The sequence below is a fragment of the Candidatus Binatia bacterium genome (genome assembly GCA_023150935.1).
GTDB lineage: Bacteria > Desulfobacterota > Binatia > HRBIN30 > HRBIN30 > JAKLJW01.
Genome location: JAKLJW010000002.1, coordinates 172,375 through 216,867 on the forward strand (window position 1 = coordinate 172,375; position 44,493 = coordinate 216,867).

Genomic DNA, 44,493 nt, shown 5'->3' on the forward strand with positions numbered 1-44,493 from the left:
CCTCGATCGGCGAAGAGATTGCGGCGCAGAACTCGCCGGGGCGGGGCGAGCCGGTCGGAGTCGGCGATGCGGCGCGACTACCTGTTGGGGTCGGCGTCGCCGTGCGGGTAGCCGTGCGCGTCTGGGTCATCGTCGGCGTGCGGGTGGGTGTGCGCGTCGGCGTAAACGCTCGCGCGTTGCCGAAGTCGACCTGCGCATACCCGCGCAGCACGTCGGTGATCGGTATGTCGGCGGGGTCCGCCGTCGTCTGGCGCCAGCCCGGCTGCTGCACTTCACGCAGGCGGTACGAGCCCACGGCAAGGTTGGCCAGGGCGTAACTGCCGGCGTCGTCCGTCTTCGTACACGGCTCGACGGCCTGGCCGCAGTCGACCTCCAGCCCGAGGAGCCCCGTAAGCATGCCGTCGCCGTTCGTGTCGATGTAGATCGTCCAGTCGCGCAGCGGCGTTTCCGCGGCGTCGAAAGTGCCGTCGCCGTCCGAATCTTCGAACTTCCGTCCGGCAATGAAACTCGTCGGCACCGGCGTCGGTGTCGGGGTGATCGTGGACCCCGGCGGGACGGTGCGTGTGGGCGTACGAGTGCGGGTGGGCGTGCGGGTGGGCGTGAAGGTGCGGGTGCGTGTCGGTGTCCGGGTCGGCGGCGGGGTCGGCGGGCGGGTTACGGTGGGAGTCGAGGTCGGGGTCTCGGTCGGCGGCGGTGTCCGGGTCGGAGTCATCGTGGGCGTACTCGTCGGGGTGGCGGTCAGGCTGCGCGGGCCGACTTCGGCGATGGCGATGTAGAGACCGGGATACGGCAACTGAATGGTATCGATCTCGCGCCCGGCCGCCGTGTCGATAACCGACACCCACGACGAGTTGAACCCCACCACGTACGCGCGTGTCCCGTCGGGGGTGAAGGCAAGGTGACTCGGCCCGCCGTACGTGGTGGGGATCTCGTTGCTCACCGTGTTCGCCGAGGCGTCGACGACCGCCACCTTGTTGGCGCCGACCTGGGCCGCGAAAAGGCGGGCACCGTCGCGAGTGAAGGCCAGTTCGTGGATGTTGGCGCTGCGGGTGCGCATCTCGAAAGTTCGACTGACCGTGTTCGTGCCGGTGTCGATCACCTTCACCGTTGCGTTCGAAGCCACATAGACCGCGGCCCCGTTCGGGGCGACGGCGAGAGCGAAGGGAGAGAACGATCCCACGGGCAGGAACTCGACGCGCCGGATCACCGTGTTGCTGCCGGTGTCGACGACGGCGACCTCCTGGACGAAATGCGGGCCGCTGGGACCGTAGGTCACGGCGACGTACGCCCGGCTGCCGTTGGGCGCGACCGCGATGTCGCTGACGTTGCTGCGCATCGGAATCGTGGCGACGACACCGCGGGTCGTGAGGTCGACCACGGAGACGTCCTCCGAGACGAAGTTGCCGACGTATGCGAAGCGCCCGTTCGGGGTCAGCGCCAGATCCCGCGGCCCGTCGCCGACGGTGACCGTGTCGATCGCGGAACGGGTCGCCGTATCGATGATCGTGAGGCTGTCCGAGCCCTCGTTGACGACATAAGCGAACGCTCCGTCCGGCGCGAAGGCCACGCCGCGCGGGTACTGCGGCAATGGGATCGAACCCGCAACCGTGTCCGTGGCCGTGTCGACGATCGTCAGTCGGTCGTAACTCGGGTTGGTGATGTAGGCCACCACTCCCCGGGCCCCCGGGGTCACGGGTGGCGCGGTGGGTAAGGGCGTGGGCGTTTCCGTCGGCGTCGACGTCGGAGTGTGGGTCGACACGGCAGTGGGAACCTCGACCCGGAAGGTAAGGCGGTTCGAGGTTCCCGGGTTGCCTGACGAATCGAACGCCGTGGCCGCCACAGTGAATTCGGTCTGCGTGAAGGTGCCCGCGCGCTTCAAGTCGACCCGGAACGGGTCTCGGCACATAACGCCGAGGCACTCCTGTTCCGGGTGTACGACCGCTTCGCCGGTGGAGACCAGACGAATTCGCCGCACCTCGACGTTGTCGCGGGCTATGGCGTCAACCCGGATCGATCCCCCCGCCGCAACGTTTGGCGGAGAGGCGGTCTCGATTCTCACCTCCGGGGGCGTGACATCGACGACGTCGATCGGCTCGGCCGTCTCGCCGCGCAGCACGACATTACCGTCGAAACTCGCCTCGACGCCAATTCGGATTCTTCCGGGGCGAAGCGCGGACAGTTCCACCGTGTGAGGCCCCAGTCTCGAGCTTCGGATCTCGACCGCGGTCGGATCGGACGCACTCCATGTGTAGTTCAGGAAGAGAGGGACCGGATAGGGTGCGATGGGCGAATCCAGATCGGCGTAGCAGGTGCTCCAGTTCCCCTGTTCCGGCGGGACAACGAGCCGCGGGGGCAGGCACGTGACCCGCAGCCGGTCGGCCAGAGCGACGATGCGTAAATGGTGCGGCTCGGCACTGGAAATCCCGACGCCATCGATTGCCGCCGCGTAGGTCCCGGGGGGCAGATTAGGAACGTCGACGTTCACGAGACCGGCGGCGGGAGCCCCCAGCGGCCGCAGCGCCAGCGTCGCGCCAATGCCCGAACGGTGCCTCAACGATAGCAGGCTCGGGCAGGTGCCGACACCGCGCACCTCCAGTGTCACGCTCTCGAAGGGTGTCGCCGTTCCCGAGCGCAGGGCGATCAGCTCGGGCTGGATCTTGGTTCCTATGACGTTCGAGGTTGTTCCCGGAATGCGGCGCGTCAGAGACAGCGCTGCGGAACCGCAGAGCGCCGGCTGATCGGCGGGCAGCCTGAACTCCATGAATCCGGCGCCTCCGGTCTCGGCCCCGACGTCGACGGTGCCGGCCCGGGTGCGCACGCGCAGCACCGTGGTCAGGGAGTCCATGCGCTGGCCCTCGACGCGTACGATACCGCCGGCGGTTGCCCATTGCCGTGGCTGGTTATCGGCCGTGCGGAAGGACACGGCGATCAGAAAGGGGGCGAGCGCCCCGCTGCTTTGCAGCACGGCCCCGGCGAGGAAAGAGATAATCGCGCCAATGGCTACGGCCGCCACCGGCAGCCCACCTCCGGCGGCCGTCGTCAGTCCGGCGGCGAGCCGCGTGATCGTACCGAGCCGGGAGCCGAGGAGGGCGATCGTCGGGGCGTAGGCGGCACCGTCGCGTGCCGCGGCGCCGTTGCGGAAGGCTCCGATGTCGGCCAGCAGCAGCCGCATTTGTTCGGGCGCGCCGGACGCCTCGACGGCGGCGTCGAGCCGGGCGGCAGTCGCCGCTGTGAAGGCGGGATCGGCGCGCAGCTCGGCGTATCGGCCGGCGAGATCCTGCCGGAAGCGTCTCAGGCCTTCGCGGACCAGGGTATGATCGTCGCCGTACACGTCTTGCAAGTCGAGAGCCTCGTATTCGCGTGTCAGCCGGTCGAGGAGGTCGAGCATGCCGGCGAAGGTGTCGGCAACGCCCATGGGCGTCGGTGCGGAGATGTCGGCGACGTAGGGGAAGCCCGCAAGGTCGCCGTCGAAGACGATCACTTCCGCCTCCCCCGGGGGGAGGTCGGGCACGATGACGAGGAGCGAGTCGTCGGCCGAGCGTTCGACGACCTCGGCGTCATGTCCGGCAATGGTCACGGTCTGGAGCCGCTCCGGTGGGCCCAGGTTTATGACGGTGATGCGCAGGGCTGAGAAGGGCACGATGCCCGCGGCAGTCGCCGGCGTCACGGCGGCGATCAGGGGCGCCGAGGGCGGTGTGCGGCAGTCATCGAAGAGGCACGATGCGGTGCAGGCGACGTCGGCGGCGGCGATCCGACCGTCGCGGTCGCAGTCGTCGTTACCGCAGGCACTGGCCCCACCCAGTCCACGCAAGGCGGCGACGACGTCGACCGCCGAGCGGGTCAGACTGCAGTTGGCATCGCCGCGCACGAAGCCGGTTTTCGGTTCCCCGGCGTGCGCGCGGGAAAGCGGAAGGGCGGTCAGGGCGACCCCGGCCAGTCCGGCCGCAACGCACGCCAGCGGGCGCAAGCTCGCGGGCGCCATCGAGACAGTATCTTCTGGATGCCGTCTGTTTGTCGAGCGCTGGGCGCCCCTCGCCCAAGGCCACGGCAAAGTCGTTGACGGAGGGTGTACACCAGGCCTGCCCCTCGATACACGGCCCAAGAAGACGGGCCGTTACTCGGGGCGAACGGTCTTGTGGTCTTGCTGAAACCGAAAAACCCGTTCGAGCCGAGTAGCCGCCCTCTTCTGGCGGCGTATCGAGGCTCTGTCAGCGACTTTGCCGTGGCCCTGGCCCCTCGCCGGAATTCGGTGCGCGACGCGCCATTCCCGCGAATGCGGCAATCCATGGGATCGTGGGTGGGTCCCGTCGCAGCGATCGGGCCGACCCCGTGGCTCGACAATGTTGCCGGAGTTTCGTAGAGGGCGCGGCATGGGCGACGGCGCGTCTCCAGTGGTCGAGCGGATCGAGTTGTTCCCGGTACACGTTCCCTTTCGCGAGGCCGTTCGCGAGGCAATGGCGCGTTCGGAAGGTGGACTCGGAATGGCGATACCCGCGGAGGAGCCGTGGACGGGCGGCGACTTCGTCATCGCGCGCCTGACGGCCGGCGACGGCTCGCAAGGAGTCGGCGAGGCCTTCGTGTGGTTGCCCGAAACCGGGGTCTCGCCCGCGCAGGTGACACTTGCGGTTAGCGGCGGCCTGGCGCGCTACGTCTTAGGCGCGGACCCGTTCGCCGTCGAACGTTTGCGCGCGCGCATGGACGCCAACGTCGCACGCAGCGAAGTCGCCAAGGGGCTGCTCGACATGGCGCTCTACGATCTGATGGGTCGGATTGCGAAACGCCCCGCGCACGACTTCATGGGTGGCCGTGGCGGCGACACGTTGCCGCTGGCGGCGCTCGTCCCGCTGATGGATGCCGGCGCCATGGCAAGCATGTGCGATGCGTTCAAGGCCGGCGGCACCTCCACCTTCCGGCTCAAGCTCGGCCGCGGAGTCGAGGCGGACCGCGCGATCGTTGCACGGGTGCGCGAGGCGGTCGGTACCGAGGTGCGGCTGCGCGTCGACTACAATCAGGCGTATACCCCGGACGAGGCCGTACGCGCCATTCGCGCGATCGCCCCGTACGGTATCGACTGCGCCGAGCAACCGGTGCGGGCCGGCGACTGGCTCGGCATGGTGCGGGTGCAGCGCGCGGTCGACGTTCCGCTCATGGCACACGAGGGCTGTTTCTCGTTCGCGGATTTCACCGCGCTCGTCGAACTCGGCGCCGTGCGGGTGCTGGGCGTCAACTCCGAACGGCCGGGCGGCATCACCCAGGCCTTGCGCGCCATCGACTATGCGGCGGCCAGAGGCCTGGGTACGGTGCTGCACAACCAGCCGCTCGGCATCGCCTCGGCGGCGCAGATTCACATCGCCACGGCGCGCGCCGCGGTGTTGGGCCACGCCATGGAGCTGTTCGGCCACATCATGCTGGAGGACGACCTCATCGTCGACCCGCTCGACTACTCGGGCGGCAGCGTTCGCGTGCCCGCCGGTGCGGGTTTAGGGATTACCCTCGACGAAGCCGCGCTCGACCGCTACACGGCCGCGCCGCCGGTCGCGATCGAGGGCTGACATGAACGGGGAAAGTCCTGCAATTCTCTACACGGGAGCGGAGATAATCACGCTCGAGTCGGACCGGCCGCGGGCCGAAGCGCTGGCGACGCTCGGCGATCGCATCGTTGCGGTCGGTACGGAGGATGCCTGTCGCGAGGCACTGGCGGCAGCATCGGCCGTCCGCCGCGTCGACTTGAGCGGTCGCTGCCTGCTTCCCGGGTTCATCGACACGCACCTGCATCCGATTGCGCTCGCCTATTTCGATCTGAACGCGGATCTGCGCGGCGTGCGCAGCATCGCGGCGCTGCAGCAAACGTTGCGCGCGGCGGCGGCCCGCCTGCCCGCGGGCGAATGGCTCGTCGGCCTGCAACTCGAAGATGCCGAGTTGGCCGAGCGGCGTCTGCCCACCAGAGTCGAACTTGACGCCGCATGTCCCGACCGGCCGGTGGTGGTTCTGAAACACGACGGCCACAGTGCCGCCGGTAACGGCGCGGCGCTGGCGGCGGCCGGCATCGATGCCCGCACGCCCGATCCACCCGGCGGCCACATCGAACGCGGCGCCGACGGCGCTCCCACCGGTCCGTGCCGCGAGAGTGCCGCGCAGCGCCTGTTCGGTGCCGTGCCGACGGTTGCGCTGGAGCGGCTGCAGGCGACTGCCCGGACGTCGTTTCGCCGCCTCTCGGCCCACGGGATCACGTCGGCCGGCGTGGTGTTGCAGACCGACGACGAGGGCCCCGGCGGTGCGGCGGGAAGTCTGGAATCGCTGGCAATGCAGTTCCTGCTCGACGACACTCCCTTTTCGACTTACGCGATTCTGATCGGCCGCAGCGTCGACGCCGTTCTGGCGGCGCGAGCGACGTCGCTGCACGACCCCGCCGCCGGGCGTCGGGTGGGAGGGTACAAAATCTACGCCGACGGCACCTTCGGTAGTTGCACCGCGAGCATGCGAGAGCCGTTTGCCGACCGGCCCGATACGCGCGGTTATCTCACGCTCGCCGAGGACGAGTTGTTCGAGCGCATGCGCGCCGCTCACGACGCCGGGCTGCAGATCTGCGTACACGCCATCGGCGATGCCGCCGTCGAGCGCTGCGTGGGGCTCTACGAGCGGTTGCTGGCCGAGCGGCCGCGCCCCGATCACCGCCATCGCATCGAGCACGCGTCGCTGGTGCCGCCGGAGACGGTGCCTCGCATGGCGCGTTGCGGGTTGCACGTCTCGACACAACCGCTGTTCATTCATTCGGAGAAGGAGTGGCTGCCGCGGCGCCTCGGTTATGACCGCGTGCGTGACGTGTACCCGCTGCGCGCCCTCGTCGACGCGGGCGTTGTCGTCGGCGGAGCCTCCGACGCGCCGGTCGAATCGACCGCGGTGCTGCACGCCATCGAGTGTTGCGTTACCCGCGAGGGATTCGAAACGCAGCAGGCGCTGACGCCGCTACAGGCGTTGCGGCTGTTCACGTCCGACGCGGCCCGGCTGCAGTTCGAGGAGCGGGAGAAGGGCACGCTCGCGCCCGGCAAACGCGCGGACCTGGTCGTGCTGAGCGCCAACCCGCTCGACACGGCTCCCGAACGCATTGCCGACATTCGCGTGTTGCGGACCGTGACCGGCGGCCGCGTCGTCTACGACCACGAAGGGAAGGTGGAATGACTGCCAGGGTGTCATCCGACTCGCCGCTCGCGGCGGAAGCGACAGGGCGGGAATCCGGTGTCCTCATTCGGCCCGCGCACCCCGACGACATCGAGACGCTGGTCTCCTTCGAGCAGGCCATGGCGCGCGAGACCGAGGATCTGACGCTCGATCCCGAGACGCTGCGGACCGGCGTGAGCAAGCTGATCGCCGATCCAACCCGTGGCCGCTGCTTCGTCGTCGAGGTGCAGGGCGAAGCGGTGGCGACGCTGGCGGTGACGCTGGAGTGGAGCGACTGGCGAAACGGCTTCTTCTGGTGGATTCAAAGTGTCTACGTCGCGCCGGCGCATCGTCGCAAAGGGCACTACCGGCGGTTGCACGAGTACGTGCGCGCCCGGGCCGCCGCCGACCCCGAGGTGTGCGGCTTGCGTCTCTACGTCGAGCAGGACAACCGAGCCGCGCAGGAAACGTACCGCGCCCTCGGCATGTTCGAAACCGCCTATCGAGTGTTCGAGCAGCCGCTCCGATCGGGGCGCTGAGCCCGCCGCCGTGGCGCGGCGATGTTGCGGTCGTCACCAACGGAGCGGCCCCCCCCCACCGTGCCGCCGCGACAAGAGCGTCTCCTCCGTCGCCGACGCGCGCGGAGTTCCGCCGTCTCAGCGGGCCCACCACTTCGGCCGGGCGTGGACGTGGTAATGGTTCGGGATCTGGCGCATGCGATCGTCGAAGAACCAGCCGCGGGGATACTTGAGGTCCGCGACTTTCGCGAGGGCGGCCTGCATCGCGGTGCGCTCCTCGTCCGTAATCGCCGCCCGATGCGCGCCGAGGACGGCCATCGGAACGTCGCACGAGTCGCAGTCGAGGATGACGAATCGGAACGGATCCTGGTACTCGGCGTACCACCGGGTCGTACGCGCGAGAGTGCAGAGTTCACAGGGACGGTCCATCGGCCTCTTCTCCTGGCGACGCCGGGTCGTTGCGGGCGCCGATCGGTGGTCTACACATTGCGGGCGCCTTAGTATAGGTTTCCGCCGGTCCGGCCCTGGCCGGCGCACGGTTCGCGTGACCGATTTCCAATGACGACAGGAGCACTGTGAACGCATGACGCAAGCCAACCCGCCCGCCGGCGACAGCATCCGTTGCACCAACGGTCGCCTCGAGGTCCCCGACCACCCGATCGTCCCTTTCATCGAAGGCGACGGCACGGGGCCCGACATCTGGCGCGCCAGCCAGCGCGTGTTCGACGCGGCTGTGGAGAAAGCTTACGCCGGCAAGCGAAAGATCGCCTGGCACGAGGTGCTCGCCGGCGAGAAGGCCTTCAATAGACTGCAGACCTGGCTGCCGGACGAAACCGTGCAGGCGTTCAGCGACTACATCGTCGGGATCAAGGGTCCGCTGACCACACCGATCGGCGGCGGCATCCGCTCGCTTAACGTGGCGCTGCGTCAGTTGCTCGACCTCTACGTTTGTCTGCGGCCGGTCCGTCACTTCGCCGGCGTGCCCAGTCCCGTGCGCCGGCCCGAGCAGGTCGACATGGTCATCTTCCGCGAGAACACGGAGGACATCTACGCCGGTATCGAGTGGGAGGCGCAGAGCCCCGAGGCGAGGAAGCTGATCGCTTTCCTGCAGCAGGAGATGGGGGTTAAGAAGATCCGGTTTCCGGAAACCAGCGCCGTCGGGGTCAAGCCGGTGTCCTTGCAGGGCTCGGAGCGATTGATCCGGGCTGCCATCGAGTACGCCGTGCGTCACAAGCGCCGCAGCCTCGCCCTGGTGCACAAGGGCAACATCATGAAGTTCACGGAGGGGGCCTTCCGCGACTGGGGATACGCGCTGGCCCGCCGGGAGTTTCGCGACCAGTCGGTCACCGAGCGCGAAAGCTGGATACTCGGTAACGTCGAAGCGCGGCCGGCAATCGGCGTCGAGGAGAACGCCCGCGAGATCGAGCCCGGGTACGATCTGATGCCCACGGCGCAGCAGGCGAAGGTCCGCGCCGAGGTCGAGGCCGCACTGGCCCTCCGGCCGACGCACGGCGACGGCAAGTGGAAGCAGAAGCTACTCGTCCGTGATGTCATCGCCGACATCACGTTGCAGCAGGTGCTTACCCGGCCGCGCGACTTCGACGTCATCGCCACCCTCAACCTCAACGGCGACTACCTGTCCGACGCTCTCGCCGCGCAGGTCGGTGGCATCGGCATCGCACCGGGCGGCAATATCAACTACGTCAGCGGGCACGCGATCTTCGAAGCCACGCACGGCACCGCGCCGAAGTATGCCAACCTCGACAAGGTAAACCCCGGCTCGGTGATCCTGTCGGGAGAGATGATGTTCCGGCACCTCGGTTGGGACGAGGCGGCGGACCGGATCGTCAAGGGTGTCGGAGGTGCGATCGCCGCCAGGACGGTGACGTACGACTTCCACCGCCTCATGGACGGCGCCAGGCTGCTCAAGTGCTCCGAGTTCGCCACCGAGATCATCGGACATATGTGAGCGCCGCTTCGGGGTACGCCGCGTCGTGATTGCCGAGACGGTTCTTGCGCAGCTTCGCTGGGTGCGGGTGAGCGATCCAAACGTGGATCTCTCCCGGTTCCCCGATTTTCTCATCGTCGGTCCGCAGCGGACCGGAACGACATGGCTGCACGCCAACCTGCGATTTCACCCGCAGGTGTTTCTGGCCGAGCCGAAGGAGCTGTTTTTCTTCAGCCGTCTGAAGACCCCGGACGACCCGCGCTTTCAGTCGAACAACCTCGGCTGGTACCTGCGGTTCTTCCGCGATCCGTGGTGGCGTTATCTGGCGAAGACCGCGATATCGCTGCGGCGCTACCGGCGTCTGTACCGGCCCCGCGTGCGCGGCGAGGCTACCGCCAGCTACGCGACGATCGACACCGATGTGATCCGCGAGATCGCGCTGCTTGCGCCCGAGGTCAAGGCGATCATGATGATTCGCGACCCGGTCGACCGGGCGTGGTCGCATGCCAAGAAGGATCTCGTCCGCAAGACCAGGCGCCGGGTGCGCGACGTTCCGGACGAGGAGTTCCGGCAGTTCTTCGTCCAGCCCTATCAGATCGGTTGCGCGCGTTACGTCCACAACTACGACCGGTGGGCAAGTCAGTTGCGCCCCGGGCACCTGCGCGCCTGGCTGTTCGACGACGTCCAGCGTCGGCCCGAGGCGATGCTCGCCGAGGTTATGGAGTTCCTCGGCGTCGACAGCGACCGGCGCTACATCGGCGACCTGGCCCGCGAAGCGGTCAACCCGACCGCGTCATCCGAAGTTCCGGAGCGCCACCGGTTGTTTCTGGAGGAGTTGTTCGCCGAGGATCTGCGGGCGCTGAAAGAGCGCTTCGGACTGAGTTGGACCCGCTGACCCCGGCGCGGTCCCGTGCGAAACGCACGCTCGACCCTCTTGCGATCCGAGGATGCGCGCGCCGCGCGCGTTCGATCCGCCGACATCGCGCGGTGATAGGGGTAGGCCTTGTGCCTGCCCCCGTGTCGGCAGATCAGGGCAACCACGAGGGTTGCCCCTGCAGGCAACCACGAGGGTTGCCCCTGCAGGCAACCACGAGGGTTGCCCCTGCAGGCAACCACGAGGGTTGCCCCTACTTGTCCCGGTGAAAGCCGGGAGCCCTGGATCCAGCGTCAGATGAAGGGCGGATGCCGGCTTTCGCCGGCGCACCTGGTAGTGCACGTGACCGGACGCGGGTTGTTTCCGACCCGGGCGCCGTCATAGAGTGCGACGGGCCCGCGCGGGAACGGAGGCGCTTATGCCCGTCCGATTCTCTGTCATAATTCCGGTTGGAACGGCGGCGACCCCGGCCGCCGTGCTGGACTCGCTCGACAGGCTGCGTTTTCCGAAGGACGAGTTCGAGATCGTCGTCGAGGCGGGCCCCAACCCATCGCGCAACCGCAACCGGGCGATCGCCAGGGCGGCGGGCGGCATCCTTGCTTTCGTCGACGACGATTGCGTCGTCGATCCCGACTGGCTGGACCGCGCGCACGCCTTTTTCACCGCCTACGAGCGCTACGACGTGGTCGGCGGTCCGCAACTGACGCCGGCCTCGGACGGATTCCTGGCCAGGGCATCGGGCTACGTGCTGGCGTCACGCTTCGGCGCCTACAGGATGGCGAGCAGGTACCGGCGCGGACCGTTGAACCTTGCAGCGACGGAAGTGAATCTGTCCTCCGCCAACATCTTCATCAAGCGGCATGTCTTCGAGCGTTGTGGTTTGTTCGATACCCGCCTGTGGCCGAACGAGGAAACCGAGCTGCTCTGCCGAGTCGAACGGGCCGGCGGGAGGATGGCTTACGACCCGGCGCTGGTTGTGTACCACAAGCGGCGCAGAGACCTCCGTGAGTTCGCCCGGCAGTGCTTCCGGTACGGTACCGGACGGGCGCGCCAGAACGCTCTCGTGGGTGTGCGCCGGCCCGGCGTGGGCGTGGTTGTGCCGTCGGCGTTTGCGGCGTACGTCGCATTGCTCCCGTTGCTGGGCACCGTACAGCCGTTGTTTTGGATTCCGGCCGCCGCTTACTGCGGTTTCAACTTGATCGCGTCGCTTCATGCCGCCTTGTCGTACAGGGACCGGTCGTCGGTGGCTGTTCTCCCGCTGCTGTTCCTGACGATTCATCTCGCCTACCCCATCGGATTCCTGCTGGAGTCCGCCCGGATCCGTATCTTCCACGGCCGGATCGGCGACGTCGACGCCGCCGCAGGGGATGGATTGGGTGCGGCCGTCGCGGCGGAACGGGGAGCCGGGCGATGAAGGTGATGATCGGCTACCCGCCCCTGGAGAGCGAGAAGGGGCAGGGGACGCTGGGGCAGAACCGGCAGTTCTCCTGGTTCAGTCATCCGTCCTACATTTACCCGATGGTCCCGGCACAGGCAGCGACGTGTCTTGCGCAGCAAGGCCACGAGGTGCTCTGGACCGACGCCATTGCCGAGGAATGGGAATACGGGCGGTTTCTCTCGTACTTCCTTCGCCAGGGCCCCGACCTCGTTGCCTTCGAAACCAAGACGCCGGTGGTCACCCGGCACTGGCGGATCATCAGGCAACTGAAGAGCCTGGCGCCGAGCACGAAATTCGTCCTGATGGGCGATCATGTCACCGCCCTGCCGGCGGAAAGCCTGCTCGCCTGCCCGGTGGACTTCGTAGTCGCCGGCGGCGACTACGACTTCGCGCTGCTGAGCATCTGCGATCACCTCACGACGAGGACGCCGTTGGAGGCAGGCATCTGGTTCCGGGACGGCGCCACCATTCGTTCCGGCGCCGCGCACGGTGCAGAAAAAAGGGACTACGATGCGCTGCCGCTCATCGACCGCGAGCTGACGCGCTGGGATCTGTACGGCGAGCACCTGTTCTACAAGCCGTGTACGTACACCATGGTGGGCCGCGATTGCTGGCGGCCGCGCTGCACGTTCTGTAGCTGGACGACGCTGTGGCCGCGCTTCCGTACGCGGTCGGCGGAGTCGCTGCTCGATGAAATCGGCCACATCCTCGACCGCTACCGCGTCAAAGAGATCTTCGACGACACCGGCACGTTCCCCGTCGGTGCGTTTCTGCGAACGTTTTGTCGTGGCATGATCGACCGGGGGTTCGCCCGTCGCGTGCATTTCTCCTGTAACATGCGCATCAACGCGCTGCGGCTCGGCGATTATCGGCTGATGGCCAAAGCCGGTTTCCGGCTGCTCAAGTTCGGAATCGAGTCGGCGAGCCAGAAGACGCTCGACATGCTCGGCAAAGGCACTTCCGTCGAGGACCTCGTCCGCGGCTGCAAGGAGGCCAAGGCGGCCGGTCTATCGCCGCATCTGACGACGATGGTGGGTTATCCGTGGGAGACCCGAGCCGAAGCGCAGGGCACCCTCGACCTCGTGCGCCGGCTCTTCGAGGACGGCTACGCCGATACGATCCAGGCGACGGTGGTCATCCCGTACCCGGGCACGCCGCTGTTCCGGCAGGCGGAGGCCAACGGATGGTTGAAGTACGGGCGCGACTGGGACACGTACGATATGACCTGTCCGGTCATGCACGCACCCTTCGACGACACGGAGGTCATGGACATGGTCAAGCGGCTGTACGGGTCGTTCCTGTCGCCGCGATTCATCGCACGCAAGCTTCTCTCCATCCGCAGCGCGGCCGACGTGATGTACTACGGGCGGGCGGCAAAGGTGGCGGTGGCCCACATGATGGACTTTCGACGGAGCGAACGGGACCTCGATGCGCCGCGAGGACCGGCACCGCCGGCGACCGCCGATGACCGCTAGTTGCGGGCCGGACTGAGATTGGCGTTCATCGGCGCCGCAGTCTCCATGGAAGACGAGCGTTGTTCGATCTGTCAGGCGGCTGTCCCGCCCCGAGTGGTGTTCGAGTTGCGGGCCACCGACGTCGACGAGCGGTTCTCGATTGCCGAATGCCCCGCGTGCGGTGTGCGGCGCACGCTGCCGGTACCCGACGACCTCCGGAGCTACTACGAAACGGAGCTTGCCCGGAGCATGATCAGCGCCCCGGGGCCCATCTTTGCCTGGCTGCGGCGCATGCTCTTGCGGCTGGAGGTGCGGCGGCTGCTGGCGTCGGACGAGCAAACATACCTCGATGTCGGCTGCGGCGCGGGCGCGGTGGCGTTGGCGCTTCACCAGCGCGGCCTTCGCGTCCGCGCGGCCGACGCCTGGGCGGCGCGGCCGCCTCTCCTCGCCGGCGCTCCCGCCGTCGTGTATCATCGACTCGACTTCGATCGCCACGAGATTTCCGGCTTACCGTCAGGGGATCGTTACACTGTCATCCTGCGCCACGTGCTGGAGCACTTGAAGGACCCGAGTGCATTCCTGCGTCGGTTGCAGGACTACGGTGCGCGCCGATTCTACGTGGTTGTCCCCAACAGTGGGGCGCTGGAGCGGCGCCTCCTTGGGTCTTACTGGTATCTCTGGGATCCGCCCCGGCACCTCTGGCATTTCGACGCGGAGTCGCTTCGCGCACTCTGCGACCGTGTCGGCCTGGAGGTTCGCGCCCTCGGCCACGACACGATCCCGAACCTGTTGCCGAGTGTGTACCGGTTGTTGCGGCTCCGCGGTTTCGGGGCGGCGGTGTGTGCGCCGTTCGGTCCCAAGAGCGCGCTGACCGCACTCTCCGCTCCGCTCAACTTCCTGCTGCCCGGCAACGTGGTCTGGCTGCTCGCGGAGGACACGCAACGGGCGCGCCCGTGCCGGCGTTTGCCCTGCACTCGGGGCTGAAGACCTACCCGAGCGGGCCCGGTGCGTGCTCCACGGAGTTCAAAGAACGGTTTCGTCAGCCCTCTTGACGCAGCGCGTGCTTGCGCGTATCGGTGCGGTCGCGATCGGGTCCCCGAGAGGGGTACCAAGGGAAGGGGGTGAAATTCCCCCGCTGCCCCGCAACTGTGAGGGAGGACGAGCGTCGCATGAAGCCACTGCCCGGCACCATCGGGTGGGAAGGCGCGACGCGAGGACGATCCCCAAGCCAGGAGACCTGCCTGATCGGTGAGCCGAATGCCTGCGCCCGGCGCAGGTCAACCTCCCGCGGGGGAGTCGGCGGCCGGTACCCGCGTTAAGCGCGTTCTCGTCCGAGCCTCGACACCCGTACGGGAAGAAGGCTCGTGTTGTATGCGGCGACGGGACGCGCAGCGCACTTACTTGCCCACTCTTGGCCGGAGGCCAAACGGCCTGATCGGTGTTTCTGTTATCGTCTCGGTGGGACTGCACCTCGCCGTCCTGGCCCTGGCGACTGCCGTCACTGTCCGCACCTCCCCAATCACGCATTTAGTTCCCATTGCGCTCTTGCCCGGCAGCGGGGCCGGCAAGACGACCAACGGGGGCGGCAGCGACCACCCGGAGAGTCGGCGCCCGGCTCCGGCCGCACAAGCCGAACCCCCGGCTGCCGCCCCATCCGCACCCGCCCCACCGGCACCCGCGGTCGACCCCGAGGCGTCGGAGCGCGCAATCCCCCGCGCACCGACTCGCCCGCGCCAGCGCCGGGAACAACCGCGGACCACGCTTGCCGCCGCCGTTACCGAGGCCGCAACCCGGAGTGCGGCGGTAGTGCACGAACTGGCCGCAGCCGCGGAGCGGTCGGATTCCGCTCCCGCCTCTGACCCAGCCCCCGCCTCGGGCACGGGCATTTCCGCGGGGCCGGGCTCGGGCACAGGCGCGGGCTCCGGGTCGGACGGGGGCGATACGCGGGCGCACTGCGTTTACTGTCCGGAACCGCGCTATCCGATGATTGCCCGGCAGCGCGGCTGGGAAGGGACCGTTCGCGTCAGCCTCGCTGTCGGCCGCGACGGCAACGTCCAGACCGCGAGCCTGCGCCAGTCGTCGGGTCACGGCACCCTCGACGAGGCCGCCGTCGCGGTTGCGCGCCGCAGCCGCTTCACGCCCCCCGAGACCAGCGGTCTCCCGACGCCACTGTTCGGCCATATCGAGTATCGGTTTCAACTCTCGCAGGCGCCGTGGTCGACGGCGCAGAAGGAAGAGAATGCCAGATGACGAACGCATGCGGTCTCCATTCGTCCGGCGCGATAATGATAATGCGGAGCGCGCCCAATCTGCCCGCCGCGATTATTGCCGCCGTGCTGGCAGCTACTTCGCCGGCCTGGGCGGACGAGGAACCGACCTCGCCGATGCCCCCTGCTGCAGGGGCGCAAGAACGCCCGCTCGAGACGGTCGTCGTCACCGCCACCCGCATTGCCCAACCGATCGAGGCGGCAACAACCTCGATCGACGTCATCACGGCCGACGATATCGAGAGCCGTCGCGCGGACAACGCGATCGAGGTTCTCCGTGACGTTCCGGGCGTCAATCTGGTGCAGCAAGGGTCCCCGGGTACCAGCGCGTCTCTGTTCATCCGCGGCGCCAACGCCGAGCAGACCCTGACCCTGCTCGACGGCGTCACGGTGAACAGCACCACACTGGGGCAATTCAACTACGGCACGCTGGTCACCGACAACATCGACCGCATCGAGGTCCTGCGCGGTTACGGTGGCACGCTATATGGGTCGGCCGCGGTTGGCGGCGTCGTCAACGTTCTCACTCAACCGGGCAGCGGACCGCCGTCGATTTCTCTGCGCGGCGAAGGCGGCAACGGCGGCACCCAGCGCTACGTCATGAACCTCGGCGGCAAGAAGGGGATCGTCGGCGTCAGCGGATCGGTAGGCTACGGCAGCTCCGGCGGTTTCCAGCCGGTCAACGACGATTACACCAACCTGACGAGCACGTTGCGGGTCGATGCCGACCTGGTCGAACGGGGCACGCTGCGCGGCTTTTTCCGTTACATCGACGCGGTCACCGGCCTCTACAACAACCTGTACTACCTCTCGCAGCCCGACCCGAACGCCCGCTTCAGCGACGAACTCTACCTCTTCAAAGGCGAATGGGAGCATCAGCCGCTCGACGCGTTCTCGTATCGCCTCTCCGGATACGTTACCCACGAGACCCAGGTGTACACCGACCCCGATCCGCCCTTTCCGGGCTCGTCGATCCGCTCCACGACGCCGACGCAAATCAACGACGGCCAGGCGCAGGCGAACTATTATTTCCGAAACATCGGTATCACTACGGCAGGTTTCGAGTTTCAGGAGCAACTGGCGCGGCCCAAATACCTCAACTCCGCCGCCAACGGCGGCACCGAATCGCAGAGCTTCGACGCCAGTCGATCCATGTACTCCGGTTACCTCCTGCAGCAGATCCTCCTGCTCGACGAACGCCTCATCGGTACCGGCGGATTTCGTGTCGACGCTTACGAGGGCTTCGGGGAAGAGGTCAGCCCGTCGTTCACCGCCGGCTACCGGCACGACTGGGACGATACCGAACGGTGGTCGACGCACATCAAAGGCTCGTACGCGGAGGGTTTTCGTGCGCCGACCTTCAACGAGCTGTACTTTCCCAACTACGGCAATCCCAACCTCGACGCCGAAACCAGTAGCGAGTGGGACGGCGGGGCCGAGCAGAATATCTGGGGCCCGGCGGTTACGGTCAGCGGAACCTATTTCTTTCGCCGCGCCAACCGGCTCATCCAGGGGGTCTTCGATCCGGCGACGTTCCTGTTTCAGGCGCAGAACGTCGGACGCGCCGACGTGCAGGGGGTCGAGACCGGTGTCATCCTCGCGCCGTTTACCGTTCTGGCCCAGGCTCCACCGCTGACCAACTTCACCTTGAAGGGCTGGTACACGTACCTCGACTGGGACGTGGTCGGCGGAAACGGTACACTGCTGCGCCGCCCGCACAACACCATGAGCGCAGTGGCGCGCTGGCAGTTTACCGACGCGTTCCGGTCCGACGACCGCATCGACATGACCGCGGCGGTGAACTTCGTCGGTAATCGCGCCGACGCCGACCCGACGACCTTTACGATCGCGACCAATCCCAACTACACCGTCGTCGACGGGGCCCTCACGTACAGCACTGCCGTACCCGAGGTGCCCTGGCTGGAGCAGATCGCGGTATACTGCCGTATCAACAACATGTTCGACCGTAACTACCAACAGGCACTCGGTTTTCAGGCGCCACCGATAAACTGGGTTCTGGGAACCCAGGTCACCTTCTAAGGGCGGGATGGGCCTGGGGAGGTTGCCAACTCGGGGGTCATGGGCCGTCGGCGTCCTGACCGGTTGCGTTGCCGTTGGCCTGGTTGGCGCACGGCTGTCGGCCGCCGAGCCGCAGCGGATTGTATCGCTGGCGCCGTCAATCACCGAGACGGTCTTCGCCCTCGGGGCAGGCGAGCGGCTCGTCGGCGTGTCGACATACTGCGACTACCCGCCGGAGGCGGCGCGGATAGATCGCGTCGGTTCGTTCCTGACGCCCAACATCGAGGCCATCGTCGCCGCGCGGCCGGACCTGGTTATTGGCATTCCGAGCCCGGGTAATCGCAACCCGGTCGAGTCGATCGAGCGCCTCGGCCTGCGTGTCCTCACGGTGGATCCCGAAACGATCGATCAGACCAAGGCGGCCATTCTCGCCATCGGCGAGGCTCTCGGCCGGGTATCGGCGGCACAGGAACTGGTAGCGCGCATCGATGCGGAGTTCGCCGCCGTCGAGGCACGCCTGACGGGCGTCGCGCCACGACGCGTCCTGATGGTCGTCGGTCACACCCCTCTGATCGCCGCCGGCAGGGGCACGCTGCAAGACGAACTCATCACACGCGCGCGCGGGCAGAATCTGGCCGGGGCGGCATCCGGGCGATGGCCCCACCTCAACCTCGAACTCGTGGTAGCCGCGGCACCGGAGGTGATCGTCGACACCAGCATGGGCAACGAGGAACGGGCGGGTTCTGCCGCCACCATGGAGTTCTGGCGGGCCTTCCCGACGATCCCCGCGGTGCGCAATCGCCGCATCTACGGATACGGTGCCTACGATGTCCTGCGTCCCGGTCCACGTATCGGCGCGGCGTTCGTCACCATGGCACGTTTCATCCACCCGGAGGCGTTCGCCGCCACCCCGTCGGCGGAAGCCAACACTCCCGCCGCAAGCGGACGGTAGGGCGCGCCACTGCGCCTTCGCGACGACCTCGCTCTCCGCCCCATCGTCGCCCTCTACTGTAAACCACCCCTACCCGACTGCCTCACTCTCATTGGCACAGAGGGCTGTCTTATCGAGCTTCGAGCCGAAACAGTGCGCGGCGAGTTTGTGAGCTTCGTCGAACACGGCCAAGTCCCAGCCGGCGACGCAGAGCTTCTCCTGTAGCTCCTCATTGGCACAGAGAGGCCCTCCGCCATTCAGGTCACGAACCGCCGGATCGTCTCGGCCGGCATGAACAGGGTCAGCGGATGCGAGGGGGTCGGCTCGAAGCCGAATCGCGCATAGAAGGCCGCAGCGGCTTCGTCCTTTGCATCGACGAACACGCCGATGCCTCCGGCGAGGTCGACAACCCGAGCAACTCGGTGAAGCGCCTCCACCAGGAGAACTTTTCCATAGCCGGCGCCCTGCCGTGCGCGGGCGACGGCGAGACGTCCAAGCCGAACCGCGGGGATCTGGTGTGGTAGCCGCCTGGCCCACTTCGCCGGTACGTGCTCACCGAGCATCTGACAGATCGAGATGGTGAAGAAGCCGAACACGGCTTTCGGCGCGGCGTCCTCCTCGTCCACCAGAACGAAGGTCTTGGAAATTCCTTTGCCGATGTGCTGCCGCGCGATCTGCTGAAGGTAGCGATTCAACGACTCTACCCCGCAGTCGAAGCGGCGGCGATCGTGGGTCGCGTCCAGCAGCTCGAACCTAAGCACGCACCGATTTCCGATGGAGGGCCTTGGCGGCCACCAGTGCTGCGTTCGGCCTGGGGGGGGTGTCGAGCAACTCGAAGATGCGTTTGGTCTGCTCGCGATTCAGGCGGATGATGGTTTCCCGCTCCAGGATCTCCTGTGCCTGGCGATGGGCTGCCTGCACCACGAAGCGATTGATCGACGCGCCCTCGAGATCGGCGGCGGCCTGAATGGTGCTTCGAATGCGCGAGGGAATGCGCGCCACCAGGCGTGACTTCTTTTCGGCCACAGCAGGCATGGTGCCAAGATGGCACCATGCCTGCCCGGCGTCAACCGGGCGAAAAAGAAAGCGCGCCAGGCCCGACTCGAACGGGCGACCTACGGCTTAGAAGGCCGTTGCTCTATCCACCTGAGCTACTGGCGCCCGGCTTGCTTCGCGCCCGCGGCGGCGGGTCGGGTACTTGGTCCCCCGTCTCGGAGGGACCGACCACGCCTACGATAACACGTCACGGTTCGTATCGGGGTGAGAGGATTTGAACCTCCGACCCCCTGCGCCCAAGGCAGGTGCGCTACCAGGCTGCGCCACACCCCGACAATCCCGCGTCCTGCAACTTCGGTCGGCTAACAAACACCCTGCGTCAAATCAAGCAAGTCCATCTTACCTCGTCTCACGGCTCAGTCCCGCCCGCGAGAAACGCGATCAGTGGCGGTCGGAGTGCGGCGCAGGCGCGGGCACGGTGACTGCGGGCTTGTTTCGCCTCCGGCGCCGCCTCCGCAAAGGTACAACCCAACTCGGGGTCGAAGAACACGGGGTCGTAGCCGAAGCCCCCACTGCCCCGGGGCGTCTCGGTGATGCGCCCTTCGCACACCCCCTCGGCCACCCGCGTGCCCCCGTCCGGCCGAGCCACAACGATCACGCATCGAAACCGCGCCGTGCGGCGCTCCGGCGGCACTCCCGATAGATCTGCAAGCAAGCGGGCGGCGTTCGCCTCCGCGCCCGTCCCCGGTCCGCCGTAACGCGCGGAACGAACCCCCGGCGCGCCCCCCAGAGCATCCACCTCGAGCCCCGAGTCGTCCGCCAGCGCCGCGTATCCCGTCCACCGCACGACCGTCAGAGCTTTCTTGGTCGCGTTGGCGACGTAGGTGGCGCCGTCCTCCTCCACCTCGGGCACGCCGGCGCAATCGGCCAGCGACCGCAGCGAGATCGGCAGGTCCCCCAGCAGGTCGGCGAACTCGCCCAATTTGCCGGGGTTGGTTGTTGCAATGACGAGAATCGGCTTCGCCACGGCAGGTTAGCGGTTCGTACGCAGCGTGCGGCGCTGCACCGCGGTGAGTTGGCGAATGCCACGTGCGGCAAGATCCGTGAGTCGGCCCAGGTCGGCGCGGCTGAATGGCGCCCCCTCGGCGGTACCCTGAACTTCGACCAGACCGCCGCTTCCGGTCATGACCACGTTCATGTCGACCTCTGCACCCGCGTCCTCCGCGTAGCAGAGGTCTAACAAGGGACGCCCGCCGACAATGCCGACGCTCACGGCCGCCACCGATCCGGCGAGTGGATCGGTCTTCACCGCCCCGGTCCGGCGGAGGTGTCGAACCGCCAGGGCAAACGCCACGTAAGCGCCGGTGATGGACGCCGTGCGGGTTCCTCCGTCGGCCTCGATCACATCGCAGTCGAGCCAAACGGTGCGCGGCCCGAGCGCCTCGAGACGCGTCACTGCGCGGAGACTGCGACCGATCAATCGTTGGATCTCGTGGGTTCGACCGCCCACGCGACCCCGCGCCGCCTCGCGTGGTATGCGCTGCCGACTCGACCCGGGGAGCATCCCGTACTCAGCCGTCACCCATCCCTTGCCGGTATCTCGCAGAAATGGCGGCACCGATTCCTCCACCGACGCCGTGCAGACCACCCGGGTTCGCCCCACTTCGACAAGAACCGAACCCGCGGCACTTCGCACGTAGCCAGGCGTCAGCCGTACTGTCCGCATCTCGTGTGGTTTGCGCCCGTCGTCCCGCATGCGAATCCCTTTCCGATCTGCAGCCCCATACCAGCCCCCGGACGCCGCTCGCAACTCCGCGCATTCACGAAGCGACAACAAATCGCCGCTTGCGCCGACTCCGAAAGGCTGTTAATTTTTTAACGCACGAAGCGAGAATGCATGGAGAATCTGCTGGTTAAAGGCGCGCACCCGGTGATGGAAAAGATCCTCAGCATTTCGCAGAGGGTCGCCGTCACCGATTCGACCGTCCTGATCATGGGCGAAAGTGGCACGGGAAAGGAATTGATAGCGCGCTTCATTCACAGCAACAGTCGGCGCGCGGCCAATCCATTCATTGCCGTCAACTGTGGCGCGATACCTCCGGACCTGCTGGAGTCGGAGATGTTTGGCCACGAGCGAGGAGCGTTCACCGGCGCGGTCGGCGCGCGTATGGGCCTGTTCCAGTTGGCCAACGGCGGCACGATCTTTCTCGACGAGATCGCCGAGATGAGTGCGAATCTTCAGGTCAAGCTGCTGCGGGTACTGCAGGAACGGGAGATTCGTCCGGTCGGCGCGGATCGCACGATCAAGGTCGACGTTCGCGTGGTCGCGGCCACCAACCGCGACCTTGCGACCGAGGTGGAGAAGGGCAGGTTTCGCGAGGACCTGTTCTATCGCCTGCAGGTGATCCCGATCGTTATTCCACCGTTACGCGAGCGGCGCTCGGACATCCCGCTGCTGGTGCAGCACTTCCTGGAAAAACACAACGCCCAACGCCCCGGCCAGCCGACCCGCATCGCCGACGATGCGATGGTCCACCTCTGGGAGTACGACTGGCCCGGCAACGTCCGTGAACTCGAGAACCTCATCGAACGGATGGTGGTGTTGAGCGACGACGGTGCGATCCGCGTGGAGAGCCTGCCGCCAAACATCCGATCGTTCATTTCGGACAAGAAGATCCCGCGGCCGACACTCACGGACGAAGGCATCGATTTGAACCAGGCGGTGGAGGAGTTCGAGTATCGGTTGATTGACGAAGCGCTGCGGCGCACCAAAGGCAACAAGCAGGCGGCGGCGCGGTTGCTCGGGTTGAAACGGACCACGCTGGTAGCCAAGCTCCGGCGCAAGACTGGTGTGGCCGGACCGACGACGGGGTACGTCCTCTAAAGCGGGCTTCGCGCGGCGCGGAAATGGAACGACCCATCATGGACAATCCGAAGGGGCACATTCTGATCGTCGACGACGACCCACACGCGGTGGAAATACTGACCCGCATGCTCGGTCGAGAGGGCTACAAGTGCGTGGGCGCATCGAGCGGTCGGATGGCATTGGAGAAGCTCAAGCAAGAACCCGTCGACGTTATCCTGTTAGACGTCATGATGCCGGAGATGGACGGGCTTCAGGTCTGCCAGCGCTTGCGCGAGGACGAGGCCTTACGCCAGATTCCGGTAATCCTGCTCACCGCCAAGGACGACATCGACACACGGTCCAAGGGCATGATGCTCGGGGTTAGCGAGTACCTCACCAAGCCGATCAACAAGCGCGAGTTGTTTACGCGCATCCAGGCTCAGGTGCACGCCCGCGCCCTCGGGCGCAAGTTGAGCGAAACGGCCGTCGCCGTCGAAACGTCCGATAAATCGGAGTGATCTTCCGAGGCCACCGGCCCTACGAGGTGTCCCGGAACGCGTTGTCCCGGGTCCGCCCTCGTGTTACTAAACGCCCTCTGCGCAACGGCGCGGCCACCCGTGTGAGCGGATGGCATACCGAACGGCATGCAGCTCGCAAATCCCAGCACTTATCGGATCGATCTCGAGGGGACGCGCGCCCGCCTCGCGCAACTGCACGAGGTGACGGATAGCGCCGAGCGCATCGCTCTCCTGCTCCAGGACGATCCGGACCCCGACGGCATTGCCAGCGCCATCGCGCTGCGCACCGTGCTGGGTCGCAATCGTGCGACCACGCCGCTGTTCGCCTTCGGAGAAACCACGCGGGCGGAAAACCTCGCCATGCTGCGGCTCCTCGACGTACCGATCGAACCGGCCGACACCGAGACCCTGCGCGGCTTCGCGTGCGTGGCCCTGCTGGATGTGCAGCCGGCCTATTTCGATAGCCGGCTGCCGCAGGCCCATGTCGTCATCGACCATCACCCCAGGGTAAGTCCTGTCGAGGCCAGCTATTGCGATTTGCGATCGCAGTACGGGGCCACCTCGACCATCCTCACCGAGTATCTGGAGGCCGCCGCAGCCGACGTCAGCCAGCGCCTGGCGACCGCGCTGCTGTACGGAATCAAGAGCGACACGCTCATGTTGAACCGGGAAACGGGTCCGGCGGATCTCCGGGCGTTCATGTCGCTGTATCCCCTCACCAACTACAGCATACTGCGGCGCATCGAACGCCCCGAACTTCCCCTCGCCTTTGCCGACTTCCTGGCGCGGGTTCTCCCGCGCGTACGTAAGCGCAACGGATTGCTCACGTTGCACGTCGGCAAGGTGGAGCGGGAGACCGTGATCCCCCAGCTTGCGGACTTCTGCATGCAGTTCGAATCGACGGAATGGGTAGTGGTCTCCGGTAAGTGGCAGGGAAGCGTTGTTCTGTCGGTTCGTAACCCGGGGTACGTTCGCAGCGCCGGCGACGTCGTCCGCAAGCTGTTCGCCGGCATAGGCCGTGCCGGCGGGCACAGATCGATGGCCAAGGCCGTGGTCCCGCTCCGTCACTGGCGCAGTGCCTTCGGCTCCACCCAGGATCGGCACATAGGCGAACACATCGAGGCCGCCTTCCTGCGCGAGATTTACGGGAGTCCCGCGGCGCTGGACGCCGGAGTGCAGGCGTAGAACGGGAGCGCCAATGGGGGCTGACGTAGCAGGCGGGCGGTGGCCCGCGGGGTTGGTGTTCGGATTGCGGTTCTTCGCCTGTCTGCTCGGTTTCAGTGTCCTGTTCTGGGCCTTCAGTCTTCACGAACAACTTGGCCCCTTGCAGCGGGCGATCGCTGCGGCGTCCGCGGTGGGAGCCCGTCTCGCCGGCGGCGCGGCCTTCGCGCAAGGCGAGGACGTCGTGGTCAATGCAATGGTGATGAATGTGAACCACGAGTGCACGGGGATATTCGTCTTCGTGCTGTTCGCAAGTTTCGTCCTCGCCTATCCGGCTAAGTGGTCGGCCCGGCTGGTAGGGCTGGCCGTCGGCCTGCCCCTGTTGTTCGCAGTCAATGTGTTCCGCCTGGCGACACTCGCGCGCATCGTCGAAATCTACCCGCAGGCGTTCTTCTACTTCCACGAGTACGTCTGGCAGGGCATCTTCATGGTCTTCGTGTTGGTGGGTGCGCTCGCATGGGCGGAGCGGGCGGAATGAGCAAGATACGCTTCCTGGCGGTCTTTCTGTCGGTCTTCGCCGTGCTGTTGGTCGTGTGGCGCCTGACGCCTCTGGCGCAGTGGTACACCGATGCCATGATCGCCGTCGGGAGCATCGCGGGCCCCGCTCTGCACGGCTGGGTTCTGCGGCCTCCGTCGCAGCCCGGAGGCGCTCCGAGCTGGGTGCGCGGCGGCGACCGAGTCGACCTCGCCATCCAGTTCGACGCCCTGGCGGTTGGAGTGGTTCCTCTCCTCGCCCTGCTCGCAGCCACCCCCGGGCTGGGAGCACGCCGGCGGGCGATCCTCATGGGCGTCGCCTGCATCATCAACGTGCTGATCGACGGTCTGATCGTCGCCCTGTTCCCGTTGCTGGTTTACTACAAGAATGCGTTTACCGACGTCATCGGGACTTTCCTCGGCATCGTCGCGTTTGTGGGCGCGCCGGTGATCATCTGGTTCGCCCTGACGTTCCGCGAGCTCAAGCCCATGCTGCCGTCGCTTCGTCCCCGCGTGCGCGCCACTTCGTAAAGGACAGAAATCGCCCGAACGCGCTTGCATCTTCGGCGCCGTCCGTGGATATACTTATATATATGGATCGCTCACCGACATATGAAGGCACTGCACAGCCGGGTAAGACGGACCAATGACGACAACAAGCCGGGGGCACACCGGCGCAAGACCTTTAAGGAGATCGTATGCGAAATCCTGAACTGCGCCTGGAAGATCTCGTGACACGCGGTAAGCGCGGACGGGAAGAAACGAAACTGATGAACGTCAAGGTGCCGGCGACCGTCCTCGCGCGCATCGACCGGGTTGCCAACAGTCTCGGTGCGACCAAGACGGAAGTCGTCATTGCAATTCTCAACGAAGGGCTGGACTCGGCGGAATCCGAGCTCAAGGGCTGGCGGCCGCCGCCGAAACCGTCGATACCAAAGGAACGTCGTTGCTCGGTCAAGGGGTGCGAACGCGAGCGCGTTGCCAAGAGCCTCTGTGCAACACATTACCAGGCGCAACGTCGTGCCCAGATCTGACTTCCCCCCTGCCGCTCGCAAGCGGCATTCCTGGCGACCGGCCCTCGCCGCCGTCGCAGTCTTCGGCGGCATGTTGACATTCGGCAGTTGCGGCGGGGACGACCTCCTCATCGGCACCAATATTCCGCCGACGCTGATTCCGTTGACCCCGACGCCCGAGTGCTTCCCAAACGGCCGCTCCTGCACACGCAGTCAGGATTGCTGCAGCGGGGTATGCTTCACCACCACCAAGACCTGCCAGTAGGATCCGCGATCTTCAGCCGACGAGCAACCAGAGCAACCAGAGCGACCAGACGACGATGGCAACGGTTACCAGCCGCCCGCCTACAAACGCGGTCTGCGGTGGCCTGAGGCGGCGGCGCAATCGGCGGTCGATGCTGGCGCTTCCTTCGCGCGCCACGGCAATCACTTCCCACCGCGTGAATCCGCCGGCCCGCAAGCGCTCGTCGAGCCGGCGGCGTGCTCCCGCAGCGTCATCGTCGACCAGATCGACCAATCGGACGAGAGCTTCGTATCGTTCCATGGCGCCTCGATCCCTCGGCGCAGGCGCTGCGAGGCCCCGCCTGCCAGCTACTCGCCCCCTACCCGCACGACCATCTCTGCCGTCGGGCCCGCATTGCCGTCCGTGTCACGCAAACGGGCGCTGAGTAACGTCTCTCCTGCCGGGAAGGTCAGGGCCTCGTTGACCAGCGTGCAGAACTGCATCACCGACCCCGCCCCGGCAAAGACGAAATTCCCGCGCACGGTCTGCGTGCACGCGAAGTCCGTCTCGGCAAACACCTTGAATCGGCAGGCAAGGTCGTTCAGCGCACCGCTGACCGCCGTCTCGGCATCGAAACGCGGGGGCACGATCGCCGGCACGCCACCCCGGGTCGGGATGGTGCCGTCGCACACCGCGGTAGTCGGCGTTCCGAGATCCCGCGAACTGACGATCTGCAGGTCGGGCTGCGCCGTTCCGAGACCGTCGCCGTTGAGCAGGATCGTCCCGATCGCCAGTCGGCTCACCCCCAGCCGGCCTTCGACGAAGAGGATGAAGCCGTCGCCGGCAGACACCCGAAACACCGGGCGATTCTCCGCATCCCGCATCGCCGGCGCGGCGACCGTGCCGCTCCCGTCGGCCACCCCGAACCAGGTAATTACGGGCCCGGTCAACGGCGGCTCGGTAGGTGCAGGTTCCGCCGTAGTCGTCGGTGTCGCCGCGGCCGTTGCCGTTACGGTCGGCGTCGCCGTTGCGGGCGCCGTGGGGATCGTAGTCGGCACCGCCGTCGGCGTCTCGGTCGGAGCAACGGTCGGGGTCGGAGTCGCCGCGGCGCTTGGTGTGACAGTCGCCGCCAACGTCGCGGTAGCCGTCGGAGACGCACTCGGCCGCGCCGTCGTTGTTGCTGTCGCCTCTCGGGTCGGCGTCGCCGTCGCGACCGTCGAGCCACCACCGCTGCCGCTCCCGCCGCCGCTGCATCCCGAGGTAACCGCGGTCAGAACCAGCGACGCGCTTACCACCGCGCCGAGCCGGACGACGCTCCAGCACCTGATCGATCTTCCCGACATCGAAGCAGGGCTATTACGCACCCGGGCACCTGTCAACACATGCCTCGAGAGCACCCGCAACTGTCTCGACATGCACCCTGCCGGCGGCTACCGCCTCACTCGCCTTCCGGCGCCGTCGTGGCGAAAGCAGGGCGCGGCCCCTCGGCCGGCGCCGCTTCGGCTTCGTCCGCAATCGCGCGTTCGAGCCGCTCCACATCGCCCGGCGCCAGGTTGAAGTAGCGGGCCTCCGGATGGTGGAGCACCAGCGCGCTCACCGAGCCCTCCGGGTCCATCATGAACCCCTCGGTCAACGACACACCAATGTGACGTTCGACCTCCAGGAGGCGGAAAAGCTGCTGCTGGTCTTCCAGCCGAGGACAGGCCGGATAGCCGAAGGAAACCCTGATGCCGCGGTAGCGCGCCTTGAAAAGATCCTGCGGGGTCGTTTCGGGAGGATCGGCGAAGCCCCACATCGCACGGATCTTTCGATGCAAGACCTCGGCGAAGGCCTCGGCGCTTTCGAGCGCGAGCGCTTGCAAGACATGCGACTTGAGGTACTCGCCTTCGCGCTTCCACTGTTCCGCCAGCGCCCGCACTCCGGGCCCGACCGTCGTCGCGAACAGGCAGATGTAGTCGGTCAGCGCCGCGTCGACGGGTTGCACGAAATCCGCCAGACACAGATGCGGCGGTGCCTCCTGTCGGCCGAAGCGGAAACGCTCGCAGACGTTACGGCCATCGCTGGTGAGCACGAGCAGCACGTCGCCTTCCGCCACCGCCGGAAAGAACCGGTACACGGCACGCGCGGTCATGTCCGGACGAGAAAGCATGACTTCTTCGACCGCAGCGACCTGGCCCCGTAACTCCCGGGCTCTTTCGTCGCCGGCGGCCAGCGCTTCCTCGAACTTGCCCTTGAACCCGAGGTGGCGCGTGTACAGCATCGCCGGGTTGATGTGGCGGAATACCTCGTCGAGGTCGTAGTGCTCGATCGCGTGCAACCGCAAGTCGGGCGGCGTCGGCACCACGGCCACCCGAGGCACGGCCGACCGTGGGGGTGCCGCCACCGGACCGGTTGCCATCTCGGACCGCCGCGGTCCGCTGGCCAGAACGTGCCTGGTCTCCGCGAGCAGACGATCCGCGAGCGCGGCCCGTCGCGACTCGTCCATGAGCCGGTTTGCAAGGTCCAGCCCGCTCATGGCGTCTTTCGCATACGCCACAATACCGTCATATTCGGGAGCGATCTTGAGACGGGTAAAGCGATTGGACAGTGCGGCGCCACCGACGAGGATGGGGCAATCGACCCCTGCCCCCTTAAGATCCTGCGCCGTGACCACCATCATCTGCGCCGATTTCACCAGCAATCCGGACAGCCCGATCACGTCTGGGCGGTGCTGGCGATACGCGGCAATCAACTCCTCGGGCGGCACCTTGATGCCCAGGTTCACCACCCGGTAGCCGTTGTTGCTCAGGATGATGTCCACCAGGTTCTTGCCGATGTCGTGCACGTCGCCCTTGACGGTCGCCAGCATCAACTTGCCCTTAACCGCCGTTTCCCTCCGCTCCATGCGTGGTTCGAGATGGGCAACGGCGGCTTTCATCGCTTCCGCCGACTGCAGGACCTCGGCGACGATCATTTCGTTGGCGGCAAACAGCCGTCCCACCTCGTCCATCCCCGCCATCAGCGGCCCGTTGACGATTTCCAGCGGCTTACGCGTATTCAAGGCCTCGTCGAGATCGGCAAACAGTCCGTCCCGAGAACCCTCGACGACGTACCGGGCGAGGCGCTCATCGAGCGGCAGGTCCCGACCGCGTTGTGCCCGTTGCTTCGGCGCCCGCGCCCTGAAATGCGCCGTGAAAGCCGCGATGGGATCGTCGCCACGCCACCATATGAGGTCCTCGGCAAGCCGGCGCTCCTCCTCGGGAATCGAAGGGTAGCGCTCGAGCTTCTCGGCGTTGACGATCGCCAGATCGAGACCGGCCTGCACGCAGTGGTACAGAAAGACGGCGTTGAGCACTTCGCGCCCGGCCGCCGGCAGTCCGAACGACACGTTCGAGACTCCCAGAATCGTCTTGCACTCCGGCAGGGCCGCCTTGATGAGGCGGATACCCTCGATCGTCTCGACGCCGGCACCGACGTAATTCCGATCGCCGGTGCCCACCGGGAACACCAGCGCATCGAAATAGATGTCCTCCGGCGCCACCCCGTACTTGGCCGTCAACAGCTCGAACGAGCGCTGCGCGATCGCCAGCTTGCGCGCCCGGGAAATCGCCTGAGCCTGCTGCTTGTCCTCGTCGATGCAGCCGACGACCAGCGCGGCGCCGAAGCGCCGCGCCAGTGGCACGACCCGCGCAAAACGCTCCTCACCGTCCTCCAGATTCACCGAATTGACGATCGACTTGCCCGGCGTGCGTTGCAGTGCCTGCTCGATCGCGCGCGCGTCGGTCGAATCGATCATCAGCGGCACTTTCACCTTCTTGCCGAGGACCTCGACAAATGCCGTTAGATCCGCGGCCTCGTTGCGATCCGGATCCTGGAGGCAGACATCGAGGATGTGCGCTCCGGTGCGCACCTGCGCCCGGCCGACCTCGGCCGCCTGATCGATCTCGCCGGCGGCAATCAGGTCCTTGAACTTGCGGCTGCCGAGAACGTTGGTGCGTTCGCCGACGATAACGGGTCGCGTGTCCTCGTCGACGATCAGCGACTCGATGCCGCACACCGCCGCCCGCCGCAACACGACCGCGCGCCGGGGTCGATGACGGGCGGCGACGGCCGCCAGCAGAGCGATGTGCTCCGCGGTGGTGCCGCAACAACCGCCGACGATGTTAACCCACCCTGCCGCACAAAAGCGCTCGACTTTTTGCGCCAACATCGACGGCAACTCGTTGTACCGGCCCTCCTCGTCGGGCAGGCCCGCATTCGGGAATACCGAGATCGGAAAGCGCGACACCCCCGCAAGCGTGCGCAGGTGATCGGTCATGAAGTCCGGACCCGTGGCGCAATTCATGCCGATGGCGAAGAGATCGCGGTGGGCCACCGATACGTACAAAGCCTCGATCGCCTGGCCTGCCAACATCGTACCCATGGTCTCGATCGAGACCGACAGCACCACAGGAACGCTTTGCCCGAGCCGAGCAAAGGCGTCATCGATGCCGAAGAGCGACGCCTTGACGTTGAGAGTATCCTGCTGGGTTTCCAGGTAGAGGAGATCGACGCCCCCTTCCACCAGAGCCGCAGCCTGCTCGCCGTAGGCGCCCCGCACCTCGTCGAAGGTCACACCGCCAGTCACCGAAATGCTCTTCGTCCCCGGCCCCATCGCGCCGGCCACAAATCGGGGCCGCCCCGGCGTACTGGACTCTTCAGCCGCCGCCCGTGCCAATTCGGCGGCGCGCCGGTTGATGGCGTCAACCTGCCCCGCCAGCCCGTACTCCGCCAGGACGACGCGTGTGCCTCCGAACGTGTTTGTCTCGATGATGTCGGCGCCGGCGGCGAGGTACCCGCGATGAATGCCGCCGATCACGTCGGGACGAGTCAGGACAAGGTTCTCGTTACAGCCCTCCAGTGCCGCGCCGCCGAAGTCCTCGGCGGTCAAGTCCGCCGCCTGGATTGCCGTCCCCATCGCCCCGTCGAGCACGAGGATGCGCTCCTCCACGGCGGCGTGAAGCGCACTTATCCGCTCCTGTCGTGACATCCGCTTCGTGTCTAGCGCACATGCCGTGGCAACGCCATGCGCCCCGGACTGAAGGCCGCAGACCCGATATCCCGGCCTCTCTCACTTCGCGGTCGCCGTGCGGGGCTCGACCGCACGCAAGTCACGGACGGGGCGACGCACTCTGGCGGTGCGGGCGCGCGCCCGCCGGCCCGCGGCGTGCGCGTTCTCGGCACTGCGTCCGGCCGCTTCCTGCAACTCCCGGAACGAGCTTTCCAGGGCTTCGATAAAAACGTGCAAGTCCGGGATCATCTCCCAATCCCCGTTGATGCCCCAGTACAGCCCGCCGTTGTAACTGAACAACCCGACGACCAGGGCGAGGTTCTCGAAGAGGGGGACGACGGGATACGAAGTCAGCATCCGTGCGCCGTGCAGGTAAAGAGGGATCTGCGGCCCCGGTACGTTGGTGACAATCAAGTTGTACGGACGCGCCCGCGAAGCCAGCCGCACCGCCTGGACGAGAAGATTCGGTACCGTCCAGTCGCTGATGGCCGTCAGAACCTCGCCGCCCAGCGCCTGCTTCGATTCCTTGAGGTCTTTCAGAGTCTCGGTAACCGCGTGCAGACGCGCCACGGGATCGGCAAGCTGCACCGGCAGGGGCGCCTGCATCTGAGTGACGCGGTTGCCGAGCTGCCCGTGCTGATCGGCGCTGCGTACGCTAACGGGCACACCGGCACGGATGTCGAGGCCGTCCGGATCGAGTCCTCGCTGGCCGAAGAACTTGCGCAACGCACCGCTGACTACAGCGAGTACGACGTCGTTGAGCGTGCCGCCGAGGACGTTCTTTACGGCCTTGAGGTCGGCCACCCGCATCGTCGTCCAGTCGAAGCGGCGGTGTGGACCGATCTCGACGTTAAGTGGCGTCTCGGACGTGGGATTGAGCGACGGGGCAAAGGTCTCGACGAGGCCGACGGCGGCGTCGAGGAGACGCGCCGCGGCCGCGGGCGGATCGCGCATCGCGTCGGCGATCTCGCGAGCAAGGACAAACGGTTGGCCGGTTCGGCGAACCGCCTCGTCGAAGACCAGACGCGCCGGGGTCGGCCGCGGCCGCGGCCGCCACGGCTCCGCCACCGTTTCGTCGACCTCGGGAAACGGGCTGAGCAGCACCGACATCAGATCGGCACCCGAGACCCCGTCGATCATGCAGTGGTGCGTCTTGCTCACCAGGGCAAAGCGGTCGCCTTCCAGCCCCTCGACGATCCACATCTCCCACAGAGGTCGCCGCCGGTCGAGCGCCTGCGATTGTATCCGGCCGACGAGGCGCTTCAGTTGCCGCTCGTCACCGGGATGCGGCAGGGCAGTGTGGCGCACGTGGTAGGCTAAACGGAACCGGTCGTCGTCGACCCAGACCGGGATCCCCTCGTAAGGTACGTGCATCAGTCGCTGCCGGAAACGCGGCACCATGTGGAGGCGCGCCTCGATCGACCGCCGTACCCGCTCGATATCCACGCCGCCTCCCACGGTCCGTAACGGTCCCGTTTCGAAGATCAGCACGCCGCCGACGTGCATGTGGCAACTGTCGTCCTCCAAACCCAGGAACGACGCATCCAGAGCGCTGAGCCGCTCGTAGTACGCCATGCTTCACCTCCACGTCGCAGTCGGAATGAGCCCTTGTCTAGCACGTCACGGTGGGCGAAAAGAAGCCGCGTACAACGCGGGGTGGGGTGCGGATGTCATTGAACCGGAAGCTCTTCTGGATCGCCGTGCTGTATTTCGCCGAAGGCCTGCCCTTCGGCATCGTCGTCGACACCCTGCCGGTGTACTTCCGCGTCCACGGCGTTTCGCTCACCGCCATCGGCTTGATGAGCCTGCTCGGCGCCCCCTGGACGCTGAAAGTGGTCTGGGCGCCGCTGGTCGACCGCTTCGGACCGTATCGGCGTTGGATACTGAGCTGTCTCGCACTGATGGCGCTGAGCCTCACCGCACTGCCGCTGGCGCCGGCGGTCGATCCGGGCCCGCTGGTATGGGCGCTACTCTTCGCTTTCACCCTGGCATCGGCGACCCAGGATATCGCCATCGACGCTTACACGATCAACCTCCTTGCGCCCGGGGAAGAGGGCGTCGCCAACGGTGTGCGCCTCGCCGCTTATCGGGTCGCGCTCATCGTTGGCGGGGGTGGGCTGGTGATGCTTGCCGGTGGCCTCGGCTGGACGGCGGTCTTCCACGCCGCCGCCGGACTGCTGATCGTCGCCGCGCTGGCGGTGGCGCGCAGTCCCTTGCTGCCGCGCCCGCCGGCGGCCACCGGCGGGAGTTGGTTCCGACCGCTGCGCGATTGGATCCTGCGCCCCGGCGCCCCGGCCGTGTTCCTGTTCGTGCTTACTTACAAGCTCGGAGACGCCAGCATGGGACCGATGGTCAAGCCCTTCTGGGTGGATCGCGGCCTGAGCCTGGAAGAGATCGGTCTGGTGTCGACAACCCTGGGCATCGCCGCGAGCATCGTCGGCGCACTGGCGGGTGGGCTGCTGACCAGTCGCTGGGGCATCTTCACCGCCCTGTGGAGCCTCGGCCTGCTCCAGGCCCTCTCGAACCTCGGCTATGCCGGCGTCGCCGCGCTCGACGGCGGCCGGCCGGCGATCTACGCCGCTTCGCTGTTCGAGAGCTTCACCGGCGGCCTTGGCAACGCCGCCTTTCTCGCCTTCTTGATGCACATCTGCGACAAGGAACGCGCCGCCACGGAGTACGCCATGCTATCGGCCGTGTTCGGCCTGACGCGCTCCCTGGCCGGAGCCGTCAGCGGGCTTGGCGTTACCGTCCTCGGATACGGCAGCTACTTCGCGATAACCTTTTTTCTGGCGTTTCCGGCGTTCGCCCTGCTGCCATGGATCCGCGGCTGGGCTGCGAACGATCGGGAGCTGCATTCGTAGGGAGCCGATCGGAGTGCACCACGGCGCGCCCCCTTCGCCACGGGTTCGGCGCGAGCGGCCGCCCACAACCCAACGAAGGGGCCGCGGGTAGTGTGGCGCAGGAGGCACGGGCGTGGCACCCTGCCAGCGCATGCGCGCTCCCATCGTTATCTGTGCACTGGCAGGCTTCCTCGGCAGTGCCGGCGCGTTCGGTGCGCCAGCCGCCGGCCAGTTCGGCCCCCAGGGAGTCGTGCGCGAGTTCTGTCAGCTCGACGGCATGGGCCAGCGCGTGACCATGCCGGGGTGGTCGAAGCTGGCGCCGCTGGTGGGGTGGACCCTGGAACCGGCATGGGATCGCGTGGTTGTCGTCGCCAGTTATGTCGTCGGACCGCCGCGACCGATCGACGGCAGCACTGCCCTCGCGATCGACGTGCAATACAGCGTGGTCGGCGAGATCTCGGCCGCCGGCTTCCGCGCCGAGCCGGCGCTGGAAACGCTAACGCTCATGGTCGACGCTCCCGGCTCCGGCAGTTGGCGCATCCTCGGACCGCCCCCGCCCCCGCACCTGTTCGCCGATCGGATCGACGTTGCCGAAATGCGCGCCTCGCTCACGCATGGAAGTGCGCGCTTCGTTCCCGACTCGCTCTTCGTCCGGGGCATGTTCCAGGCCGCGGGATGGCAGATCCCGCATCTGCCGGTGGCCGAACTGCTGAGCAGCCGAGCGTTTCGCACCGTCGACAAGCCGGCCGCTGGCGACGTCGTTGTCTATCTGGACGGGGAGCAGCCATATCACCTGGGCATCCTCGCCGGGACCGACGCGGTGGTCTCTTCGACAATCAACGCCGGCTTCGTGCGCGCGCCCGTCGGCGCTTTTCCCGGCGAAGTCCGCTACTCGCGCCTGGTCGGCCTCCCGGGCGTGGTCGCGCGGGATGACGAGGGTGTCAGTCGGGAACTGCGCCGGCGCCGGCCGGGAATGGGTCTCGACCCGAGCCCACCGGCGGGGCCGACGACCGGACCGACACCGACTGCGGGCCGACCGCGAGGGGAAGAAACACGATGACCCATGACCGTCGGCGTTTGCTGCCGATCGAGGCTAACTCCCCGGGCGAGGTGTTCTGATGCCAACCGCAAGTGAGATTCTGGCCGGATTTGCAACCGAGTTGCGCTTCGAGGCGTTACCGGCGGCGGTCGTCGATAAGATCGTACTGCATACGCTCGATCTCCTCGGGGTCGCGTTGGCGGCAACGCCGACGGACTTCGGGGCGTCTATGTTGAGCGCCGTCCGGAAACTCTCCGGCCCGGGCGGGTGCACCGTGGTCGGCACCACCGACACCCTTCCGGCGGCGTGGGCCGCCCTCGCAAACGGTACTCTGGCCCACGGGCTCGATTTCGACGACACGCACAGCACGTCGGTCGTACATGTCAGCGCGAGCGTCGTGCCCGCGGCGCTCGCGGCGGCCGAGGACCGCGGCGCGGACGGCCCGCGGGTCATTGCCGCCCTGGCGGCTGCGATGGAGAGCAACATTCGTATCGGCCTCGCGGCACCCGGCGCGTTTCACGACCGCGGCTTCCATCCGACCGGCGTCTGCGGCGCCTACGCCTCCACAGTGGCCGCGGGAGCGATCTACGGGCTGACGGTGGAACAACTGGCCGACGCCATGGGCCTCGCCGGTAGCCAGGCGAGCGGTACGTTCGAGTTCCTGGCCGACGGCAGCTGGTCGAAGCGCTTGCACCCGGGGTGGGCGGCGCATAGCGGTATTGTCGCGGCTCGGTTCGGCGCCGAAGGGTTCCGCGGACCGCGCACCACGTTCGAGGGTCGCTTCGGTCTGTTCCCGACCCACGTCGGGCCCGGCGACTGGGACATCTCTCGTATCGGCGCCGACCTGGGCCGCCGCTGGGAGCTGCTCGATATCGCCCTCAAGCCGTATCCGTGCTGCCACATGACCCACGCTTTCATCGACTGCGCCGCGCGGGCCCGTGCCGACGGCGTTCGCGCCGAAGACGTCGCGGCCATTGCCTGCTCGATCCACCCGCGAGAGATGCCGGTCGTCTGCGAACCGCTGGCCGTCAAGCACAACCCGCAGACCGAGTACGATGCCAAGTTCAGCCTGCCCTATTGCGTCGCAACGATGCTGGTTCGGGGACACGCCGACCTCGACGATTTCGCGGACGCCGCGGTACGCGACCCGGCCGTCGTGGCCGTAGCCCGGCGTGTCACCCACCAGGCCGACCCCGACAGCGACTACCCCGCACACTTCCCCGGCACCATGCGCATCGAACTCCGCACCGGACAGACGGTGGAGTACCGTGAGCCGCTCAACCGCGGTTGCCCCGAGCGCCCCCTCGATCGCGCGGAGGTGGAAGACAAGTTTCGTCGCAACGCCGCGCGCGCCCTACCGGCGAGACAGGCCGCGAGCGTCATCGAGGCGGTCACCGACTTGCCGCATCAACGCGATTTGGGGGTGCTGACCGCGGCTTTGCGGGGGCCGCGAGCGCGCTGAGCGCCTCGCGCAGGGCTGGCAGCTAGCGGTCCGCGGCGGCTTCCGTCGCCGGCGGGCGGGCGGGCATCGTTGGCGGATGGACGTAGAGCTCCATGCGCTCGGCTTTTGTGATCGGGCCAGACGCCGTTGTCGGCAGGCCGATCCGGTAGCGGATCGCACGCTGGTGGTCGTCACACAGACGGTCGACGCTATACACCTTGCCGAACTTCCAGAGCATGCGCGCGAAGTTCGTCTGTCCCTGCGCCAGCAACCGCGCCAGGATGCTCATCGCACCCCACGCCGCGCGAGCGCCCAGGTGCTTGCGCGCCAGCACCCCCTGCGTCATGACGAACTCCTCGTAAAACTTGCGCAGAGGCAGCTTCGTCGGCACGACGGCGTGTTGAACATCGAATAGACGATAGTCGCGAGACGCAAAGTTGCGGTTCTCCGTCATCCAGGTCTCCGTGCCCGGGTAAGGCGTGTTGATCGTCATGTGCACGACTTCCGGTACGGAGGTCGCCCACTCGCGTACGGCCGCAAAGCGCCGTTCGTCCCAGCTCGGATCGGCAATAATGTTGACGGCCACCGTCACGTCGAGCTTCCTTGCCGCCTCCAGAGCTTCCTCGTTCTGCCCGAGTCTGACGCGCTTGCGGTGAAGCTTCAGCCCTTCCTCGTCGATCGCCTCGATGCCGAGGAACATGTAGTGCAGGCCGAGGCGGCGCCAGCGCTCGAACACCTGACGATTGCGCAGCAGGACGTCGGCCCGGGTCTCGAGATAGTACTCCTTGCGGATTCCGCGGCGCTCCACTTCGTCGGCGATGGCGTGGCCGTGCTCCGGATGGATGAACGCCACGTCGTCCACGATGAAGACGTTGGGCTCGTCGATACCGGCGAGGTCTTCCGCGGCCGCCGCCGGCGTGTGCGGACGGTAGCTGCGGCCATAGAAGGTCCACGCACTGCAAAACACGCAATCCCACGGACAGCCGCGGGTGAATTCGACCGACGCGCACGGATCGAGCACGCCGATGAAGTACTTGTTGCGCCCCCGCGTCAGGTGGCGCGCCGGTGGGTAGTCGTCCAGATCGTCAATCAGGCGAGGCGGTGGCCCCTCGCCGGCCGCCGTTACCACGCCGGGAACGGCTTCAAGACCGCGACCGTTGCCGAGCGCTTCGACCACTTTCGCAGCCGGACCCTCGCCTTCGCCGCGAACGACACAGTCGATGGCACCGACTCCGTGCACCAGCAGCTCCGTCGCGATGAACGACGCGCTGTGCCCCCCCACCATGATACGGCAGTCAGGCAGTTCCAGCCGGGCGGCTTTGGACAGATCGATCACCTCCGGCACGTTAGCGAGGTAGTTCAGCGAAAACCCGATCACCTCCGGACGCCAGGTCTTCAGAATGTGGCGGTAGTGGTCCTGGCGGAACACCTGCAAGTCGAGCAACCGGACTTCGTGCCCCGCCCGTTCGATCGCGGTAGCAACCCGCTCGAGGCCGAGCGGCTCGAGCCGCAGGTAGATCTCTGTAAACAGCAAAGGGCTCGGATGAACGAGCAAGACCCGCATTGCGCACCTCCCTGCCCCCAGCGGAGAAGCCGCCCGCGCAACTTTGCGGAGCTGCGGACAGCAGCCTCCGCTGCGCTGGACTCGCCGCGCCGCAATCGCTGGGTAGATCTCTCCTACGGCCTGGGCGAATCGGGGTCAACCGCGCTACGACGGGCGCTCGCAACCGCCACGCACGTAGTAATACCAGTTGATCGAGGTCGCGACGGCGAAGAACACGATCGCACCGACGAAGAAGCCGGCCGCGGACTTGGTCCCGCCGCCGACCTGCGAAGCGCTCACGGACCAGGCAATCAAGACGTTGAATAGCAACGGCCCGTAGGCCGCAATCGCCGCCGTGAAGCCGATGACTCCCGCGCCCTGACGGGGATTTGCGGCGAAGATCACCGGGTACTGCCTGAAGGTCGAACCGTTGCCGATACCGGTGAATAGGAAGATGCCGAGCATCAAGACGACGAACAGCGGAAAACTGTCGAGAGAAGTCGGCGCCAGCGCGCCGGTGAAGATCAAGCCCAGAGCGCACGCAATAAGGCCCAAACCCGACACCTGAGTGAGAATGCCGCCGCCGGTCTTGTCTGCCAACCAGCCGAAGACCGGACGCGCGGCGGAACCGATCAGCGGGCCCAGGAACGCGAACTGGAGCGGGTCGGGGGCACCCTCGAAGCCCCCGTAAAGACTCTTGATCATCATCGGAAACGCCGCGGAGAACCCGGAGAACGAGCCGAAGGTCATGACGTAGGTGACGGTGCAGAACCAGGTGTGCTTGTTCTTGAAGATGTCGAGCTGTTCGGCGATCGAGGCCGTGAACGGGACACTGCGTAGCTGGGTCCAGCACACCGCACCGAGCACGAGCAAGAACGGGACGTACCAGAAGACAGCGTTCTGGAGCCACACGTCCGCTTGCTTCCCGGCCTGCACGTAAGTCTGTGGACCTCCCGCAACCGCCCCGAAGGCGGCAAAGCCGACGATCCATGGGGTCACGAACTGAGTCAGGCTGACACCGAAGTTACCGACGCCGGCCTGGATACCCAGCGCGGTGCCCTGCAGGCGCTTCGGGAAGAACAGGCTCGTGCTGGGCATGAACGAGGAGAAGTCGCCGCCGCCCATACCGGCGAGGAATGCCAGCAGCATGAACATCCACCAGGGCGTACCCGGATCCATGACCGCCAGGCCAAGGCCGATGCACGGAATCACCTTGAGCAGGTTGGCCACGCTGATCACTGCCCGCGTCCCGTAGATCGGGATCAAGAACATGTGCACCAACCGCAGCGTGCCGCCCGCCAGACCGGGCATCGCCGCCAACCAGAACAGCTCGGTTTCGGTGAACTTAAAGCCAATCCCCGGCAGGCGAACGACCAGGGCGCTGACCACGAACCACGTCGCGAAGGAAAATGTCAGCGACGCCGTGGTGAGCCACAGCGTACGCCAGGCCACGCCCGAACCGGTCCGACGCCAGAACGCCGGGTCTTCCTTGTCCCAGGCCGGCAGCCACGACCCCCCGCGGGGCTGCGTCCCCGTCGAACCCCGGGGCGTGGATGCCTCCGCGTCAGCTTTCATCCGTGACTCCCATCAGCCTTCGGTCGCGGCCCATGCGGGTGCCGCACCTCTCGGCGCAATGTATGCCTTCCTGTACAGGTGACCCGCACGCACCGCCGGACCCCGTCGCTGTAGTACCCATGTCGCGCAGTGGCGATAACCCGAATGCAGCGTCATTGCCCGCCCCGGCTTTCCGCGGTTATGCCCTGCTCTAAGGCGGCACCGCTCCTACGAATAGGGCATGGCTCTGTCAAGGCCCCCCTTGCGCGGGGCAAGTGGAGCGGACTCGCGCTTGCCCCATCGATCGTTTCCACGTTTAATGCGTACAGCGTCAGAAACGCGGAGGTGCGGCATGGGGCGGGAACCAGGTCGGCAGCCAGTGACGCAGCGGTTGGACTCGTTGGTGCATCAGCCGTTCAGGGTGCTTAATGGCCTTGTGGTGCACGCCCCGAGAGAGCCGCGCACACATGTGCCGGCGGTGACCGACAATGAACAAGGAGAGGCCGGGGACGCACGTGATCCGGCAGAGATGTTTCTCCAGGCAGTGGCCGATGTGCGGCCGTTGGCGGCCCGCGCGCGCGATCGCGTGGCCCGACCAGGCCCGGCTGCCGGCCCACGCCCCGTCTCCCATCCGGATGCCGAAGCGCTGGCGGAGCTATGCGATCTGGTGGCGGGCACGGCACCGTTCGATATCGCCGACGGCGACGAGTACGTGGAAGGTGCCGCGGTGGGCGTCGACCGACGGCTGCTCCGCCGCCTGCGAACCGGCGAGTTTGCCTACCAGGCCCATGTCGACCTGCACGGCCTGACGGCGGAGGAGGCTCGCTGCGCCGTGGACGCCTTCCTCTTCCGCGCTCATCTGAATCGCCACCGCTGCGTGCTGATCGTGCACGGACGCGGGCGCAACTCGAAGGATCAGATCCCCGTCCTCAAGACCCGACTCGTTTCGTGGCTGGCGCGCGGACAGTCGACACGGATGATCCTGGCCTTCACCTCGGCGCGCCCTTGCGACGGCGGCGCCGGCGCAATGTACGTGCTGCTGCGCCGAAACCGCGACCTGCGTCGGCCGATCCGCGTCACCGAAGGAGCCAGGTCTTGACGGCCGCCGGACGCATCTCCCCGACGAAGGTGACGTTGCTGGGCGTTGTCGGCGTGCTGGGCGCCGTCGCTGTCGCGCAGGAGATCTCCCAGGGGTTTCCGTCCAGCTTTGCCGTCCAGCTCGCTCGCGCCAAAGAGATCTACGTGGCCACCGAACGCAAGAACGGCGCCCGCAGCAACGCCGCACCGGTGTGGTTCGGCATCGTCGACAACGTCATTTACTTCGCGACCAAACCCGACAGCTACAAAGCCAGGCGCATCGGGCGGGGTAGTCCGGCGTGGGTGTCCGTGCAGGGCAAGCACGGACCGTTCATCAAGCTGAAGGCCACTCTCGTCAAAGATCCGGCGATCGCCGACCGCCTCGGCGAACTCTACGCGCAGAAATACTGGATGGCGTGGGCGGGCTTGTATCGCCCCGGGGCCGAGAAGATCGCCGATGGGAGCAATGTCCTCATCCGGTTGGCGCCGGAGTGAGGGGGGCGCGAGGCTGATCTGCGAGTTCTACTTGCCGGTTCCGGGCAGCTCGCCGCGACGGCGTAGCAGGGCGACGACGGGTTCGAACAGGCGGGCGTTGGTGGCGATGATTCCCGGCAGGAGCGGGTCGCGGCGGTTGAAAATCAGTGGCTGCGCGTGCCGGTCGGTGATGTGTCCGCCCGCCTCCACGATCAATGCGGCGCCGGCGCAGATGTCCCATTCGTTTTTCGGAGTGAGGCTGAACGTGCCGTCACCGTGCCCGGCCGCTATGAGCGCCAGTTTGTAAGCGACACTGCCCGTCAGCTCCACGCGGAAATCGTCCCGGAACGCGTCCCATTCGCCGCGCGCCGATTCCGAGCGGCTGGCAAGCATGCGGGCCGCGCTCAGGTCGGCGGTGTCGCTCACCCGCACCGGCTTCCCGTTGAGGGTCGTGCCGCGCCCCCTTTCGGCGGCGAACAACTCCTCGCGCACGGGATTGTAGATCACGCCGAGGATCGGAGCGCCCGCGTCGACCAGTGCGACGCACACGCAGAACTCCGGTATACGCTTGATAAATTCCTTGGTGCCGTCGAGTGGGTCGACCACCCACACCCGCCGGCGGGACAGCCGCTCCTCGGTGTCCCGGGTCTCCTCGGAAAGCCAGCCGTCCTCCGGGAACGCCGCCGCCACCATGCTGCGGATACACCGATCCGCTTCGACGTCAGCCTCGGTGACCGGACTGTCGTGACTCTTCTCGCTGACCGTGTACGCCCCTTCGTACCAGCGGCGAACGATCGCGCCGCCGGCAGAAGCCGCTTCGATAGCGACGGTCAACTCACGCGATGGCGGTTGCGTCATGCATTCTCCGTTCGGGCGCGGTACTGGCTCTGCAGACTCGCCAACAATGACTCACGCCGCTCGTACAGCCGGCGCTGGGGGCGGCCGGGGTGGTTTGCCAGCGCGTAAGCGGTGAGCACCGGCAGCGCAACCGTGGCGTCACAGTAGCAGACGACGGTGTCGGGTAGTGCTTCCGGGTCGACCTTGCCCCAGCTCACCGCTTCGCCCGGTGTTGCGCCGGACAATCCGCCGGTGTCGACCCGCGCGTCGGTCATCTGCAGATAGTAGTCGTGGCCACTCTCCGCGAGTCCGAGAACCTCCTGGATCTGGGGTTCGGTCTGCAGCACGAAGTTCTTGGGCGAGCCCCCGCCGACGATCAGCACGGCGCTCTTCCCCCCGGCTTGCTTGGCCCCCAGCACGATGGCGGCGGTCTCGTTGACGTCACGCGACACGTCGAACTGCAGCCGGTTGCCGAGCAACGCCATTGCCGCCACGTTCATGCCGATGGAACTGTCGCCCGGGGACGACGTGTAGATCGGGATGCCGAATTCGTGTGCCGTGGCGAGGATCGATCGCCGCTCCTTGCCCAGCACCCGTTCGCGTTCTCCCACGTACGCGCCGACGCGGTAATGGAATTCGGCCGTCCCCATGGGCCGCTGGAACTCCGGCGCCGCGATGACGGTGCGGAAAAAGGCGTCGGTCTCCAACAGGACCTTGTAGTCGAAGAAGATGTCGTAGATGCGAACGATCCCCTGTTCGCGCAGCTCGACGTCGTTGGCGAACGGCGTGCCGTGATGGAGTTCGAGCCCGATGCCGTAGTGCGCGTCGTGATAGAGATTGGCGCCCGTGCTGGTCACCCAGTCGATGAACCCACGCTCCATCAAGGGGATCAGCGTCGCAATGCCCAGACCGGCCGGTGTCAGTGCTCCGGTCAGGCTCACCCCGACCGTCACGTCGTCGGCGAGAACCTTGCGCGCGAAGAGCTGACAGAGCTCGCGCAGCCGGGCACCGTTGTAGGCGAGCAGACTGCCGTCAACGAGCTCGGTAACGGTAGTCGCGGCCGTGATCGGGCGCGGTTCGATGCGGGGGTGTCGGTCGAGACGAGACGAACGGCCGGCCAATGTCGTCCTCCTGGTGCACGTTGGTCTAACGTCCTCGGGTCACGGAATCAAATGAGTCCGAAGTCCCCGGTCACAGGTCGCCCACGCCGAAGCCACCTACCAGTGGCGCTCGCGCCCCATGGCCGACCTTGGCTTTGCCGATTACTACGAGGCGCTCGAGGTGTACCGCTATCTCGATCCGCGCCGTGTCGTCCTGCCCGCAGACGCCGCCCCGGCGCACTTCGGCGAGCCTGCGACTCCGTGCGCGGGCCGGGCAGAATCGTAGTCTTTACTGGTTACTGTTACACGATCTTGACGGAGTTGCCGTTTCGCTATATGTTCGCCCGCGAAAGGGCGCCACATCCTGTTCCATCGCAAGCGGCATCCGCGCAGATGGGTCCGGCGGAGATCACGGCGTTCCTGACTGCGCTGGCGGTGCAGCAGAGCGTGAGCGCGTCGACGCAGAATCAGGCGTTGTCGGCGTTGCTCTTCCTGTACCGGGAGGTGTTGGGCTGCGATCCGGGCTGGCTCGATGGGATCGTGCGCGCCAGGCGGCCGCGGCGGCTGCCGGTAGTGCTAACCCGAGCGGAGGTCGGTGAGCTTCTGGGCGGCCTCGCCGGCGTGCACTGGCTCATGGCGATGCTCATGTACGGTGCCGGTTTGCGCTTGCGGGTGAAGGACCTCGATTTCGAGCGTGGCGAGATCGTTGTGCGTGAGGGGAAGGGGACAAGGACCGCGTGACGATGTTGCCGGCGGTGGTCAAGGAACCGCTGCTGGTGCATCTCGATCGCGTCCGGCGCCGGCACGAGGCGGATCTGCAGGCGGGGTTTGGGTGCGTGCAGTTGCCGGACGCGCTGGCGCGCAAGTATCCGACGGCGAACCGGGAGTGGGGGTGGCAATGGGTATTCCCGGCGGCGAGGATCTGTCGCGACCCGCGCTATGGCGAGCCGCAGCGGTATCATATCCACGAATCGGTGTTGCAGAAAGCGATCCACGCGACGGCGGGCACCGGGCCATTCTGCCGGATTGAGGCTGCCCCTCGTGCCCGCCGCGCGTGAGTTCCGGGCGTTCGGCTTTGACTCCGTACACGTACTCAGCGAAGCGGTACACGTACTCGTACACGGACTGAGGACCCGCGGCGGTGAAGTTGGACCACGAACGGTTGGACGTTTACCAGGTGAGCTTGGAATTTGCCGCCTGGTCGTACGAACGCGCCAGGAGGCTGAAGTCCGTGGATCGACATTCTCGCGACCAACTCTTGCGCGCCTCTCAGTCCATCGCCCTGAACATCGCGGAGGGTTGCGGGAAAGTGCCGTCACCCGAACGGCGAAGGTACCTTCAGATTGCTGGTGGATCGGCACGGGAGTGCGGCGCAATCCTGGACATCCTTCACCGCTGTGAGGTGATCGCGGAGCCGCAGTGGAAGAGCGGCAAAGAGCTGCTGGTGCGCATCGTCGCCATGTTGACGCGGATGACGGATCACTGCGCCGATCGGGTGCGGGAGGGAGTGGCCGTGTACGAGTACGTGAACGAGTACGAGTACGGCGAAGAGGCCGGCTCGGCGGCGCCCGCAGGTGGAGGATCAAGTCACTGCACGCGACGGCGGGCACCGGGCCATTCTGCCGGATTGAGGCTGCCCCTCGTGCCCGCCGCGCGCGAGTT

The 44,493-nt window shown here is 66.7% G+C and carries 39 protein-coding genes, 2 tRNA genes, 1 pseudogene and 1 riboswitch (2 of these 43 cut by a window edge); of the genes and pseudogenes, 26 read left to right on the forward strand and 16 right to left on the reverse strand.

What is annotated here, in order from left to right; all coding sequences use genetic code 11:
* Positions 1-3,982, reverse strand: partial view of a beta-propeller fold lactonase family protein gene (locus L6Q96_02945; protein ID MCK6553535.1) — the 5' portion only. It extends 758 nt beyond the left edge of the window; the window shows 3,982 of its 4,740 coding nt (coding positions 1-3,982); its start codon is at positions 3,980-3,982; its stop codon lies beyond the left edge, outside the window.
* Between the two features lie 388 nt (positions 3,983-4,370).
* Here L6Q96_02945 and L6Q96_02950 point away from each other — a divergent pair, with 388 nt between their 5' ends.
* The 3 genes from L6Q96_02950 to L6Q96_02960 are packed head-to-tail and all read left to right on the forward strand — an operon-like array spanning position 4,371 to position 7,697.
* Positions 4,371-5,552 carry a mandelate racemase/muconate lactonizing enzyme family protein gene (locus L6Q96_02950; GenBank protein MCK6553536.1) on the forward strand — a complete coding sequence of 394 codons (1,182 nt, stop codon included), beginning with the start codon at positions 4,371-4,373 and terminating at the stop codon, positions 5,550-5,552.
* 1 nt (position 5,553) lies between these two features.
* Positions 5,554-7,179 carry an amidohydrolase gene (locus tag L6Q96_02955; GenBank protein ID MCK6553537.1) on the forward strand — a complete coding sequence of 542 codons (1,626 nt, stop codon included), beginning with the start codon at positions 5,554-5,556 and terminating at the stop codon, positions 7,177-7,179.
* Complete coding sequence (locus tag L6Q96_02960) at positions 7,176-7,697, forward strand: GNAT family N-acetyltransferase (GenBank protein ID MCK6553538.1); 522 nt, start codon at positions 7,176-7,178, stop codon at positions 7,695-7,697. Before L6Q96_02955 ends, L6Q96_02960 begins: the two co-directional genes overlap by 4 nt.
* A 117-nt stretch (positions 7,698-7,814) precedes the next feature.
* Here L6Q96_02960 and L6Q96_02965 read toward each other — a convergent pair whose 3' ends face one another.
* On the reverse strand, positions 7,815-8,105 hold the full coding sequence (locus L6Q96_02965; protein MCK6553539.1) for a hypothetical protein: 291 nt from the start codon (positions 8,103-8,105) through the stop codon (positions 7,815-7,817).
* 154 nt (positions 8,106-8,259) lie between these two features.
* Between L6Q96_02965 and icd the strand changes: the two genes are divergently transcribed.
* From icd to L6Q96_03005, 8 genes are all read left to right on the forward strand, one after another.
* Positions 8,260-9,645: an NADP-dependent isocitrate dehydrogenase gene (gene icd / locus L6Q96_02970; GenBank protein MCK6553540.1), complete on the forward strand. Its 1,386-nt coding sequence runs from the start codon at positions 8,260-8,262 to the stop codon at positions 9,643-9,645.
* Between the two features lie 25 nt (positions 9,646-9,670).
* The gene (locus L6Q96_02975; GenBank protein ID MCK6553541.1) at positions 9,671-10,519 is read left to right on the forward strand and encodes a sulfotransferase; all 849 of its coding nucleotides are present in this window, start codon (positions 9,671-9,673) and stop codon (positions 10,517-10,519) included.
* A gap of 397 nt (positions 10,520-10,916) precedes the next feature.
* A complete protein-coding gene (locus tag L6Q96_02980; protein MCK6553542.1) occupies positions 10,917-11,912 on the forward strand; it encodes a glycosyltransferase in 996 nt (331 codons plus the stop codon).
* Complete coding sequence (locus L6Q96_02985) at positions 11,909-13,411, forward strand: radical SAM protein (protein ID MCK6553543.1); 1,503 nt, start codon at positions 11,909-11,911, stop codon at positions 13,409-13,411. The genes L6Q96_02980 and L6Q96_02985 overlap by 4 nt, the downstream gene beginning before the upstream one ends.
* A 45-nt stretch (positions 13,412-13,456) precedes the next feature.
* Positions 13,457-14,374: a class I SAM-dependent methyltransferase gene (locus tag L6Q96_02990; protein ID MCK6553544.1), complete on the forward strand. Its 918-nt coding sequence runs from the start codon at positions 13,457-13,459 to the stop codon at positions 14,372-14,374.
* An 89-nt stretch (positions 14,375-14,463) separates the two neighbouring features.
* Positions 14,464-14,650, forward strand: a riboswitch (cobalamin riboswitch).
* Positions 14,651-15,373: 723 nt separating this feature from the next.
* Complete coding sequence (locus L6Q96_02995) at positions 15,374-15,640, forward strand: energy transducer TonB (protein ID MCK6553545.1); 267 nt, start codon at positions 15,374-15,376, stop codon at positions 15,638-15,640.
* Positions 15,637-17,697, forward strand: a complete 2,061-nt coding sequence (locus L6Q96_03000; GenBank protein ID MCK6553546.1) for a TonB-dependent receptor — start codon at positions 15,637-15,639, stop codon at positions 17,695-17,697. Before L6Q96_02995 ends, L6Q96_03000 begins: the two co-directional genes overlap by 4 nt.
* A gap of 7 nt (positions 17,698-17,704) precedes the next feature.
* A complete protein-coding gene (locus L6Q96_03005) occupies positions 17,705-18,628 on the forward strand; it encodes an ABC transporter substrate-binding protein (GenBank protein ID MCK6553547.1) in 924 nt (307 codons plus the stop codon).
* A 236-nt stretch (positions 18,629-18,864) separates the two neighbouring features.
* On the opposite strand, the gene L6Q96_03010 is transcribed toward L6Q96_03005, so the two are convergent.
* The 6 genes from L6Q96_03010 to rph all read right to left on the reverse strand — a co-directional run bounded on the left by L6Q96_03010 (position 18,865) and on the right by rph (position 21,359).
* Positions 18,865-19,368 carry a GNAT family N-acetyltransferase gene (locus L6Q96_03010; protein MCK6553548.1) on the reverse strand — a complete coding sequence of 168 codons (504 nt, stop codon included), beginning with the start codon at positions 19,366-19,368 and terminating at the stop codon, positions 18,865-18,867.
* A complete protein-coding gene (locus L6Q96_03015) occupies positions 19,361-19,633 on the reverse strand; it encodes a DUF1778 domain-containing protein (GenBank protein ID MCK6553549.1) in 273 nt (90 codons plus the stop codon). The genes L6Q96_03010 and L6Q96_03015 overlap by 8 nt, the downstream gene beginning before the upstream one ends.
* A 61-nt stretch (positions 19,634-19,694) precedes the next feature.
* Positions 19,695-19,768, reverse strand: a tRNA-Arg gene (locus L6Q96_03020).
* Positions 19,769-19,862: 94 nt separating this feature from the next.
* Positions 19,863-19,936: transfer RNA gene (locus tag L6Q96_03025), tRNA-Pro, on the reverse strand.
* A gap of 76 nt (positions 19,937-20,012) precedes the next feature.
* Positions 20,013-20,630 (reverse strand): RdgB/HAM1 family non-canonical purine NTP pyrophosphatase, encoded by a 618-nt coding sequence (rdgB, locus tag L6Q96_03030; protein MCK6553550.1) that lies wholly within the window; start codon positions 20,628-20,630, stop codon positions 20,013-20,015.
* 6 nt (positions 20,631-20,636) lie between these two features.
* Entirely contained in the window at positions 20,637-21,359 is a 723-nt protein-coding gene (gene rph, locus L6Q96_03035) for a ribonuclease PH (GenBank protein ID MCK6553551.1), read from the reverse strand.
* A 141-nt stretch (positions 21,360-21,500) separates the two neighbouring features.
* Between rph and L6Q96_03040 the strand changes: the two genes are divergently transcribed.
* The 6 genes from L6Q96_03040 (at position 21,501) to L6Q96_03065 (ending at position 25,695) form a co-directional block, all read left to right on the forward strand.
* The gene (locus L6Q96_03040) at positions 21,501-22,487 is read left to right on the forward strand and encodes a sigma-54 dependent transcriptional regulator (GenBank protein MCK6553552.1); all 987 of its coding nucleotides are present in this window, start codon (positions 21,501-21,503) and stop codon (positions 22,485-22,487) included.
* Between the two features lie 38 nt (positions 22,488-22,525).
* Entirely contained in the window at positions 22,526-22,966 is a 441-nt protein-coding gene (locus L6Q96_03045; protein ID MCK6553553.1) for a response regulator, read from the forward strand.
* Between the two features lie 126 nt (positions 22,967-23,092).
* Positions 23,093-24,151 carry a DHH family phosphoesterase gene (locus tag L6Q96_03050; protein MCK6553554.1) on the forward strand — a complete coding sequence of 353 codons (1,059 nt, stop codon included), beginning with the start codon at positions 23,093-23,095 and terminating at the stop codon, positions 24,149-24,151.
* A 13-nt stretch (positions 24,152-24,164) separates the two neighbouring features.
* Positions 24,165-24,665 carry an archaeosortase/exosortase family protein gene (locus L6Q96_03055; protein ID MCK6553555.1) on the forward strand — a complete coding sequence of 167 codons (501 nt, stop codon included), beginning with the start codon at positions 24,165-24,167 and terminating at the stop codon, positions 24,663-24,665.
* Entirely contained in the window at positions 24,662-25,192 is a 531-nt protein-coding gene (locus tag L6Q96_03060; protein MCK6553556.1) for a hypothetical protein, read from the forward strand. The genes L6Q96_03055 and L6Q96_03060 overlap by 4 nt, the downstream gene beginning before the upstream one ends.
* Before the next feature lie 167 nt (positions 25,193-25,359).
* A complete protein-coding gene (locus L6Q96_03065; GenBank protein MCK6553557.1) occupies positions 25,360-25,695 on the forward strand; it encodes a hypothetical protein in 336 nt (111 codons plus the stop codon).
* A 256-nt stretch (positions 25,696-25,951) separates the two neighbouring features.
* Here the strand turns inward: L6Q96_03065 and L6Q96_03070 are convergent, their stop codons facing one another.
* The 4 genes from L6Q96_03070 to L6Q96_03085 form a co-directional block, all read right to left on the reverse strand.
* Complete coding sequence (locus tag L6Q96_03070) at positions 25,952-26,218, reverse strand: hypothetical protein (GenBank protein MCK6553558.1); 267 nt, start codon at positions 26,216-26,218, stop codon at positions 25,952-25,954.
* 47 nt (positions 26,219-26,265) lie between these two features.
* Positions 26,266-27,240 (reverse strand): hypothetical protein, encoded by a 975-nt coding sequence (locus L6Q96_03075; GenBank protein MCK6553559.1) that lies wholly within the window; start codon positions 27,238-27,240, stop codon positions 26,266-26,268.
* Positions 27,241-27,335: 95 nt separating this feature from the next.
* Complete coding sequence (gene metH / locus L6Q96_03080; GenBank protein MCK6553560.1) at positions 27,336-30,905, reverse strand: methionine synthase; 3,570 nt, start codon at positions 30,903-30,905, stop codon at positions 27,336-27,338.
* Positions 30,906-30,986: 81 nt separating this feature from the next.
* The gene (locus tag L6Q96_03085; GenBank protein MCK6553561.1) at positions 30,987-32,501 is read right to left on the reverse strand and encodes a wax ester/triacylglycerol synthase family O-acyltransferase; all 1,515 of its coding nucleotides are present in this window, start codon (positions 32,499-32,501) and stop codon (positions 30,987-30,989) included.
* Positions 32,502-32,593: 92 nt separating this feature from the next.
* On the opposite strand from L6Q96_03085, the gene L6Q96_03090 reads away from it, so the two are divergent.
* The 3 genes from L6Q96_03090 to L6Q96_03100 all read left to right on the forward strand — a co-directional run bounded on the left by L6Q96_03090 (position 32,594) and on the right by L6Q96_03100 (position 36,267).
* The gene (locus tag L6Q96_03090; GenBank protein MCK6553562.1) at positions 32,594-33,787 is read left to right on the forward strand and encodes an MFS transporter; all 1,194 of its coding nucleotides are present in this window, start codon (positions 32,594-32,596) and stop codon (positions 33,785-33,787) included.
* Between the two features lie 112 nt (positions 33,788-33,899).
* Positions 33,900-34,826 carry a hypothetical protein gene (locus L6Q96_03095; GenBank protein MCK6553563.1) on the forward strand — a complete coding sequence of 309 codons (927 nt, stop codon included), beginning with the start codon at positions 33,900-33,902 and terminating at the stop codon, positions 34,824-34,826.
* Between the two features lie 58 nt (positions 34,827-34,884).
* Positions 34,885-36,267, forward strand: coding sequence for an MmgE/PrpD family protein (locus L6Q96_03100; protein MCK6553564.1), 1,383 nt, complete (start codon positions 34,885-34,887; stop codon positions 36,265-36,267).
* A 22-nt stretch (positions 36,268-36,289) separates the two neighbouring features.
* Here L6Q96_03100 and hpnR read toward each other — a convergent pair whose 3' ends face one another.
* Entirely contained in the window at positions 36,290-37,810 is a 1,521-nt protein-coding gene (gene hpnR / locus L6Q96_03105) for a hopanoid C-3 methylase HpnR (GenBank protein ID MCK6553565.1), read from the reverse strand.
* A gap of 144 nt (positions 37,811-37,954) precedes the next feature.
* Complete coding sequence (locus tag L6Q96_03110) at positions 37,955-39,364, reverse strand: MFS transporter (GenBank protein ID MCK6553566.1); 1,410 nt, start codon at positions 39,362-39,364, stop codon at positions 37,955-37,957.
* Between the two features lie 457 nt (positions 39,365-39,821).
* On the opposite strand from L6Q96_03110, the gene L6Q96_03115 reads away from it, so the two are divergent.
* Positions 39,822-40,442, forward strand: coding sequence for a Smr/MutS family protein (locus L6Q96_03115; GenBank protein MCK6553567.1), 621 nt, complete (start codon positions 39,822-39,824; stop codon positions 40,440-40,442).
* On the forward strand, positions 40,439-40,915 hold the full coding sequence (locus L6Q96_03120) for a hypothetical protein (GenBank protein MCK6553568.1): 477 nt from the start codon (positions 40,439-40,441) through the stop codon (positions 40,913-40,915). The genes L6Q96_03115 and L6Q96_03120 overlap by 4 nt, the downstream gene beginning before the upstream one ends.
* Before the next feature lie 27 nt (positions 40,916-40,942).
* Here the strand turns inward: L6Q96_03120 and L6Q96_03125 are convergent, their stop codons facing one another.
* Together L6Q96_03125 and speY are read right to left on the reverse strand one after the other, a co-directional pair.
* Complete coding sequence (locus tag L6Q96_03125; protein MCK6553569.1) at positions 40,943-41,752, reverse strand: 3'(2'),5'-bisphosphate nucleotidase CysQ; 810 nt, start codon at positions 41,750-41,752, stop codon at positions 40,943-40,945.
* Complete coding sequence (gene speY, locus L6Q96_03130) at positions 41,749-42,852, reverse strand: deoxyhypusine synthase (protein ID MCK6553570.1); 1,104 nt, start codon at positions 42,850-42,852, stop codon at positions 41,749-41,751. The genes L6Q96_03125 and speY overlap by 4 nt, the downstream gene beginning before the upstream one ends.
* Positions 42,853-42,970: 118 nt before the next feature.
* Here speY and L6Q96_03135 point away from each other — a divergent pair, with 118 nt between their 5' ends.
* From L6Q96_03135 to L6Q96_03150, 4 genes and pseudogenes are all read left to right on the forward strand, one after another.
* Entirely contained in the window at positions 42,971-43,117 is a 147-nt protein-coding gene (locus tag L6Q96_03135) for a DUF6178 family protein (GenBank protein ID MCK6553571.1), read from the forward strand.
* A 107-nt stretch (positions 43,118-43,224) separates the two neighbouring features.
* Positions 43,225-43,572 (forward strand): phage integrase N-terminal SAM-like domain-containing protein, encoded by a 348-nt coding sequence (locus L6Q96_03140; GenBank protein MCK6553572.1) that lies wholly within the window; start codon positions 43,225-43,227, stop codon positions 43,570-43,572.
* On the forward strand, positions 43,569-43,889 hold the full coding sequence (locus tag L6Q96_03145) for a hypothetical protein (protein ID MCK6553573.1): 321 nt from the start codon (positions 43,569-43,571) through the stop codon (positions 43,887-43,889). Before L6Q96_03140 ends, L6Q96_03145 begins: the two co-directional genes overlap by 4 nt.
* 83 nt (positions 43,890-43,972) lie before the next feature.
* Positions 43,973-44,493 (forward strand): annotated as a pseudogene (locus L6Q96_03150) (four helix bundle protein) (it continues 634 nt past the right edge of the window).

Coding starts and splice junctions, on each gene's coding strand:
- L6Q96_02950 (MCK6553536.1), top strand. CDS start 4,371: ATGGGCGACGGCGCGTCTCCAGTGGTCGAGCGGATCGAGTTGTTCCCG.
- L6Q96_02955 (MCK6553537.1), top strand. CDS start 5,554: ATGAACGGGGAAAGTCCTGCAATTCTCTACACGGGAGCGGAGATAATC.
- L6Q96_02960 (MCK6553538.1), top strand. CDS start 7,176: ATGACTGCCAGGGTGTCATCCGACTCGCCGCTCGCGGCGGAAGCGACA.
- L6Q96_02965 (MCK6553539.1), bottom strand. CDS start 8,105: ATGGACCGTCCCTGTGAACTCTGCACTCTCGCGCGTACGACCCGGTGG.
- icd (MCK6553540.1), top strand. CDS start 8,260: ATGACGCAAGCCAACCCGCCCGCCGGCGACAGCATCCGTTGCACCAAC.
- L6Q96_02980 (MCK6553542.1), top strand. CDS start 10,917: ATGCCCGTCCGATTCTCTGTCATAATTCCGGTTGGAACGGCGGCGACC.
- L6Q96_02985 (MCK6553543.1), top strand. CDS start 11,909: ATGAAGGTGATGATCGGCTACCCGCCCCTGGAGAGCGAGAAGGGGCAG.
- L6Q96_02990 (MCK6553544.1), top strand. CDS start 13,457: ATGGAAGACGAGCGTTGTTCGATCTGTCAGGCGGCTGTCCCGCCCCGA.
- L6Q96_02995 (MCK6553545.1), top strand. CDS start 15,374: ATGATTGCCCGGCAGCGCGGCTGGGAAGGGACCGTTCGCGTCAGCCTC.
- L6Q96_03000 (MCK6553546.1), top strand. CDS start 15,637: ATGACGAACGCATGCGGTCTCCATTCGTCCGGCGCGATAATGATAATG.
- L6Q96_03005 (MCK6553547.1), top strand. CDS start 17,705: ATGGGCCTGGGGAGGTTGCCAACTCGGGGGTCATGGGCCGTCGGCGTC.
- rph (MCK6553551.1), bottom strand. CDS start 21,359: ATGCGGGACGACGGGCGCAAACCACACGAGATGCGGACAGTACGGCTG.
- L6Q96_03040 (MCK6553552.1), top strand. CDS start 21,501: ATGGAGAATCTGCTGGTTAAAGGCGCGCACCCGGTGATGGAAAAGATC.
- L6Q96_03045 (MCK6553553.1), top strand. CDS start 22,526: ATGGACAATCCGAAGGGGCACATTCTGATCGTCGACGACGACCCACAC.
- L6Q96_03050 (MCK6553554.1), top strand. CDS start 23,093: ATGCAGCTCGCAAATCCCAGCACTTATCGGATCGATCTCGAGGGGACG.
- L6Q96_03055 (MCK6553555.1), top strand. CDS start 24,165: ATGGGGGCTGACGTAGCAGGCGGGCGGTGGCCCGCGGGGTTGGTGTTC.
- L6Q96_03060 (MCK6553556.1), top strand. CDS start 24,662: ATGAGCAAGATACGCTTCCTGGCGGTCTTTCTGTCGGTCTTCGCCGTG.
- L6Q96_03065 (MCK6553557.1), top strand. CDS start 25,360: ATGCGAAATCCTGAACTGCGCCTGGAAGATCTCGTGACACGCGGTAAG.
- L6Q96_03070 (MCK6553558.1), bottom strand. CDS start 26,218: ATGGAACGATACGAAGCTCTCGTCCGATTGGTCGATCTGGTCGACGAT.
- L6Q96_03075 (MCK6553559.1), bottom strand. CDS start 27,240: ATGTCGGGAAGATCGATCAGGTGCTGGAGCGTCGTCCGGCTCGGCGCG.
- metH (MCK6553560.1), bottom strand. CDS start 30,905: ATGTCACGACAGGAGCGGATAAGTGCGCTTCACGCCGCCGTGGAGGAG.
- L6Q96_03085 (MCK6553561.1), bottom strand. CDS start 32,501: ATGGCGTACTACGAGCGGCTCAGCGCTCTGGATGCGTCGTTCCTGGGT.
- L6Q96_03090 (MCK6553562.1), top strand. CDS start 32,594: ATGTCATTGAACCGGAAGCTCTTCTGGATCGCCGTGCTGTATTTCGCC.
- L6Q96_03100 (MCK6553564.1), top strand. CDS start 34,885: ATGCCAACCGCAAGTGAGATTCTGGCCGGATTTGCAACCGAGTTGCGC.
- hpnR (MCK6553565.1), bottom strand. CDS start 37,810: ATGCGGGTCTTGCTCGTTCATCCGAGCCCTTTGCTGTTTACAGAGATC.
- L6Q96_03110 (MCK6553566.1), bottom strand. CDS start 39,364: ATGAAAGCTGACGCGGAGGCATCCACGCCCCGGGGTTCGACGGGGACG.
- L6Q96_03125 (MCK6553569.1), bottom strand. CDS start 41,752: ATGACGCAACCGCCATCGCGTGAGTTGACCGTCGCTATCGAAGCGGCT.
- L6Q96_03135 (MCK6553571.1), top strand. CDS start 42,971: ATGGCCGACCTTGGCTTTGCCGATTACTACGAGGCGCTCGAGGTGTAC.
- L6Q96_03140 (MCK6553572.1), top strand. CDS start 43,225: ATGGGTCCGGCGGAGATCACGGCGTTCCTGACTGCGCTGGCGGTGCAG.